This is a genomic window from Chlorogloea sp. CCALA 695, assembly GCF_003003885.1.
Taxonomy (GTDB): Bacteria; Cyanobacteriota; Cyanobacteriia; order Cyanobacteriales; family Chroococcidiopsidaceae; genus Aliterella.
The window spans coordinates 57,672-115,125 of record NZ_PVWN01000001.1 but is presented as its reverse complement, the minus strand read 5'-3'; the positions used below and the strand labels follow the sequence as shown (position 1 = coordinate 115,125).

Sequence of the window (57,454 nt, the reverse complement as noted above, 5' to 3'; positions counted from 1 at the left end):
TTTTGGGAGGAAAAATTGATAATGTGTATGATATTTTCCACGAACTTCAGTTTTTAGAAAGTGAAGGCAATAATAATTAATGGATACTTCTGATTATTTTGTTTCGGTAATTGCTCCTTTATACAATCACTCAGAAATTATTGAAAGTTTTGTTACTGATATTATGCAGGTATTGCGACAAAATTATACTTATTTTGAATTGGTGCTGATTAATGACGGTTCGGAAGATGATACTGCTGAAAAAGTAATTAATCTCTTAAAAGAGTATGAATGTATTAGATTAATAAGTCTTTCTCGACACTTTAGTACAGAAATTGCTATTTCATCAGGTTTAGATGCAGTAATTGGAGACTTCGTAGTTGTCCTACTTCCATGCGATCCTCCCTTACTAATTCCTCCATTAATTGAACAATGTAAAAATGGTAAAGACATCTTAATTGGTGTAAGTAAAAATCGATTAGGGCAACCATTGTGGGTAAGAATAGGTGCTAACTTCTTTTATCTGTCTTGTTATCACTTATTAAAAATTCCTCTGACAAAAAATGCTACTCAATTTCGAGTGTTTAGCAGACAAGTAGTTAATGCAATTACTCAAGTTCAAGACAAATATCGTTATTTGCATTTACTCAGTTTCTATATTGGCTACAAATATCAAACTTTTGTTTACGAACCAATTAGAAGATATAAAGTCTCGCGTAGCAAGAGTTTAATTGAATACCTAAACCTAGCTTTACAAATAATTGTAGTTAACTCTGTTCATCCTTTACGATTTGCTAGTTATTTAAGTATATTAGCAAGCATTTTTAACATTGCTTATATTTGCTACGTGGTACTTGTATACTTAATTAAAGAAAAAGTTGCTGAAGGCTGGGTAACATTATCTATCCAAAATGCTATCATGTTCTTCTTTATTTCTATAATTTTAGCGATTTTATGTGAGTATGTAGGACTAATTTTCGCTAAGTCTAAAGGATGGGCTGCTTATTACATTGCTGAGGAGAAAAATAGTTCAGTTTTAATTTCAGAACAAGAGCAAAGAAATATTGTTAACGACTCTAAAAATATTAATATATAAGCCATCTTATGAATCAAAAATACCAACACTGGCAAATACCTAATCATACAACTGTTGAAATAAGAGAGAAGCAAAGTAAATATTGTGTTTGTATTTTTGTAATTAATGAAGGAGAAAAAATTAGAAAGCAATTACAAAATATGCAACCAATATCTCAAGACATTGATGTAATCATTGCTGATGGAGGTAGTGGTGATAACTCCTTAGAAATAGATTTTCTTAAAAGTGTTTTGGTACGAACTTTACTAACTAAGCAAAGCAAAGGTAAACTAAGCGCTCAAATGCGGATGGCTTTTGCCTATGCTATGTTACAAAACTATGAAGGAGTTGTTACTATTGATGGTAATAATAAAGACGATTCTACAGCTATATATGCTTTTATAGAAGCATTAGAACGAGGAGGCGATCACATTCAAGGTTCACGTTTTATTAAAGGAGGAAAAGCAATTAATACTCCTTGGAATCGTTACTTAGCTATCCGTTTAATTCATGCTCCTTTGATTAGTATAGCGGCGGGTTTTTGGTATACAGATACTACTAATGGCTTTCGCGCTTACAGCCGCAGATTATTATTAGACCCATTAATTGCGCCTTTTCGTAATATTTTTTCAGCTTATGAGTTACATTATTATCTTGCAATTAAAGCAGCAAAACTAGGTTATTTAGTCAAAGAAATACCTGTAACTCGGCGCTACCCCGGTAAGGGAAAGATCCCCACTAAAATTACTCCAATTAGAGGTAACTTTTTAGTAATGACAACTCTTTTAAAAGCTTGCTTACATAAATTTGATCCACCAGATAATGAATAGAATCAAAAAATATTTTTACTCGAAAAATATATTATTTTTAACCTTATTATTTGTAGCGCTGTTATTTTTTATTCAAGCAGTTAGCTTTAGCTTTAATTTAGATTACAAAGCTTACAACGGAGCTTTTCAAACATTTAATCCATTGCGTAGAATATTTATAGGCGAAATTCCTGGACGTGATTTTAATCCTTATTTAGGATTGGGTACAACTTATATAACAGCCGTTTTAACTTATCTTTTTGGTGGCAACTTTGCAGCTTCAAAATGCAGCATTTATCTACTCTCAGTTTTATTACATTTGCTTGTACTGACAACCTTATTTTTTCTATCTGGCTTTTCTATTAAAAAAGCTTTTATTAGTGCTGCTTTTGTTTTCATACTTATTTCTTACGATGTCCAAAGATTAACTCTCTTTTGGGAACTTGCTGGGCCAGGAAATAGCAATTTAGGTGTACGTAGCGCCTTGCCTTTTATTAGTAGCTGGATTGTTTTATTCCTGTTTAAGTTCTGCCAGAATAAACCGCAAACATTTTACTGTTTGACAGGTTGTTTAATTGGGATTCAACCCCTTTGGTCTAATGATTATGGCATACCTTCTAGTGTTGCTCTTAGTGGAGCAATTATTGTTAATTTAATTAAGCAAGAAAGTAACAAAATAACTAAATTAATTTTGCTTTTTACTTCGGCGGCGATCACATTTTTTACCGCAGCTTCTTTATTAACTGGAGGGAATACAATAAATTGGTTAAAAGACAATTTTAGCGGTGTAGCTGCCGATCAATTTTGGTATTTTGTCTGGTACAATGGCAAAAACAAAATATTTTCATTAAGCGATCTATTTTCTACGCCTTTATTGTATTTATATATCCCCTCACTATTAGTAATATTTTTATATGTATTAGCTAAAAACTATAATACAAAATATTTATTACTACTATATATTGCTTCTACAGTAATTATGGCAGGTATGCTTTCCTCTATAGGAGGAACGGTTAGTATGCGCTATTACTTGGCAACTATTTTAACTGGTTTGTTTGTGATTCCTTTAGCGGTAAGCCTTTTATTTCCAGTTTTGATAACTAAATTAAATATAGTTACTAGAAACCTACGTTTTTCACCCTTATCTACACTATTAATTATTTATATATCTGTCCTAATAACCAATATTATTCCAGCTTATGTGTTAGTTACTGATATCTCCGCCAACAAAGTTTTTTGGGTGCAAGAGTTTAATGGCTGGCTACCTAACAAATGGCAGCACAGTATACAGGTAGCGAAAAAAATTAATCAAGAACTAAAAGATGAATTGCCCACTACAAGAATATTATCAACTTATTCATCGGGAATAGATATAATAGCTAGAGCATTTAATCCAACCGGAATAGACTATATAATTCATGCTTTGGGAACTTCTGCAAGAAGTCATTATATTGAAAGTCTTTTAAGTTCTAAACCAAAATATATAACTACGTTACGAGAAGATTATACTCAATGGGAAACTTGGGTACGTCGAACAAATTGGTGGTTTTATAGAGAGTTTGTGCGCGATTACAAACCCGTAGAAGCAACATTCTATAACATAATTTGGCAGCGTCTCGAAATCCCAAAGAAGCAAGTTTATCCTCCAGCTATCTGTCGTATAAATAAAGAAAGTAACAATAAAACTATTATTAGTATTTTGACAAATACACAAACAACTGATACAGTTTACTATGCAGAAATTGATTTAAAATATCAATTAGAAGTCAAAAGTAGCGGTATTCCTATAATTGGTAAAAGGGGAATTGTTAATGCAACGGAAAAAAAGACGGCTTTAACAAAACCCATAGCAAAAACCTCTAATCGCAGTTATGGAATGCCACCAAATGCTAATCACTGGTACGTGCCATTGGATCATAAACTAGGGACACGTTCAGTATTAGAACTACAAGCATACCCCGCAAATCGTGCCAATTTAGTAGTAGAATCCTGTCAAGCACAGTTATTTGCACCTGTTGATGAATTTGCTTTCAATCGCCGCTTAATGCTAGCAAATATAAGTAACGCAAATTGGCATAATGGAATTGCGATCGCACCATCAAATAATCATAGAGCCGGAATTGCGAAGCTCTGCGAGCGCGCTGGCGTTATCGCACAATTAGAAATACTACCCGAACTCTACCCAGGAATGGATATAGAGTTTGCTAGTAGTGGTAAGCGTAAAATTATCGAAATTAAAGATAATCAAGTTTGGGTGACTGGTGCAAGCCTTAATCCCGTAACTGATGGTTATCCTCAGCCTGTAACTGTAACGTTGCGGTAATGTTTACTTTAAAGTCCCATATTTAACAATCAACAAACAATTTCTGCCGTCTGCATTGCGATCATATACTACTCTATCAGCCAAACGCCGCAGCAAAAACCAACCATAACCCCCTTCTTGTAACGTACCCGGTTTAGGTTCCGTCAACACATCAGGATTAAAGGGTTTACCTTTATCCCAGATTCTAATCTCAAACCTATCAGCCCACAAACTCAAATCAATATCTATAGTAGTATCTGGTGGTAAAGATTGATGGGCATGGCGCACAGCGTTTGTAAAACCTTCTGCTAAAGCTAAGTTGAGGCGATAAAGTTCTCGTTCTGACCATAATAACTGAGACAAATGTTGCCGACAAAATTCCTCAAACCATTGTTGTACTTGGTTGAGAAACTTAAGATTGCTATACACCGTCAAATGATCTTGCTCTAACATAGTCTAGCGCGACCGCAGTTCAATTTAAGGAGAGCAATAATCAGTCAAAGGCTTAGAGAAAAAAGTCTATATTTCTACTTTAGAGAATTTAGTGTGCGATCGCCTTATTAAAATTGACACCTGTAAAAGCTTCTTAGTTGCCTAAAGCCAGCTAAGATACAGGTGTCAAAATCTAACTCTCGATAGCTAGATTAACCTAGAATAACCCTAGGGTAAATGACTTATCAATGGGATAAGTAGCACCAATACCTAGCCACAAGGTAATTAGTGTACCAATCATGAATACAGTTGTGGCTACTGGACGACGGAAAGGGTTTTGAAACTTGTTCACGTTCTCAATGAACGGAACAGCAATTAACCCAATGGGAACCGCAGCCATTGCCAGTACTCCTAAAAGCTTGCTAGGAACTGAGCGGAGAATCTGAAACACTGGATACAAGTACCATTCTGGTAAAATTTCCAATGGAGTAGCAAAAGGATTTGCAACTTCGCCAGTAGTAGCAGGGTCTAAGACCGACAAAGCCACAATACAAGCTCCCGTACCTAAAATTACGACAGGGAACATATACAACAAGTCATTGGGCCAAGCAGGTTCGCCATAGTAGTTATGACCCATGCCTAGAGCTAGTTTTTCCCGTAACTTTGGATCGCTAAGATCCGGTTTTTTAATCGTTGCCATCAGTAAAGTGTTCTCCGTTTAGAGTTGATAAAAGCGATTAGTCACGCAATTGCTTAAATTACAAAGGTCCAGAAATGCCTTGCTTGCGAATCATCAAAAAGTGCAACAACATAAATACAGCAATCAACCAAGGCAATACAAAGGTATGAGCGCTGTAGTAACGAGTTAAGGTTGCTTGACCGACACTAGAACCACCGCGTAAGAGGTCAGCCATAAGCGTACCAACTACGGGGATTGCTTCTGGTACACCACTAACAATCTTTACCGCCCAGTATCCAACTTGATCCCAAGGTAGGGAGTAGCCAGTTACACCAAAAGAAACGGTAAGGACTGCCAAAATTACACCTGTTACCCAGGTTAATTCACGGGGCTTTTTGAAGCCACCAGTAAGATAAACCCGGAAGGTGTGCAAAATCATCATCAACACCATCATGCTTGCAGACCAGCGATGCACGGAACGAATTAACCAACCGAAGTTGACATCATTCATTAGGTACTGCACGGAAGTATAAGCTTCCGCAACTGTTGGTCTGTAGTAAAACGTCATGGCGAACCCAGTAGCAAACTGGATTAAAAAGCAAGTTAAAGTGATGCCACCAAAGCAGTAAAAAATATTGACGTGGGGAGGCACATACTTATTGGTTACATCTTCAGCGAGGGCTTCAATTTCTAAGCGCTCCTCAAACCAGTCGTAAACGTTTGCCATACAATTAGTAAATTTCCTGAGAATGGATTACGGTTTTAAAACTCCTCAAACTAAAATTAGTTCTGAGAGTCAGTTTTTTAAGGCTTGCACAAGTTCTAGGCATTTGGCACTCTTATTATTGTTGCTCAACTACGTAGTTTTTTGCTTGGCGATCGCCCAATTGCTTTCCGTGAAGGTTGGCAGTTAGCTGAGTTTTTCTGCATTAGTTCTATAAAAAAAGTAACATAATCGAGAGTGTGATTTCATAATTATGCGTGTCAATGGCGGCGAAATTTTGGGGAGAAAGAGGGAAAATAGTGAGATGAGTGTAAATTACAAACGAATTTTTCAAATCGGCATCTTACTAATACTGTCAATTTCTCTCTCTATTGGTAGTTGCATATCTCCCGCCGCCGCGCTGACTAAAGAGCAAAAGTTAGTCTCCGAGGCATGGAGAATTGTTAACCGTACTTATTTAGATGATAGTTTCAATCACCAAAATTGGGCATCGGTGCGGCAAAAAGTGCTGAAACAGCCCTTAAATGACGAAGAATCAGCTTTTAATGCTGTCCAAAAAATGATTGCTACTTTGGACGACCCGTTTACGCGGTTTTTGCGCCCAGAACAGTATCGCAGCTTGCAGGTAAATACGTCAGGAGAGTTGACTGGAGTAGGCTTACAGATTGCAATAGATGCCACAACCGGAGTTTTAGAGGTAGTCGCCCCTATTGAGGGTTCTCCCGCCGATAAAGCTGGGATTCGATCGCGCGATCGCATTACCCAAATTGATAGCACTCCCAGTACCCAAATTACCCTAGATGAAGCGGCAGCACAGATGCGGGGGCAAATAGGCACTCACGTTTACTTGACGATTGAGCGCGAAGGGGAAGCAAGCAAGGAAATCGATTTAGTACGCGATCGCATAGCTCTAAATCCTGTAGTTAGTCAATTGCGTTCTCCCCAAAACGTTCCCATTGGCTACATTCGCTTAACTCAATTTAATGCCAACGCTACAACGGAGCTTGCTCATGCGATCGATAGCTTAGAAAAGCAGGGCGCGGAAGCATATATTTTAGATTTACGCAATAATCCCGGCGGTTTATTGCAATCAGGAATTGAAATTGCGCGGTTGTGGTTAGATAAAAGCACAGTAGTATACACGGTAAACCGCCAAGGGATTCAAGGCAGTTTTGAAGCTTACGGATCGCCCTTAACCCGCGATCCATTGGTAGTTTTAGTCAATCAAGGCTCGGCAAGTGCCAGTGAAATTTTAGCCGGAGCGCTGCAAGACAACGGTAGGGCGACTTTGGTAGGAGAAACTACTTTTGGTAAAGGCTTAATTCAGTCTTTATTTGACTTGTCTAATGGTGCGGGATTAGCGGTTACAGTAGCTAAATACGAAACTCCTAATCATCGAGATATTAATAAATTAGGTATAGCCCCTGATCGCTTAGTTAAACTAGAACCCATTACCCGCGAACAAATCGGTACAGCAGCAGATAACCAATACACAGCCGCCGTAGAGTTTTTGACAAGCCTGGTTGTAGTAGCAAAAGCCGCTTAAACCTACAAAATAGTTGGAGAGTTTTTTAAGGCTATTAAGTCTAGCATCGCTAACTGCTGATACGCATTAGCGATTACTTTTTCTCCCCGCAAAAACCCTATATTTGCCCCAGGACAAATAAGCGCCAAGGTTTCCGGCGTAAATGTTTCCCGCAGTAGTTGTAAGCTGTTTATTTGCCAATGCCATTGAAAAGTTTTAGCAGTTCTTAACGGTACAGGTTGCCCTTGACGATTTGGTAGCAAGTGTCGCCCCGTAAACAAAATACCACCATAACGCGGATAATAAAGGCAGGAGGAACCGGGAGAATGCCCCGATGTCCAAATTGCCCTTGAGTTGCTTTGCAGAGTCATTTCTTGCCTAAAAGTCGTTACTTTGACTTTTGGCAATAAATAAGCTTCTTGCTCTTGAATTAAAACTTCACAATTAAAATAGTTTTGTAGCTGTCGTACCTTGCCAATGCCGCCCCGATGAGTAATAAATAAGCTTTTTATTCCGCCGTGAGTAGTCAAAAACTCACAAGTAGGCTCATCTACCGCCGGACAATCAAGCAAGATATTACCTTCTTTTTCTACAATAAGATAAGCAGTACCTCCTAAAGTTTCCGAATTGGGTGAAAAAGCATAAATATTGTCTAATACAGCTTGGGGTGGTTTGGAATGACGCTGGACGGGAATGGGGTCAAAATCCGTTGTATTAACAAAAGTGGGAAAGGAAGAATCTGAGTACACAGCTACCGCCAGTAGAAAGCTCTAGTTTTTTGATTATGAATGCAGCAGGTCGGGTTTTCAAAAAAAGTTTGGCATCCTCAAATCCTCATTAAACTTTATTTTAAATAGTATGATTATTGACTGGATTATTCTTTTACTTATGGCACTATTTACCTACTCAATAGTGCGCCGGAGTGTCGCAGGAGTAACAACTACTCCCGTTTGGCTTTTATGGCTAGTATTGATGACACCGCCTTTTGTTTGGAGTTTATGGGTGGTAGTCTACGGTGCAAAGCAGCTACCGCCAATTGGACTATTAATCGGGATGAGTCTACTAAGCATATTTTTCTACCTAAAACTGCATCAAAAAGGGCGAAAAAACTTAGTTCCTCCTCAACAAGAATCATCCAAGGCTCTTGAACCAGCGCCTCTGGTAAAAGCTATTGTCCCGCCACCAGTGCCTTTACGCCCCATTGATAAAGAGGAAGAAACTAAGCTAAGAAATTGTTTTCCTTGGTCGATATTTTATCTAAATAATATTGAGTATCGACCCCAAGCAATTATTTGTCGGGGACAGTTGAAAGAAAAATCTTCATCCCAGGCTTACGATCGCATTAAAGAGAATGTTCGCGCCGAATTTGGCGATCGCTTTTTAGTCTTGTTTCAAGAAGATAGCACTGGAAAGCCGTTTTTTGCTTTAGTTCCCAATCCCCAATCCGCAAGTAAACCCAAAAATAATCAAATAACTCGCCCCGGATTGGCGCTAGGACTACTAATTGCTACTATTTGCACTACTACCTTCGTGGGGGTAGAAATTGCCAATGCCAGTAATGTAGCTTTATTGAAATCTCAACCAGGGATACTACTAAGCGGCTTACCTTACGCGGCTGCTTTAATGACTATTCTGGGCATCCACGAACTAGGGCATTATTTAGCCGCCAGATACTACAAAATCCGGGCAACACTGCCTTACTTTATTCCGTTTCCAGCATTTTTAGGAACCTTTGGCGCATTTATTCAAATGCGTAGCCCTGTACCCAACCGTAAAGCCTTATTTGACGTAAGTATTGCTGGGCCATTGGCGGGTTTTATCGTAACTTTACCTGTACTAATTTGGGGTTTAGCTCATTCAACAATTGTATCGCTGCCAGAAAAAGCCGAGCAAGTGTTAAACCCTAATGCTTTAAACCCCAATTACTCCCTACTATTGGCGCTGCTGAGTAAGTTGACACTGGGCATTCAACTAGCGGGCGATCGCGCTTTAGACTTGCACCCTGTAGCCGTAGCTGGGTTAATTGGACTAATAGCTACAGCTTTAAATTTGATTCCTGTAGGACAACTAGATGGCGGTCATATTATTCATGCCATGTTCGGACAACGCAATGGTATAGCGATCGGGCAAATTTCCCGATTTTTAATATTAGGGCTGGCTTTACTGCAACCTGGTTTCTTAATCTGGGCAATTATCTTATTTTTTATGCCTATTGCCGACGAACCTGCGTTAAATGATATTAGCGAACTCGATAATCGGCGCGACATTTTAGGAATACTGGCAATGGCATTGTTGGTAATGATTATTTTGCCCATGCCAGAAAAATTTGCTCAATTCCTAAACTAGCTAGACAATTTACTTTTATTCATCAAAGGTCATTAATGGTACAACCAATTCATGTTATTGGCGGTGGAATAGCTGGAACTGAAGCCGCTTGGCAAATTGCGGCGGCGGGAGTACCCGTAATATTGCAAGAAATGCGCCCCGATAAAGTTAGCCCTGCCCACCATTCCCAGGAATTAGCAGAACTTGTCTGTAGTAATTCCTTTGGGGCAATTTCGAGCGATCGCGCGGCGGGGTTACTGCACGCCGAATTACGTCAACTTAGTTCAATCATTATTGCTAAAGCTGACGAACACTCTGTACCTGCCGGAGGTGCTTTAGCGGTAGATAGAGGCAAATTTAGCCATGACTTAACTACAACTTTGGCGAATCATCCATTAATTGAGTTGCGGCGGGGAGAAGTTGAGGAAATTCCATCAGGAATTGTTGTTTTAGCTACAGGCCCCTTAACCAGCCCCCAACTTGCTGAAGATTTGCAACGATTTACGGGGATGGAATACCTCAGCTTTTTTGATGCGGCAAGTCCCATTGTAGTTGGCGAATCAATTAACCGCGATCGGGCTTTTCTTGCTTCTCGCTACGACAAAGGCGACGCTGACTATCTTAATTGCCCAATGAATCGTGAGCAGTATTTGCACTTTCGTCAAGAACTATGTATTGCCGAACAAGCCCAATTAAAAGACTTTGAGCGCGAGACAGCTAAGTTTTTTGAAGCTTGTTTGCCCATTGAGGAATTAGCCCAGCGCGGCGAAGATACGATGCGTTATGGGCCCTTAAAGCCTGTAGGTTTATTTGATGCCCGTAAAGGCGATTTTCGCGCCCCTGAAAACAAGTCTGAACGTCCCTATGCTGTAGTGCAATTGCGCCAAGAAGATAAAGCTGGGCAGTTGTGGAATATGGTAGGATTTCAAACAAATTTACGTTGGAGCGAACAAAAGCGGATATTTCAAATGATTCCGGGCTTGGAAAATGCGGAGTTTGTGCGCTTGGGAGTCATGCACCGTAATACATTTATTAATGCGCCGCAGTTATTGCACCCTAGTTTGCAATTTAAGCATCATTCTACAGTTTTAGCCGCCGGACAAATAATTGGTACAGAGGGCTATACCGCAGCCTCCGCCGGGGGTTGGTTGGCGGGAACTAATGCAGCCAGGTTAGCTTTAGGTCAGCCGCCTTTAACGCTGCCTAATACAACAATGATGGGGGCGCTATTTGAATTTATTAGTTCCGCATCGCCTAAACATTTTCAACCAATGCCGCCCAATTTTGGCATTTTGCCCCCATTACCAGAGAAAATTAAGAGCAAACAAGAACGATACGCTGCTTACCGCGATCGCGCTTTAGCCAATTTGGCGATCTGGTATAGTTCTTCGTTGCCAACGTTAGCGACAGTAGGCTGTTAGAACTTCAGCGTTTTGTAAGCAAAAACAGTTAGAAGATTGTTTTTGCGGCGCTGCTGATTAAATGTATAGATTTTGGCAACGAGACGTTGTATTACAACGTCTCTACATTGGTTTTGAAATCACTTTTCAAATCAGAAACAAATTAACGGGACTGACGGGGCTCGAACCCGCAACTTCCGCCGTGACAGGGCGGTGCTCTAACCAATTGAACTACAGTCCCTTATTCAGGGCTTTACTATAGTTGCAGCTTTTTATGACTTTGTCAACAATTAATCAACTTTTAGTTGCAGCCTTCAACCGTCAGCAATAGAGCAACCGAGAATACATCACTTAGAAACCCTAAATTTGCGTTTGGCGATCGCTCCTGTAACTACCATTACAGCTAACCCAACAGTAGCAGAAGGTTCGGGGACAGGTTCAACACTAAAAGCTAAGACTTGAGTAAACTGAGTAGGGCTAAAGTTGTTGTCGCTAACAACAATCAAAGAACGTCGTCCATCTGGTAAGTCGGCTCCAAAAGTCATACCTTCAATATTATCTAAAGGTATATTTAACTTATCAAAATCAAAGAGAAGTTCTTTTTGAGCAGATTTAATCTTACTGATATCGGCGGCATTTAGACTACTAATATCGCTGATATCGTCCGCACCCTTTAAAGAAATCTCATACAATTTAATTGTATTGCCTGCACCTACAGAAAAAGAACGCTCCAAACTAAGAAAGTGCTTATCATCAATTGCCAGTAAATCTACTAACCCATTAGTATTAAATCCGTCTGCTGTGGTTGAAGGATTGGCAACTGAATCTGTTGAGTAAAGATATTCTGAGTCGGGTTTGCCTGTTGCGACATTGTAGCCAATAATCCGCGATGGACTGCCATTACTGACTGTTGCTACTGCGCCATCTTGAACTAAAGCATTTTCTGTAGCTGTAAATAGATAATTTTGACTAGGTGTTATGGTTAAGCTTTCAAAGGCTAGGTTGTTACGAATACCGCTCTTTTGAGGAGAAGTCGGCAAAAACTTTTGATCGACAGGTAAAGCTTTTAATTGCTCTCCAGTTAAGGAAAACTCTCTAACAAAAGGATTCGTTAAATTAGTCGCCGTCGCATCGCCTTCAGATGAAATATATAAAGTACCGTTAGTTGTTAAAGCAATACCTTCAGGATCGAGACTTTGCGCCGGAAAAGGTTTTCCGTCTTGATTTTTGAGCAAAGTTACATCAGTAAAATTGACTGCTTTTAAAGAGTTTTTATCAAGTTCAATAGTTAAAGTATAAAATCTTGCAGGCGCGTTTTGACTGCGATCATCAGAAATACTATAGTAAACATTTTTACTAGCATCGTAAGTAATCCCAGAAAGTCCACCGAGCAAAGTTCCCTCTACTTGGGTATCGGTAGTAAAAGTAACTTCCCCCAAAAAATCGATGTCTTTGATAGTAGAAGCCATGCTTGGCATTACGGCAAGGAATGTCCCCGTAAATCCACTGATAAGACTAAGGGCAACTACTTTAAAAATCGGGAAAATTTGCGTAATATTGCTCATGACAAAAAAGCCATCATAATGTACACCTGTACCTTATCAATTCAAAGATAAGCAGGTATTAAAGCCAGGTTATCAAAGGATTATTAGTTAGGAATTTTGTAAAAAACTAACAAACCAATCTTTAAGATGAAGAGTGGCGAGACAATCATCTTCGTTATACTCAATGATCGCATCTAATAAAATGCGATCGCCTGTTTCTAACCATTTATCGTACCAAAGTATTGATTGAGAGCCGTTTGCTTCGGGGTTGCGCCACGCAAAACCCAGCCACCGCGCTACAGTTTTTAAAGCGTAGCTTTCCGTTGGTAAGACGACAGTATGCGCTACTTGCTCGTAGATATCGATAAACCTTGTCAATAGCTGTGATATTTGCTCGTTTGGGGTGTGATAGAGTTTAGCTAATCGCTTGACTGTATCGACTTCGTAGGGGCAAAAATGAAAGATGGGCGCTTGGGGATATTGTTCGACTAAATCTAGAAATTGCTGCCATACTTTTGCTTCTTCGGCTTGGTTTTCTGCCAAAAAAGCGTAATACTTTTGGGTATTTGCTGTGCGATCGCAAACTAGAACCCCTAACAAGTAATCTAAGTTTAAGTCTGGCTGCGCTTCAATATCAAAGTAGAGTTCTATGGGAGCAATCAAGGACTCAGGATTTGGCGGTAAATATTTACTTTGTAATAGATCCTGTAAAACTATTTGAGATGTTGGTGTGGGTAGAGTTTTTTGAATTTCATAAGCACTACCAAAAGGTAAAAGAATCGGGCTATTAAGCTTTACTGATTGAGCCTGTAATACTAATTGCTGGGCGCTTTTGTCTTCAAAACTGGGTAGAGTGTTGATGAAGTCGGGATTTGCTTTAGCTAGAGATTCTAAGGTAACTAAGTCAATAGTTTGCAAGTCAGTGTAGCGATTAGGCGTGACACCAGGTAACAGCGAAAGGTGTTCAATTGCTTTAGCTTCGGCGTAACATTGAGTAAGCCAACCGCAAAAGTTGCATTTTTGCCGAGAAATAAATACTTCAGGAATTTCTGGGGAGTTTAGAGTATTAATGCACTCCTCAACCGATAAGTGCATTAAGGGAATCCATTTACTTAAACTGACTTCGTAAGCGTCAGTACGCCGTAATATCAGCAAAGCTGTAGGAGGATCGCCAGCTTGAGAAATTGCCAACATTTCCGCGTCATAGGCTGCTACAATTTGATACTCCAACTTGGGACGTTTGCCTAATTGAATATTGGCGGGGATATACAACCATTCGCCAAACTTGGAGTATCCTTGCTGCTTAATTAATAAATGCGGACGACTTAATAAGGTAATTTCTTCAGAGTAAGGTGCAAGTATTACTCCTTTATAGATACATTCTACGCCTTGGCGCATTAATTCAATAGTGGCTTTTGCTCCCGCTTTCCAATCATTTTTGGGATATTCTGGGCGGTGATAGTTGTATTGAGCTAAAACAAATTTTTGATAGGTAAATTTTTCTTGGATTACTCTATGCAGCCCATCACCAATTGGATCTCTTTGGCTAAGATCGCCATTAGTATCTAAAAAAGCCCTTCGCTTACAGCGTTGGTATTGTAATAAAATTTCAGCATTAAGCAGCATGGCTCTAGACTAACAATAATTTGGTAATTGGTAATTGGTAATAATTTCTATAAGCAATTCCCAATGTGGTAACAATGACGAGGAGACAGGAGAGGTGCAAAAGGAAAAATCATCACACTTTCAGCAACGCCATAATTTGCTAGGGAATTCTTACGTTTCTATAGTCTTGTTAGGATTCGGGGAGAAAAAGAGCAAGCGTACTTGCGGCGTTAGAGTTAATAAAACTGTTACTTTTTATTTATGAGTATTTCTACTTCCCAATCTAAACTCCAGTTACATCGCCAGCAGTTTCCAGCTTTAGCAAATAAGACTTATTTTAATTATGGCGGACAAGGCCCAATTCCTCAATCGGCAATTAATGCGACAAATAATGCTCAAGAGTATATCCAAACTTATGGGCCATTTTCAACAAAGGTTAATGGCTGGATTGCCCAGCAAGTAGAAGAAACTAGAAAGGCGATCGCCCTAGAACTAAATACTACACCTGATACTATTACCTTAACGGAAGATGTTACGGTGGGCTGCAACATTGCTTTGTGGGGGATTGATTGGCAAAAGAGCGATCGCATTTTACTTACCGACTGCGAACATCCGGGTATAATCGCCACAGTACGAGAAATTGGGCGCAGATTTGGGGTAGAAATCGATACTTGTCCGATTATGGCAACTTTAAATGAAGGCGATCCTGTAGAAGTAATTGAGCAGTATTTAAAGCCGCGCACTCGTTTATTAGTTTTAAGTCATTTGCTTTGGAATACCGGGCAAGTTTTGCCCCTTGACAAAATCGTTAAAGTATGCAGACAAGCTAATGTAAGAATTTTAGTAGATGCAGCGCAATCGGTGGGATCTTTGCCTTTAAATTTAACCGAATTAGGTGTAGATTTTTATGCCTTTACAGGTCATAAATGGTGGTGTGGTGCGGCGGGTGTAGGTGGCTTGTACGTGCATCCAGAAGCGCGAGAAAGCTTACAACCGACGTTTATAGGTTGGCGGGGTATTTTGACCGATACTAAAGGCAATCCTACAGGTTGGCAACCAGACGGACGCAGATATGAGGTGGCAACATCAGCTTACGGACAGTATGCAGGATTAAGAGAGGCGATCGCAACTCATCAGCAATGGGGAAGTGCGGAGGAAAGATACGAGCAAATTTGCGATTTAAGCAAGTATTTGTGGGAAAAGCTAAATCAACTACCCAAAATTAAATGTTTACGGACATCTCCACCAGAAGCGGGACTTGTATCTTTTCAACTTGATAATAGTAAAAACCGCCAATTGGTAGAGTTTCTAGAGGAGCAAAAAATCATGACGCGGATATTATTAGATCCTGATTGCGTCCGTGCTTGCGTCCATTATCTAACGCTGACCTCAGAAATAGATCGATTAGTTGAAGGAATTGAGAGTTTTATTAGCAATATTTAGCCTATATTGCGATCGCCGTAACTTATCTGGATTAAGCTTAAGCTACTTACGCAAGATGAATTGGGCAACAATAGCCTTATTAAGTTCTATTACACTGATTGAGTTAAGGATTTTAGATGCGCTATTGTTCGTTACTCAAACCCCGTAGCCATTATTTTGCTACACGCTTCTATCATTATTCCTTTGATTGAAGAAATATATTCATCTTTTTCTTTGTCTAACCTTGCTAACACTTCTGGATTCCATTGTTTTCTTTCTGCTTGCGAAGTAGGAAAAATATCTGTTTCGGAATCTATACCTCTCAATATAAAGAACGCTTCAGGTGGATCATTTAATTTACCTTGAAGATGCACTAATATACGACAACCTTCTAATAAATCTATTTTTTCCTCAATCATTTTGGTTGCAATTTCGATAATTTCTGCTTTTATCTCTTTCATCAAATTAAGTTATAAACTGACATTTTGGGAATACTTGTGCTTTAACATACTTTTGGAGTTTTTAAATTACTAAACTATGCTTAGACCGATTATTTATATAGCTATCACCAATCACGGTTTTGGTCATACTACCCGCGCTGCTTCTGTTGCTGCAACTATTCAAAAGCTTTATCCCGATGTATTGCTAATCATCGTCACCACTGCACCGCGTTGGTTATTGGAATCCTACATTGAAGGAGATTTTATTTATCGTCCCCGTAGCTTTGATATTGGTGTGGTACAAGCGGATAGTTTGACAATGGATAAAGCTGCTACTTTAGAGAAATTGCAAGAAATTAAGGCAAAACAGCGCAGTATTGTAGCTTCGGAAGTTAACTTTATTCGTCAAAACCGCGTTAGTCTAATTTTGGCTGATATTCCGCCTTTAGCTGCGGTTTTTGCCAAAAATGCCGGGATTCCCTGCTGGGCGATGAGCAACTTTAGTTGGGATTTTATTTATCAAGATTGGGGAAAAGAATTTAGAGAGATAGGGGATTGGATGAGCGAATGTTACAGTCAATGCGACTTGTTATTGCGGCTACCATTTCATGAACCGATGAGTGCTTTTAACAATATTACCGATGTTGGTTTAATTGGGGGTTCTCCTCGCTACCCAGACGACGAAATCCGCGCAACTTGGCAAATAAATACACCTATAGAGAAAACAGCTTTACTTACCTTTGGCGGCTTGGGTTTGCAGCAAATACCCTACGATAATCTTAAAAACTTTCCTGATTGGCAATTTATCAGCTTCGATGCTTCTGCGCCCAATTTACCTAATTTACTCAAAATCACTGACCGAAAATATCGCCCAGTGGACTTTATGCCGCTATGTGGGAAAGTAGTTTCTAAGCCTGGTTACAGTACCTTCGCCGAAGCGGTGCGTTTAAATGTTCCCATTGTGACTATGACTCGTGACGATTTTGCGGAAGCTGCTTTATTGCTAGAAGGGATTACCAACTATTCCCAACATCAAATTCTTACCCCCGCAGAGTTTTTTCAGGGAAACTGGGAATTTTTACATCAATCGCCCCAGCTACCACACAAAACTGATTCTATAGCTAAAAATGGAAATGAAGAAGTTGCCCAATCAGTTATTAGCTATTTGTCTTAATTATGCACCATCAACAATTACTCAGAATTTCAACTAAAGGCAAATCTCTATACAAAATCACAGCCAAAATAGAGTCTATAGTTGCCGAATCTGGGGTAAAAACAGGACTTTGTACAATATTTCTCCGCCATACTTCTGCAAGCTTGATAATTCAAGAGAATGCTGATCCCGATGTACTTCTAGATTTATCTAACTTTCTTGCTAAATTAGTCCCCGAATCTGCACCATATATCCATAATGCCGAAGGTGCGGACGATATGCCAGCACATATCCGTACAGCTTTAACTCATACCTCTGAGCAAATACCTATCTCCCAAAATCGGCTTGTATTAGGCACTTGGCAAGGAATCTATATCTGGGAACATCGAGAAAGAAGCCAACAAAGAGAACTTGTAGTTCATATTATGGGCGATTAACTGTAGCTTCTGGCAATATTAGCATCGCATCACCAAAGGAATAAAAACGGTAAGATTGGGCGATCGCATCCTCGTACAAGTCTAACAATCTTTGTCGTCCAATTAACGCACTAACTAGCATTAGTAAACTAGAACGGGGTAAGTGAAAGTTAGTAATTAATCCATCCACCACCCGCCATTGATAGCCAGGATAGATAAACATATGAGTTTTACCGCAAAAAGGCTTTAATTGTCCCGATGCTGCCGCCGCCCCTTCTAACGCCCTTACCGCCGTTGTTCCCACCGCAATAATTCTTCCTCCTTTGGCTTTGGTAGCGCGGATTTGTTCTACGGTTGCTTGAGAAACATCTATCCATTCGCCGTGCATTTTGTGGGTGGTTACGTCTTCTACTTCCACTGGGCGAAATGTACCTACGCCTACGTGCAAGGTTACAAAAGCCGAGTTTATGCCTAATTCTGCTAGTTTTTGGATTAATTCGGGTGTAAAGTGGAGTCCGGCTGTGGGAGATGCGATCGCGCCTAAGTTTTGAGCGTACACTGTTTGATATTCGTCATCATCTGCCTGGGAATTTGTAATATAAGGCGGTAAAGGCATTTTCCCAAAAGAGTCTATCACCTGCAACAAAGATAAATTATTTGGGACATCAAACTTTAATAAACGTCCCCCCGTAGGTTCATCAATTTCTAGTACAGTAGCAGTAATATATTGTTCTTTTGTCCCTACAAACACAATCTGTACTCCTGGCTGTAAGCGCTTTCCGGGCTTAACCAAAGCCAACCAAGTATTAGTTTGTTTTTCTTCTAGTAGCAAAACTTCTATAGCTGCGCCGCTAGTTTTACGTCCGTAAAGCCGTGCGGGAATAACTCGCGTATCGTTCATAATTAGCAAATCCCCCGGTTGCAGCAATGAAGGTAAATCGCTAAAAATGCCGTGATGGTAATCAGTGGACGAGTTTACAACTAGCAACTTGGCGCTATCTCTAGGAAACGCTGGATTTTGAGCAATTTGTTCTAAAGGAAGCCTGTAATCATAACTAGCTAAAGAGCTATCTGAAAAATTCAGCGAATTTAAAGTAGGATTAGAATCTTGAATCATAATGTGAGCAGTTAGTAAACTGGATTTTTATAGTTTTTTAGACTTCTACTAAGCATAAAAATAAAATATTTGGGTAGATTTACCCCGATAAAAGTAGGAGTTACCCCCTAGCCATAGCGATCGCCACTTTGCGACAATAGAAGCCTAAGATTGACTCGCCCCTAAAAAGCAGCAATGGAATACATTTATTATCTTGCCAATGCTACCCTCACTTTGAGGATTGTCGAGCATCTGCATCGCAGACCCCAAATCCCCATTAGCTTTGTTAGTGTAATTCATCAAATCGAGGGCTGGATCGTTAAGATTAAAACAGCATCTCCCCTCGATGGGCAACAAGATGGAGATTTTAGAGCTTTTTTGAATGAGTTGGGCATAGCCTACGAGCCTTCCATGCGTGTAAATATGGCACTTTGGGACTTAGAATCTGGACAATCGCCTATTGATGTAATGCGTCGGTATCAAGTAGTAGTAGTTTCGCATGGTAGCCCAGAAAGAGAAGAAATTGAAGCTTTCCGTCAGCAATTTGTGCAAGGTTTGGGTTATTGTCCAGAAACATTAGCGTAGAGACGTAGCATCGCTACGTCTCTATTTAAAAAGATGCTACGTCTATATTTAAAAAGCGGCGGGGATATATTCTTTTAAAGACAAATTGTATTTTAAATCGGGCGAAGTCTTTTCGCAATAAACCAGCGCCACATCAAAGCTACAAGTATACTCCGCAAACTCTTGATAAGTAGCTAAAAAGCTTTGAGCAGTTTTCCAGAGCTTTGCTTGCTTTTGAGGCGTAATTGCTAGTAACCCTCCCGCATCCCAACTTCCAGCACTGCGCGTTTTGACTTCGACAAAGGCTAAAGAATCGCAATTATTAGCAATTAAGTCAATTTCTCCCCAACGGCAACGCCAACGACGATGTAAAATTTGCCAACTGTTAGATTGTAACCATTGAGCAATAAAATCTTCTCCTAAAACACCTATATCGGGATAATGAGATGAGCGATCGTTTGCCATTGGCTACAACATAAAATGAATTCTACAACTGTGCTACACAAGCAGATTTTGAGCGGCTTACTGTGTTTATTAGCGATGCTCGTAAGTGCAAGTATTTGGATTTCCCCAGCTTTCGCTCTTGACTATAACAGAGAAAACTTGCTCGGCAGAGATTTTTCTGGGCAAGTATTGACCGATGCAAGTTTTACTAAAGCCAATTTACGCAACAGCAATCTTAGCCATAGCGATTTGACAGGTGTAAGTTTTTTTGCGGCTAATTTAGAGTCGGCAAATTTGGAAGGCGCAAATCTGACTAATGCAACCTTAGATGCAGCCCGAATTATTAAAACTAACTTGACTAATGCTGTTTTAACCGGGGCTTTTGCTGCTAATGCTAAGTTTGACGGCGCAATTATTGACGGTGCGGATTTTAGCGATGTATTGCTCCGCCAAGATGAGCAAGACAACTTGTGTAAAATAGCTCAAGGTACTAACCCCACCACTGGGAAAGAAACCCGCGAAACGTTGATGTGTAAGTAAGTATTAGATGCGCCACTATAGTAAGTCTGTCAAGCAAAATTGGCGCATCAAATCTAACTCTTGCAGCCGCCTTTGTGCGGTGTACAACGACTGATAATATAATTGGGAGTTCTCAGGATCGTTTATAGGATCTGTTTGCTCCCACAAATCCAAAAACGAGCGATAGCGTTTTTCACACAACACTCTTTCCATACAAGCGGTGGCGGCTTGAATTACTTGCGTACCCCGGAGTAAATCTTGCTGGGTTTTTTCATCTAAGTGAAATAGAGGAGAAACTTGGGCTATTTCTGTAGCAGATTGCAAACAGCGAGTTTGAATACGAGAAACTAAACTGACTTGCTCCTCTGTTTGGTGGATTTCAGACTTTTCATCGACAATTTGCTGCCATAAAAAACGGTGATGAGACAAACTAAATTGCAAATTTTGCTCTTGTAAGGCGCTAGTGACGGCTTGACGATGTTCTGGGCAGTGAAGATAAATTCGCAATAGCAAAGCCTCTGCTTGCTCTAGTAGACTGCGCTCTGAGGCTTCGGGGAAGGCTTTATCTTTGGGATTACTCGGTTTTTGAGTTTTGGACGAAATCGGCTTATTTGACTGATATTTAGGAGAAATTTGGGCTAATAAATTCTCTGCTCGTAATGGTACAAGTCGCGCATCTCCTAAGCTAAGAATCTCCGCGCAGCGACTTACATAATAATTGCGGGTATCGCTGTTATCAATTTGCTGGAGTAGCTTTACCATTGCTTTAGCCACTTGCTGAAAGTCTGTAGCTTGTTTAAGATTGCGATCGCCTATTAGTTGTAAAATTTGCCAATCTAACCACAATGGAGCCTTTGCGAGTAAATCTCTGTAATCCTCTGGGGTGGAAGTATGTAAGTATTCGTCTGCATCTTTCCCGGCGGGTAAATTAAGGATTTTTAGTTGTACTTCGCCGCGATAAGCGAGGTTAGCAATTTCACCAATGGCTCTTTCGGACGCTTGAATACCCGCCACATCCGCATCAAAGTTGAGAATTAATTGTTTTGACTCGCTGTAACGTAATATTTGCCTTACTTGCTCTAAACTCAGCGCTGTACCCAGAGAAGCGGCTACATTAGTTATTCCCGCAGCGTGCAGCGAAATTGCATCAAAATATCCTTCAACTACTACCGCACAATCAAGCTCAGAAATTGCCGATTTAGCTTTATCTAAAGCAAATAAGGTTTTACCTTTACTAAAAAGCTCCGTTTCTGGGGAGTTAAGATACTTTGGTTGCTCATCGCCTAAACTTCTTCCCCCAAAGCCAATAACTCGCCCTTGCAAATCGAGGATGGGAATAATTACGCGATGGCGGAAATAGTCATAATAGCCATCTCCCGATTGACGTTGACGCAGTAAACCCGCCTGTTGTAGCAACTGTACTGGGTAACGTTTTTGCTCTACTAAGTAACGATACAAAGTTTCCCAACTATCGGGCGCGTAGCCTAAGTTAAATTGCTGGATAGTTTCAGCTTTGAGTTTTCGGGCAAATAAGTAATGTAACGCTGTTTCGCCTTGAGGTTGGTATAGAGCGTGTTGATAAAACCGACTAGCGATCGCTAAAATCTCGTACAATTGCTCTCGTAACGACAACTGTTGCTGTAATTGCTGGCGTTGCTCAGGTTCTAAAGTTTGGACTGTTACTTGATAGCGCCTAGCTAAGTCTAATACTACTTCGCTAAAAGATTGCTTTTGTAACTCCATCAAAAACTTAATCGCATCTCCCCCAACGTTACAGCCAAAGCAGTAATACATTTGCTTCGATTGACTGACGCTAAAACTAGGAGTTTTTTCGGTGTGAAAAGGACATAAGCCTACAAAGCCTTTACCACCTTTGCGTAAAACAACATGATCGGAAATAACATCGTAAATGTCTGCTTTTTGTTTTACTTGCTCCACAGTATCGGGATGCAAGCGAGGAATTTGCATAATTTTTTATTATATATAGTCAATTATAAATAAACAGCGTTGCTAATTAAATGTATAAATTTTAGTGTAGAGTTGCATTGCAACGTCTTTCTTGCTCCATGTGGTTTAAACCCTAGCAAAGATAACTCTGTACAAAATCAATTACCGTATCAACTCCGATTTGCGTCTTTAAGTTAGTAAACACAAACGCTTTATCACCCCGCATTTTTTTAGTATCGCGCTCCATGATGCCTAAATCGGCTTCTACGTAAGGAGCAAGATCAATTTTGTTAATTACAAGCAAATCAGACTTAGTAATTCCTGGCCCACCTTTACGCGGGATCTTGTCTCCGGCGGCTACATCAATCACGTATATAGTTAAATCTACCAATTCTGGACTAAAAGTTGCTGCCAAATTGTCGCCGCCACTTTCCAAAAATACCAAGTCTAGGTTAGAAAATTTTTGTTCTAATTGGGCGATCGCAACTAAGTTAATTGACGCATCTTCTCTAATCGCCGTATGTGGACAACCACCCGTTTCTACCCCAATAATGCGATCGCTCTCTAAAGCTTGACTTCGCACTAAATACTGAGCATCTTCTTGAGTATAAATGTCATTTGTGACTACGGCAATATTATATTGTTGGCGCAATGCTTTACACAGAGCATCTACCAAAGCTGTTTTACCAGAGCCAACGGGCCCAGCTACTCCGACACGAAAAGCATTCACTTGCGGATTGGTCATTGGGAATTGGTCATTGAGAATTGGTCATTGCTTAATTATCCATTACCCATTACCTATTACCCATTTAACTGCGAAACAAGCGCGTGTATTGTGTTTCGTGCGCCATACTTGCTAGTGATAAACCCCAAGAGCAACTACTAAGCTTATCGTCTTCTAAGCTAATAATTTCTGTAGCCGCAGCGCTAATATTAGCGTGTAATTCGTGTAATAAAATTTGTCCGGCGGTTTGTCCCAAAGGAATTAGTTTTACACCCGCAGTAATTAAATTATTTGCCCAACTGTGCAAATAGCCGAGAATTAAAGATTTTGAGTCTATTTGCTCCAAAGCAGCGAAAACTCCCAAACAAACAGCATAATTACACTCACCCTGTACACAAAAACTCTGCGCTTCTGTAGGTTTAATCGCTAACAACAAGTGCATTAAACTTTGTCCCATTTGCCAGCTAGAGGCGCGTAACTCGCTAGTTTCTCGGGCGGCGGATAGCCATGTATTCCAGTAACTTAAAGCGGTTTTATCCTTCGAGACTGTAGCCTGGTAAGCCCGTAACATTACCGCCGCTTCGGTACGAATTGCGCCATAACTCAATTCTTGCTCTAACCAATGCTTGAGTGTGCGGTTACTACTAATTGTTCCCCATTCTACCAGCGTCTCTAATCCTTCTGAGTAACTATAAGCTCCCACAGGTAAAGCCGGACTAACTAACTGTAATAAGCTTAAAACCTGACTATCCATCGCTATGATGCTTGTAAGCGCCTTGTTCAGGAAAAAATGGCATAATTTCAGAAATTACCTCAAAGTTTAGCTGTTCTAGCATTTTCTGCAATACTGGGTCGGGCGCTAAACGTAAATAATCGGTAGAAATTTCTACAAGTACGTGACGATTGCCTAGGTGATACGCAGCTTTGAGTAATTCTAAAGAATTAGTTGTAGTTACGGTAATAACTGGCTCTAATTTGGCGCTAACTCGCACTAAAATAGTTTCTCCGTAGTCTTGCAACAAATCTCCGTCTTGCAATACTGTTCCTCTAGGTAAATGTAAGTAGACAATTTCTCCTTCTACCGTTGTAAAACGATGGCGGCTGCGAGTACGTTCTTCCGCCGTTAGAGCTAAACTAAAATTGACTAAAATAGACTTGTTTGGCAGCTTTATTTGCGTCAAAGTTAGCATAAATAACTTCACCCACGCAGACGGCGCAATTCTTGATTTACTCGTTTTTTAACGGCAGGATCGCTATTATACCTATTTTTGATGGCGTTAAATTGCCCCACATCTAAACCGTTGTCTCGAATCTTTTTGGCTGAAAACTCGCAAAAACTTTCAAATTCGTTACGGATACCTTCTGAGAGATTAGCTAAAGCTTCTGAGCGATCGCAACTAACTTCTGGTACATTTCCTCCAGTCAGACTGCTAATTTTTTGCTGGGTACTTCGGCGCTCCATTTCAATCGCCAACGCAGCGCGGGAAAATTTGGCAATATCGCTATCGCTAAATTCTTGGGCGTAAGCGGCGCTACTAAAAACTATACTTCCAAAACGCCCGGAAACGTCGGGCGCAAATCCAGAGAGCAAACCTAGAGCCGAAAAAACTACCACAATAAGACTGCGCGACAACATCCGGTTTGGGTAAGAATTGAATGGTAAAGGGGTAAGCATAATTACGGATCTTGACAAAACTACAACACCGGAGCGGTATCATTATGTTTTGAAGTATTTTAGACCTGATAAGTTCCAGCGATTAATTGCCGTATAACAAAGTCTACCGCTAAGTTATAGGAAAATTTGACTTAGCTGGATAACTTTAGTTTGCAGCAGAGCCTCTTCTTCGCCTCCTTGCTTGAGACTAACTTCCAACTCTAGCAACAAAGGTAAAGTAGCCACAAGTTGCTCGGTGCTAAGAGACTTTACTTCTTGCTGGAGAAAGTAAACGCGGTTAGGGTTACCAATTTCTGCTGCTTGAGCAATTACTTTTTTATCGCGCTCTTGAGCTGTCATTATTTTTACCCATAACCATGTCCGAAATTGTCCGACTAAAGTGGCAACAATTTTTAAACCAGGCTCGTTACGATTGAGTAATTGCCCTACCAATGTTAACGCCTGGGCGGTATTTCCCTCAGCAATTACTTTTACTAAGTCTAAGCTCGTTTGCGATGTGGCTTGAACTAAATTATTGACAATATCTATACTTATTGGGGCTTGAGAGTCTCCAGCATACAAACGCAATTTTGTCAACTCATTGTACAATTGGCGAGTATTATTACCTACAGATTGGGCGATTAAAGTTGTGCTGCTAGAAGATAGTTTTACCCCGACTTCTTGGGCAATTTTTTCAACTTGCTGTACTAGCTGCTTTGTCTCCCAAGGCGGAATTAGGGCAAATTCCTTAATTTCGGCGTACTCTTTCCACAAAGCTGTAGATTTAAGCCTACCATCGGGTTTATTGCGGCTAGTTAGTAGCAAAACTGACGTTTCGGGGATTACAGGCAAAGTACGCTTTAATTGAACAAGTAGATCGTCAGGGCATTGTTGACCAATAGTAGTATTTACTAGCCAAACTAAACGGCTACCACTGCCAAAAGGTGGAGTCATAGCTTGATTTAGCGCTTCAGTAACCGCATCAGGAGTATCACAAAGGTGTTGAGTATAGTTAAAACTAGCCCAGTTAGAATCGACAGTACGATCGCGTAATATCTGTACTGATGATGCGATCGCAAATTCATCATCTCCCCAATAGTAGTAAATTGGCATAAGAAAGTATTTGTTAGCTACACAAATTTTTAAATGACTAATCTTGGCGTAAAATTTAACAAGGGAAGCGAGGCGACGGATCTTGGATGACAATTATCAGACTTATTTAACCCGGGTAGCAAAGCTGGCGATGCCAGAAAATTACAAAACGCAAGTGCAGCACATCCACTCATCGCCGAAGTTTAAACCACTTCCTGGAGGTGGAAGACAAGCTGTAGCTTTCCCTGGTTATACCGTAATTGCGCCCCCCGCTCAGGAAGATAACCAAAATATCGATTTTTATCAAAGTCTCCATAGCTTTCAAAAACAGCTAATTGAACTCGCCCCAAAAGATTTAATTGTACCTGTACCGCCTGGTAGCCTTCATCTTACCTTGGCAGATTTAATCTGGGAAAGTGCTTACAACTATGCCCAAGAAAATGTAGAAAAATTTGATACTAAGTTAATTAACGCCATCTCGAAAATATTTGAGCAGTATCAGCAATCGAAAATAGCATCACCGATAGAGTGGCAGATTTTGGGCATAACAGTTATGCCAAGAGCAATTGGTGTTTCTCTAGTACCCAAAAATGAAAATGCTTATAATCAAATATTAAATCTGCGGCGAGCAATTTATCAAAGCCCCGATTTAACAGCTTTGGGCATGGAACAGCACTATCATTTTACGCCCCATATTACGTTAGGCTATTTTGGGGAAGTTACACCAAGCTTAGAGCGCGATCACCTTATTAAAACAATTAGCGAACTAAATCAACAATTGTCAGACTACCCATTGAAAATTTATCAAGCCGAGTTGCGGAAGTTTGATGATATGACGCATTATTACCGCGAACAAGATTGGTCAATTTTGACATTTTAATTGCGGTATGCTGCCTATTCATCCCATTATGGTACAAAGTTTTGCCGCCATCGATGGCGAAATTGGATCGCACAATTTTAATTCCTTAGAGTATGCAATTATTCGGCGAGTAATTCACTCTACGGCAGATTTTGAGTTTAAAGAATTGATTTACTTTAGCACTGGTGCGATCGCATCTGGGGTTGCAGCTTTACGTCGTGGCGTACCGATTGTTACAGATGTAAGTATGGTTAAGCAAGGGATAACTAACTTAGTTGCTCAAACTTTTAATAACCCGATCATTAGCGCTGTAGAGAGAGTATCTGTAGCGCTTCCCGGAAAAACTCGCACCGAAACAGGTTTAATAGAATGTTGGCGAGAGTTTCCCGAAGCAATTTACGTAATTGGCAATGCTCCTACAGCGCTTTTAGCCTTATGTAATGAGTTAAATACCTCTATTAATCCAGCCTTAGTAATTGGCGCACCCGTTGGTTTTATTTCGGTTATAGAATCAAAAGCCGCTTTAGCAAATACTCCGGTTAATCAAATTCGGATTGATGGGCGCAAAGGTGGATCTCCTGTCGCCGCAGCGATTGTTAACGCGCTAATTGTAATCGCCTGGGATATCTAATGTAGAGATATTGCCCTGCAACGTCTAATTACTGTAGGAGTTATTTTGTGAAACAAATCCACGTAGTCGGGATTGGTTTAGATGGCGCTGTGGGGTTAACTGAAGCAGTAAGGAAGATAGTTAGTAAAGCGACATTATTAATAGGTAGCGATCGCCATTTAAGTTATTTTCCTAGCCATCCCGCCAAGCGTTTAACTTTGGGAGATTTTACCCAAGCCATTAATCTAATTCGCGCCTCTGTAGATGAATGGATCGTAATTTTAGTTTCGGGCGATCCTTTATTTTTTGGTTTGGGGCGACTGCTGCTACTAGAATTACCCTCAGAAAATCTGACTTTTCACCCGCATTTATGCGCCGTACAGTTAGCTTTTAGCGCTATTAAAGTCCCCTGGCAAGATGCCTGTTTTGTAAGCGTTCATGGGCGCAATTGCGACCAACTGATCCAAGTTTTGCAGCAAGGTAAAGAAAAAATTGCCATTCTAACAGATGGAGTTAATACCCCAAAGGCGATCGCGCAATTGTATTTAGCTTTAGATTTACCTACTAATTACAAATTCTGGGTATGCGAAAATTTAGGCGGCGACAAAGAGCAAGTTAGTTGCTTTTGGGCTTCAGAATTAATCGAGCGAACTTTTGCACCTTTAAATGTAGTAATTTTACTTCGCCAGGAAACAAGGGATTTAGACATCACACAATTACCGCACTTTGGCATCAGCGATCGCCATTATTTAGGTTTTAGCGATCGCCCTGGCTTAATGACGAAGCGCGAAATCAGGGTTTTGGTACTGGGAGAGCTTGCTTTACAATCTCAACAAGTCGTTTGGGATATTGGCGCGGGTACGGGTTCAGTTTCTATCGAAATTGCGCGTTTATGTCCTAATTGCCAAGTGTACGCGATTGAAAAAACTGCCGTTGGTTACGGATTAATTACTGAAAATTGCCGCCGTTTTCAAGTAGATAATGTTGAGGCTATTCTTGGCGCAGCGCCGGATAGTTTAACCAATTTACCCAATCCTGATCGCGTTTTTATTGGTGGTAGTGGCGGAAATTTGGCGCAAATATTGAACGCTTGCGATCACCTCTCTCCCCAAGGAGTAATAGTTTTAGCCCTAGCTACAGTGGAACATTTAACGATGGCTTTAGCTTGGTTAAGCGATCGCGCTTGGAATTATCAACTATTACAAGTACAATTGTCTCGCTCTGTACCTGTCGCTCACTTAACGCGCTTTTCTCCTCTAAACCCCGTCACAATTATCACTGCAACCCCAGCCCCAAAACCGCCCCAATAGCTAGTAAAAAACTAATCCCCGTTAATCCCGCTAAAGGCTTTCCATACTTCCCGGTTACTACTTGGGGTACTTTTCCTGTATAGGTTACTAGCTCGGCTGTATCTATAGTAGCGATCGCCCATACAAGCACGCTATGCAATCCCCAAGCTAAACCCAAGTTTCCCTTATCTACATATCTTGCTAATACTAAAACCATTCCCATTAACCACAATCCGGGCAATTGGGGTAACGTCTCTTTTTGTTCCCAAACTAAATGTAGTACGGCAAAAATCAAACTTGCAATTGCGGCGGCTATATATATTGAGAAGTCTTGCTGCAATTGCGTCAATACAAAACCACGAAATATTAATTCTTCAATTGCGCTAATCCCAACTGCTACAAGTAAAATTGGCAGCGTAACGGATATAATCTTTTTTCCTGCTACGTTCCACTTTACCCAACCTAGCAGAGTTTGCAATCCAAATAAAATCGCTAAACCAGTTGCGCCAATTACAAAACCTATCCCCAACGATTGTGAAATTGACCAATCCCAGACTAAACCATAACTTGAAAAAGAATTACTAAATATTTTGTTAGCTCCCCATAAAACTAAAGGAGCTATTAGATAAAGTAATGTTAGTAAGGGTAGTTTTTGCTCTGCACTTATCGGTTTGAAAGGTTGCCAACTAGCAGAAGTATCCTTATTTTTTGGCAAAATAATTGTACTGGCGACGGCTATTGGCAACCACAAACAAACCCAAGTAGCAAAAAAAATTGTTACTTGAAGCAGCGATGAAGGTTTTGCACTCAAAAACTCTAGCAAAAAAATCTCTGCTAAGTTTACACCCGATTTTAATCCCATCATCACACTGCAATAGTTTTCCAAGCTAAAGTTACTAAAACTTAGCAGGAGCTAGTCCTTCCTTTTTTCCTTAGCCAATTTCACAGCGATATTTCAGCAGTTACCTTAACTACCTTTAAATTTATTTATTCTTCGTCCTCGTCGCCGTCGCTACCGTTTTTATCACTGTCAATCTGAATTAAGTGGATATGCTTATAACCTAGCTTGATTTCAAATTGATCTCCACTTTTCAAACCCATTTGCTGAGTATAGGTTGCGCCGATCACGATTTGATAGTTTTTGTGAACGCTGACTTTATTCGTTGGTTCCCGTCCACGACCATCTTTTGGTTTTTCGGGGCTAAGAGGAATTCCTCGTGCTGCTAACAATGCGTCATAAAAATCTGTTAGATTAACGCGAGTTTGATTATTTTTAGTTACGGTGTAATACCCACAACGCTTGGCTCTTTCTCGACGTGGTAAGTCGGAAAGTTCTTTAACCTTTTGCAGTAGTGCTTTTCCTGTTAATGGTGAAGTTTCTGTAGTCATCTCACTCAAATATCCTTACAATTTCCAAACAAACAAACAGCAGTTTATGCTATTTCATCCACTTATAAAAATATAGCCTCAAATCTCTCCTTTTACACATCTTTTCTAGTTTATTTACATTTTAGTCAGCTTTTACTAGAGTTATTAAGTCAATCGATAGTTTATAAAGTTTACATTAGACAAGTGATTTTATAGCAACATAGAAACTTTACATTAAAATTTTTACTTACTGCTCTAAGCGTTTACATCCACTTTTAGTTGCCACTTAATTTTGTGAGTTTGATAATTACACTTATAAATACCAAGAAATTAAATTGCTACAGGGTAGCTGCTTACAAGGGAAAATATAGTTGAATATCAGCCTCAAGATATATTTATGGGTAGAAAATTATTTGCTATTAGTTATTGCTGGCGCTAAAAATAAGGGAGATGAGTTTAAAAAAGCTACCTAGAAGCACTTGCTTTGATAGCTTTAGTTTTACGAATAAGCTTGTACTAAGGGACGAGCGCCAACAAGTAATAGTGCTGAAAAAGAAGACTACAATTGTAAGCGGTGAAGCAAAAGTTAGTTATTAAACTGAAATATTTTGCTGAAATAGCAGCTTTTTGCGGAAAATTTAGCGATAGAATTAGCTGTAGGGGTGGATAGCAAGAAAGATAGAATTAAAATAAGCAGCGATCGCACCCAATAATACATTACCCTTCGTCCAAGCGGTAAAAATTATTTCCCCTCGTCAGCAAATAAAAATACTAATATTTTCCTGTAAAGATGCAAGTTATTTTTAAAATTCTCCGGCAATCTGGCAATGCTGCACCACAAGTTAAAAGTTACGAGTTAGAGGTGGAATATGGCAATACAATTTTAGATTGTCTGAATAAAATTAAGTGGGAGCAAGACGGCACTTTAGCCTTTCGCAAGAATTGCCGCAATACTATTTGTGGTAGTTGTGCGATGGGAATTAATGGGCGTTCGGCTTTAGCTTGCAAAGAAAATGTTGGCAGTGAAATAAAGCAACTGTATGGCACGAACAATCTAACTAACGGGATTATTCCAGAACTAACTGTTGCACCAATGGGCAATATGCCTGTAATTAAAGACTTAGTAGTAGATATGAGTAGCTTCTGGAATCAATTAGAAGCTGTAAAACCTTACGTTAGTAACGATGCAAAGGTTCCTGAAAGAGAATTTTTACAAACACCCCAAGAACGCTTAAAAATAGACCAAAACGGCAATTGTATTATGTGTGGGGCTTGTTACTCTGCTTGTAATGCTAGAGAAGTAAACCCCGAATTTGTGGGCCCTCACGCCTTGGCTAAAGCCTATCGTTTGGTAGCAGATAATCGTGATGGGGAAGCTGACAGTAGGTTAAAAGAATATAACAAAGGTACTCAAGGAGTATGGGGTTGTACTCGTTGTTTTAATTGCAATACTGTTTGTCCGATGGAAGTAGCGCCTTTAGACCAAATTACAAAAATTAAACAAAAAATTCTGGCTGATAATGAGGTAGAAAACAGCCGCCAAATCCGTCACCGTCAGGTATTAGTAGAATTGGTTAAACAAGGTGGTTGGATTGACGAACGCGCTTTTGGGTTGCAAGTAGTGGGCAATTACTTACGAGATGTGAGAGGCTTACTTAGTATTGCTCCTTTGGGACTGCGAATGTTGGCTAGAGGCAAGTTTCCGCTATCTTTTGAGCCTTCAGAGGGTACGGCGCAAGTGAAAGCGCTGATTGAGTCGGTACAAGCGCTCAAAGAGTAGTTTAGCGTGGTTGGGTGGGGACAAGTAGGCGACTTTCTGCACGGTTGTAAACTAAGATATCCCACTGACCATTGATATTAGACTCGAAAGCAATAGTATTACCATCATTACTGATAGTTGGGTTTTGAACTTGGGCTTGTAAGTTGGGTATGAGGTTGCGCGATTGACGCAATTGCAAGTCGTAAAGAAAAATTCCCGCCATCCCCTGACGACTAGCTGTAAACACAATGTAGCGTCCGTCGCTCGAAACACCGGGATGAGTTGCAATGGTATCCAACTGATTTAAGCCTGGTAAATCAATTAATTTTTGGGCGACAGTATCAAATAGATAGACATTTTGACGACCAGAGCGATCGCTTGTAAAAGTAATATATCTTCCGGCTATTTGGGGCGTAAGATCGCTACTGGGACTATTTAAGCTTTTACCGCCCGGATCAGAAGGATAGTTTAACAAGCCCGTACAGCCACTTAGTAAGCTAATTAAGACAATTATCAGCGCCAAAAAGGATCGGATCATGAATACTAGGGCGATGTCCCAGGAAGGGGAGAATCAGGAAGATCCAATTCTACATTAGTCCCTCGATCTAATACTTCAATATCCCACTGACCGCGCAGACTACCTTCAAAGGCAATAAACCGCCCGTCAGGACTAATGCTGGGATTGCGTACCAAGCCTTGATACCATTGGTTGAGAATTTGGGGAGTATGAGTAATGCGATCATACAGCACCATAATTTGCGTACCTCGATTGCTCGTCACATACACAATGTAGCGCCCCGTATAGCTAATACTAGGATTTTCAACGATAGTTTGCCGTTGATTCAAACGCGGTAAAGGGACTAATTGCTGCAATTGCAAGTCGTATAATAAAATATTGCGACTTGCTGCGCGGTTAGAAACATAAGCTAAATACCGCCCGTTACCGCTTAGGGCTGGCTGTTCTTCGGTGTAGCGGCTATTGAGCGCCCCAGAACTAATAATATTATCACCGCTTGGAGTGCAAGCGATCGTTAGAACAATTAACCCCAAGCTAAAACTCCAACGCCAGCAGCGTTGGAGTAATGATTTTATCGAAAACTTTTTCACATTCAAGTTGCAGCTAAAGCGAGTCGTTTAAAACTGGTCAAAATCCGTAGAACTATCAGAATCGTCATCTTTAGAGCGATCAATTGGCTTGTAATCTACATAATCTGTGGGGGTAGCTTCATCGTCTCTAGAAGGCTGTACGCTTTCTCTAGTGGGGCGACGCTTACGCGGTCTGGGAGAAGGGGTGTCTGTATCAAAATTAGATTGTACGGAGGCGTTATTATTGCGCGATCGCTTTTTGATGCTAGTAGAAGCTGTATCCCCTTCTTCGTCTGAATTTTTGGTCAAATCCCACGTGGGTTTTTTGGGCGAATCCCATTCGTCTTGATAGCGAGTTTCTACCCGTGAAGGCGATGAGCGACGTTTGCGCGGTTTATCTTCTTGTTGGCTTTCTTCCCGACTACTGGAGGAACGCCGGGGCCCGTCATCTTCATACCTATCATTACGGAGGCGGCGGCGAGGTGTTTCTTCTTCGTAAAATTCATCGGGGCGACTTGCTCTTGGATCGCGGCTTCCAGGAATCCGGGGACGCGCGGGGCGATCATAATCAAACTCTACTTCGTCTATTTCTGCTTGCTGATAATAATTTCCTACCGGGCGATCATCGTCTACAATCTTTGTGTTGCGTTTAGCTTGCTCGGTAGCAATACCTCGAAGCCGGATACTTTCAACGGCAAAAAACACTGTAGAACCAACTAATAGCACCTGACCAAATTGTAAAATCGGGTCTAGTCGCCATCCTTGGGTAACTAAAATGATGCCGCAAACTAGACCTATGGCTGCAAAAAATATATCGTGATCTCGCGATAATTCTGGGCGAACCGAGCGCAGGAAGTACAACGCCGCCCCGGCTACTGCTAGCAAAATCCCTAATAAGGTATGCGTTCCAGTCCCAAAATTTACCTGGGCGAGAGTAGTCACCCCGTTCAGCCCAAAATTTATCATTGTTATTTTACCAACACTCAAATCTATGTTAACTACTTGTTATTAAAATTTCTAGTCTAATTACATTTGTAAGCCCGATTGTCTCAATCTTATAGCTGCGCTTCTAAAGAAGCCTGGAAAAATAAAAAGCCTCGGTTTCGGTCTTGAATAATTGACGCATACCGAGGATAAAAGTAGCTTGTTTGCTGTTTAAGCATACTTATTTGGGAGCCAGCGATCGCTGGCTTCCAAGAGGCTTAGGAGCGTTCAACTTTATCTTTTTGGCTAATAAAAATTAGAAAAGCCGTGGCGGGAATCACAATAATTACTGCACCAGCCAGCAAACTATAAAAGAAATTCATTAAAGAAGGGGTCATTTATTATCAACCTTTGTTTACACACTGCACTTTAATTTTAATCGTCTGTTACACCCCTTGCATAGAAGTTTTTGGGCGTTAGTTGTATTTGTTCTGGCTAAGAACCAATACGTTAAAATAACATACAGGTTTATTTACAAACTTAAATATTTTTTTAAGATGAGACTTCGCGTAAACAATTTATGAGTGCTATTACTATTACTACTTGGGTTTTGGGCATATTTTTGGGTTTAATGATTTTATTGTTTATTTTCCGCATCGTTCTTAGCTGGTATCCCCAAGTAAATCTCAATCGCTTACCGTTTAATTTGGTCGGTTGGACAACAGAACCTTTTTTAGTCCCGGTGCGGAAGCTAGTACCCCCCATTGGTGGCGTTGATATTACGCCGATTATTTGGATTGGGATTTTTAGCTTAGTTAGAGAAATACTCATTGGTCAACAAGGCTTGCTGAGAATGTTTGCCCAGTTGCAATAGGCTATTCTTTGGGGGGAAACATGACTTTTTCAATAAAATCGGTGTAAATTTCCCCTAATAAAAATTCTGGGGTTTCCAAAATCTTCTGGTGAAAGCCGATAGTAGTGGGTACGCCTGTCAAGGCAAATTCTCGCAAGGCTCTTTTCATGCGCTTAATGGCGCTAGGGCGATCACTTCCCCACACAATAAGTTTGCCAATCAACGAATCGTAGTAAGGCGGAATTTGATAGTCAGTATAAATGTGGGAATCTATGCGAACTCCAGGGCCTCCAGGGGGCAAATAACCGCTAATTCTACCTGGTGCGGGACGAAAATCGCGATCGGGATCTTCAGCATTAATCCGACATTCAATCGCATGACCCCGTAATACTACTTGCTCTTGGGTTTGCAGCAATTTTTCTCCTTGAGCAATTCTAATTTGTTCGGCAACTAAATCAAAGCCCGTCACCATTTCTGTTACGGGATGTTCTACTTGAATGCGAGTATTCATCTCCATAAAATAAAACTCGCCATTGGGTGCTAATAAAAATTCCACCGTCCCCGCGCCAGTGTAATTAATTGATTTAGCCGCCCGTACTGCCGCCGCGCCCATTTTCTCTCTTAATTGAGGGCTTAGAGCGGGGCTAGGGGCTTCTTCTAGTAGTTTTTGATGGCGGCGTTGAATTGAACAATCCCGTTCGCCTAGGTGCAGCACATTGCCGTAATTGTCGGCAATAATTTGAAACTCTATATGGCGGGGACGTTCGACAAATTTTTCAAGGTACAGTCCAGGATTGCCAAAACTAGCCTCTGCTTCCCCTCTAGCGGCAAAAAATAGCTTAGTTAGGTCATTGCGATCGCGTACTAGCCGCATTCCTCGCCCACCGCCCCCTGCTGTGGCTTTTATCATTACCGGGTAGCCAATAAAATCCGCCAATTCTTGAGCGGCTTTCTCGTCGTGTAGCAAGCCATCGCTACCCGGTACAGTGGGTACACCCGCCGCAATCATTGTTGCTTTGGCGGTAGATTTGTCTCCCATCGCCCTCATTGCTTCCGGGGTTGGGCCAATAAAAGCAATTTTGTGATCAGCACAAATTTCGGCAAATCGGGCATTTTCAGCCAAAAAGCCATAGCCGGGATGAATAGCTGTAGCATTGCGAGTCAAGGCGGCGGCAATTATTCCCGGTATATTTAGGTAACTTTTACTACTAGGCGCTTCACCAATACAAACTGCTTCATCAGCTAGTTGGACATGGAGGGCGTGGCGGTCAACGGTAGAATGTACAGCAATAGTTGCAATGCCCATTTCCTCGCAGGCGCGCAGGATGCGTAAAGCAATTTCTCCACGATTGGCAATTAATATTTTATCGAACTGCATTTTTTAACAATAATGTCTGTATCAGTTAGGTTGCCATCCTTCGAGGACTAACTGCAAGCAATATATTTTAGAGTAGTTTTGAGTCACATAATTATATTTAATTTCAAACTGGGGTTTTTAAGTCCCGAGTAACAGCAATTACGAAGTATTTTATTCTTCCTTGCCAAAAGGTGTTACATTAGTTTATGCCAATAGCTCGTGCGGATGTGGCGGAATTGGTATACGCGCACGCTTGAGGTGCGTGTGGGCTTGCCCTTGCGAGTTCGAGTCTCGCCTTCCGCATTGTCAAGTAAAAGTCCTGAGTATTAATTTACTTAGGGCTTTTACTTTTTAAGAAAGCAAGTTTTCTAGGAATTGTTTATATTTAAGATAAATGATAAAGTTTTGTAAATAAAATTGACTGCAATTACTAAGGCAAACAGCGTAATACCGACAACATGGCACAGTCTTGCACCTTTATGGCAAGGAAAGGAGACAGAGGTGCAAAAAGGTTTACCCCATACTCAGTTAGCACCAGCTTGGCAATTGCTACTATTAGGTGATGGTTCACCGACGCGACATTTACAACTACTGACGGGTGAACCTACGGAAGTAGATGTAATTGATATGTCTTTGATTGGGGTAGATTTGGATGGTGCGCCGGATTTGATTCAAGCTGTACCCGAACCAAGAGTAAGAAGACAAGTTTGGCTACGGACTGCTTCAGGTCAACGCCTAGCTTATGCTACTTCTTGGTGGGAAGCAAGTCATGTAGATGAGTATTTACAAAACCGCTCTTTACCAATTTGGGCTAGTTTAACTCGCTTGCGGACAGAGTTGTATAGAGATGTTCAAGGGATTTATTACGGCAATTGCACAGCTTTAGAGTCAGCTTTTGAACAAACTGGCCCTTTTTGGGGGCGACATTACCTGTTTTGGCATCATGGACAGCCGTTAACGCTGATATATGAAGTGTTTTCGCCTTATTTAACTAAGTATTTGGGCGCAATGCAGTTAGATAAGACAGACATTAAAAGTAATCGCACTTGCTAGAGTAGAAATAAAAATCCAGGGTGGTTGTAAGTGCAAACCCAGCAAATATATTACACTCCTAACGAATATTTGGCACAAGAAGAAGTTGCAGAGTTTCGCAGCGAGTATCGAGATGGAGAAATTGTATCAATGACGGGCGCGTCGATTAACCATAATCAAATTGCGGGAAATGTCTATGCTTTTTTGAAATTTATGCTGCGGAAGACAGATATTAAGCCTTACATTGGCGATTTACGGCTATGGATTCCTCAATATCGACAGTATACTTATCCAGATGTTTTTTTGATTCAAGGTCAACCCGTTTTTCAAGAGCGACGTACAGATACAATCACTAATCCTTGCTTGATTGTAGAAATTTTATCAAAATCGACCAAAGATTATGATCGCACCGATAAGTTTCGTTATTACCGCTCTATTGCTGAACTCCAAGAATATGTACTAATTAACCAGTACAAAATAGAAATTGAGCATTATACAAAAGCTGACGGAAACTCCTGGCTGTTTCGAGCTTACGAAGCTAGTACAGATAATATAGCTTTCGCTTCGATTAACCTAGAAATGACTATTGAAGACATCTACGAAAATGTAGAATTTGATTTAAGCGATCGCATTTGAGAATAGGGCGATCGCTCATGTTAGGCTAATTTCCGCGATGAAACGATATTGAGGAGTTAGAGTTATCCCTACACTAGAGCAAAAAACGCACTGCTATGTGTTGTGCTGCTGGTTTACTAAGTTGTACTTGCCTATTAATCTCGTGCGAATGGATGAACGAACTGGAAACATCTTTTTCTTTGCAGGCGAGTAAAATATTATAGAAATATATCCTAACGGCAACTGGAGATACATGGGATGAGCAAGCCTAATTTTTAATCAATGAGCCAGAAAGATTTGCATGATTACGTTATGGTGCATCGAGACGAGCAAGAAGCTTTTTACGCTTATGTAGACAAACTCCACGCTGAAGCAAACTGGATTGAGATGCCAGCAATGGAATCATTACAAGACTTGGAGAATTATCCTGAGTTTACCAAACGTTTTCGTAACGGTTCAGATCCTCAAGATAACGCTGTTTAAACTTTGGTTGGCTCTAGCATTAACTTAGAACGCTTAACGGTTTCGGGAATGGCGATCGGATAATCGCCATTAAAGCAAGCAGAACAAAAATTAGTCGGGTCTTCTTTTGTTGTTTGCAGCATTCCTTCATGACTTAGATAAGCTAAAGAATCTACTTCTAACAACTTCGCTATTTCCTCTACAGACTTAGTAGCTGCGATTAGTTGATCTTGGTTATCAGTATCAATCCCGTAGAAACAAGGATGAGTTACAGGAGGCGAAGATACGCGCATATGTACTTCCGTTGCTCCCGCATCGCGGAGAGCTTTTACTAGCTTGCGGCTAGTTGTTCCCCTAACGATGGAATCATCAACAATGATTACTCGCTTACCAGCTAATACATCTTTAAGCGGGTTGAGTTTCATGCGGATACCAGACTCGCGCATTGTTTGTGTAGGCTGAATAAATGTTCTCCCTACATAACGATTTTTAATTAATCCTTCAGCGTAAGTAATTCCCGACTCTTGAGAAAAACCAATCGCCGCCGGGATGCCCGAATCTGGTACGCCAATTACAATGTCAGCGTCTACAAAAGATTCTTTTGCTAGTTGTCGTCCGATTCGCATCCGATAGCTGTACAAGCTTTCGTTATTCATAATGCTATCGGGCCTTGCAAAGTAAATCATTTCAAAGATGCAAAGCTTGCGTTGCGGCTGTTGCGCCCAGTGGAAAGAAGCTAATCCTTCACTCGTAATCCAAACCAATTCTCCCGGTTCTACATCGCGCAAATAAGTAGCGCCAATAATATCTAAACCGCAAGTTTCTGAAGCTAAAACATAGCGTTCTTCCTTGGTGTCTAAAGTGCCAATTACTAAAGGACGAATACCATTAGGATCGCGTACTCCCATTATGCCTACAGGCGTACCAATGACTAAGCTAAAAGCTCCTTTGCAGCGTTGAAAGGCACTAATTGCCCCATCTAACCATTCTTTACCTGCATCAATTTCTTCGGCGATCGCAAAGGCTATTACTTCCGAATCTGTAGTAGTCAGTAAATTATGCTTATTTTGCAACAACTCCTCGCGTAAAGCTGGAGTATTGACTAGATTGCCATTATGTGTTAGCGCTAATGCTCCGCGTTTAGTTTGTAAAACTGCTGGTTGAGCATTTACAACCCGGCTAGAACCCGTAGTAGAGTAACGAGTGTGACCTACGGCTATGTTTCCGGGCAACTTGTCTAAATTTGTTTCGTTAAAAACTTGGGATACTAATCCCATTTCTTTGTGCAAGTGAACTTGATCGCCGTCAAAAGTTGCAATTCCTGCCGATTCTTGACCTCTGTGCTGCAACGCATACAAGCCAAAATAAGTAAGCTTGGCAACATCTTCCCCTGGTGCAAATACACCAAACACGCCACAAGCTTCCTCTGGCTTATCCGCAGGATGGTCTGATTCGGACATATTTGGTTCATCCTTGATAATGTCGGCGGGGGAATAGTTGGGGTTCATGCTTTGGCTTTACTCCTGAAAAGTAGGCAAATTTTGGGGATAAAACAGTTGCGATCGCTTATTTGTTTAAAAAGATTATTTTATAAATTTTAACTAGGCTTAATAAAACGTTAACAAGCGTTATATACAAGATTAACGTAACTATGCTCATTGACAACAAAATAAATTAAGTATTTAGGCGGCGTTCGATAGCATGGTAGAAAGCTTTACTCATTTCCTCGATATTAACCTTAATTAAAGAGCGATTGCCTGTAGTAAAAACTTGTAAAGAATTAGTCAGGTCAACTACACCGATTTTTTGCCAATTATTTCCTAATTGCTGTTGTAAATAAGCTTCCCAAGCCTCTGCATGAGCAGGAGAGACAGAAACTAAAATCCGCCCGGTAGCTTCTCCAAAGAGCATTTCATCAGGGCGATAGGTAGATGATAAGACGTGGACTTGCGCCCCTAAGTTTCCAGAAATGCAAGATTCGGCAAGAGCAACAGCGATTCCCCCTTCGGCGCAATCGTGAGCAGAGCGCACCCAACCGTTACCAATTCCCTGACGACAAGCAGCCTGAACGCGGCGTTCTAAGTCAAAATTTACCTGGGGTGGTTTTCCCGCTATAAGTCCGTGTATTGTGGCTAAATACTCCGAGCAACCGAGGGTTATTCCTTCATCACTTTCTAATAAATAAATTAAATCACCTTCATTTTGCCAGCCTTGTCCGCAAACATGAGTTAAATCGGCAATTAAACCTACCATTCCGATAACAGGAGTTGGATAAATAGGCTGAGGTGTGCCATTAGCATCAAGGGTTTCATTATAAAGAGAGACATTACCGCCTGTAACGGGTGTTTTCAATTCTCTGCAAGCTTCGGCAATTCCTCTACAAGCTTCGGCTAATTGCCAGTAGCCAACGGGGTTTTCTGGGCTACCAAAGTTTAAGTTGTCGGTGACAGCAATAGGTTCTGCGCCTACACAGCTAAGATTACGGGCGGCTTCAGCAACTACGGCTTTTGCACCCTCGTAAGGATCTATGTATATATAGCGAGGATTGCAATCTACTGTAGCAGCAACTCCTTTGTTATGCGATCGCAAGCGGATGACCGCCGCATCAGCGCCCCCAGGTAGTAAAACTGTATTATTTTGAACTTGGTGGTCGTATTGGCTGTAAATCCAGCGCTTAGAGGCAATATTTGGCGCATCAAGGAGAGTTAGTAAGATAGCTTGCCAAGAATAAAAGCTACCTGCTATTTCGATGCCATCTAGGGTACAAGTAGGTAAGGTTGCGCTCGTCCAGGCGGCGGCTTTACGGGCATATTCTGGCGGTTGGCTCAATAATTCGTGATGATAAAGCGGTGTATTTTCTGCTAAAGCGGCGGCAGGAATTTCGGCTGCGACTTCACCTTTAAAGAGAATTTTGACAATTGGCTCGGCAATAACTGTCCCCGCCACTACTGCTTGTAATCCCCAGCGATGGAATATCTCAATTAGCTCTCCTTCTCGCCCTTTGTGTGCTATAAATAGCATCCGCTCTTGAGATTCTGATAGCAGATATTCGTAGGGAATCATCCCGCTTTCGCGCACGGGAATTAAGTCTAAATCTAGTTCAATCCCCACCCCACCTTTTGCCGCCATTTCTGAAGTTGAACAAGTAATTCCAGCTGCTCCCATATCTTGCGCCGCTACAACTGCGCCAGTTTTAAAAGCCTCTAAACACGCTTCAATTAAAGACTTTTCTAAAAAAGGGTCGCCTACTTGCACGGCGGGGCGGTCTTTTTCTGATTCGGCGCTGAGTTCAGCACTGGCAAAACTTGCCCCTCCCATCCCATCCCGTCCGGTGGTAGAACCTACATATAATACTGGGTTCCCTATCCCTGCGGCTCCTGAGGTGACGATTTCGGGAGTTTCCATTAGACCTAATGCCATGACATTTACTAATGGGTTGCCAGAATAAGCCCCATCAAAATAAACTTCACCGCCTACTGTGGGAACGCCTACACTATTGCCATAGTGAGAAATACCTGAAACTACACCGTTGAATAATCGGCGGGTTCGCGCATCGTCTAAAGAGCCGAAACGCAAGGAGTTTAATAAGGCAATGGGACGCGCCCCCATGGTAAATATATCTCTAAGAATGCCGCCTACGCCTGTAGCTGCGCCTTGGAATGGTTCGATAGCTGAGGGGTGGTTGTGGGATTCAATTTTAAAGGCTAGTTGTACTCCGTCGCCTAAGTCTACTACGCCAGCATTTTCCCCAGGGCCTACAAGTATGCGTTTTCCTGTAGTAGGAAATTGTTTGAGCAAAGGGCGAGAATTTTTGTAACAACAGTGTTCTGACCACATTACCCCAAACATTCCTAATTCTGCTTTATTGGGTTCGCGCCCTAGTCTATTGACTATTTCGGTATATTCTTCAGGCTTTAAACCTTCATTGGCAATTTCTTCAGGCGTAAAAGGCATGGCGGCTAAGGCAAAAACGGCACAGGCTCAATTTTATCTACAATTGTCAACATTGGGGATATTTTTAAATCAACAGTGTGATAGCGCAAGCGCGCACGCAGGGCTTCGCCTTTGCAAAAATAACTATGGTACTCGACAAAATCGTAATTTTCGATACGACTATGCGCGATGGGGAGCTTACTCATGGAGTATCGATGAATCTTCAGCAAAAGATAAGCATCGCTACCCTTTTAGAAGCTATGGGAGTAGATATTATTGAGGTAGGTTATCCCGGAAGATACGATAAAGACTTTCAAGAAATATTTGAGATATCTAAAATAATTAAAAATTCTATTGTTTGCGGACTAGCAGGCTCAAACAAGGCAGAAATAATCAGCGTAGCAGAAGCAATTAAGCCAGCCACTACAGGCAGAATAAATATTTTTACTTCTGTAAAATTAAATAGTAAGCTATATGAACAAACACTGTCAGAAATAAACGCTAGTGTTTCTCTAGCAAGAGATTACTGTGAAGATGTAGAATGGAATGCTTTTGATGCGACTAGAAGCGAGCCAGATTTTTTGTGCAAAGCAATTGAAGTTGCTATAAATAGTGGAGCTACAACTATTACTATTCCTGATAGTTTAGGCTTAGCAAAGCCAGAGGAATTTTTACAGTTACTTGAGAGCATTTTTCATTGCGTTCCTAATATTGATAAGGCTATAGTTGCCGTGCATTGTCATGACGATTTGGGGATAGCAGTAGATAATTCAATAGTTGGCTTAAGTTGTGGTGTTAGACAAATTGAATGTTCTATAAATGGTTTGGGTGCGAGAAAAGGTAATGCAGATTTAAAAGAGATTGTTGAGCGAATTTCTAAAACTTACCCAGCTAATATTGACACTTCTCTAATCGACCAAGCATCAAAATTAGTTACCCAAATTACTGGAATTACTCATTGAAAAGCATATCATAGGCAAGTTTAACAATTAAAATTGACACCACTCCTATAAATAAGACTCTCACAAAAGCGCTACCTTTAGCGATCGCAAGTTTAGCGCCGATAATAGCACCAAAAACGTTACACATTCCCATGGGTATTGCAATACTATAAATAATGCTGTTAGTAGAAGTAAAGTAAATAATTGCAGCTAAATTAGTAGAAAAGTTAACAACTTTAGCTGAGGCAGAAGCTCTAAGAAAATCGAACCCTAAAATTCCAATGAATGCAAAGATTAAAAAACTACCTGTTCCGGGCCCAAAAAAACCATCATAAAAGCCGAGCGACGTGCCAATTATTGCCGCATATATACATTGTTTTATTCCTTGAACCTTGACAATATGCTGGGAGCCAAAATCTTTTTTAAACCAAGTATAAACAGCAACTACTACTAGCAGTAAAAGGACGAGAGGACGCATTAAAGCAGGATTAATAATACTTACAGTGCTTGCGCCAATAAATGAACAAATGAATGCAGATGTAGTTGATATTAAAACTATTGACCAGTCGATTGTAACTTCTTGAGAAAACCGAATTGCTGCAGCTAATGTACCGACGATTGAAGATAATTTATTAGTACCAAAAATTAGCGGTATAGCTGTATTAGGAAGAAAAATTAAAAGTGCTGGAAGCTGAATTAAACCGCCGCCACCAACAATTGAATCAATTAAGCCTGCTAAAAAGGCAAATATACAAAGAAAGATTATTTGAGACACAGGAAATAAGCGATCGCATTAGCTAAATTCTCAAATAACTAGCATTAGGACTAATTGGCAAAACAATCAGCTTTTGATTCTGCAAATCTAGCTCAATTCCTAATGCTTCCAAAGGAATTACCCCCAATAAAGGCTCAGTTCCGCCAGGGAGTTCAAGACATTCAAAAGTTCCTTCTCTTTCGCCTAAAGTAATTTTTGCATCTTCAAAAATTCGGGCTTTGCTAAAACCTGTAGCCGTAGCAACATCTACCTCTTTAAGTAAGGTTAATCCTAACTTCGCAATTACATTAGCAGGAAGACATAAAGTAGTAGCACCAGTATCGACTAATACATTCTCTAGAGTAATTGTGCGTACATCGTCCACAGGAATTAGTCCTCGTTCTGCTAAACCTTGATCGAGCCTGTTTGTAATAACCAAGGTTGTAATAATTCTTCCCATTTGCTCTGTGGTAGTCGATTGCATAATTATATTCCTCCTTTGTGCCAACTTAGCCTATATTGAGGACGGGACGCGCAGCTTTTAATTGGCTTGTTCCTTTAGTTTAAGTCAGATGCAAAAATATGATTTGCCAAATGCCATCACTGCTAAAGCCAGGAGATTTATTAAAAGTAATTACCCCTAGTGGTGCATTGAGAGAATTTGATGCTTTTAAAAAAGGTGTGGAAATATGGCGATCGCACGGCTATAAAGTAGAAGTAAGTGAAAGTATAAAGGATCGCTTTGGATACTTAGCCGGGACAGATAGCGATCGCACAAAGCAATTATTTGAAGCATGGAATGACCCAGAATGTAAAGGCATTTTAGTCGCTAGAGGTGGTTATGGTAGCGCTAGAATTTTAGAAAATTGGACTTGGGGAAAAAACAACAAATGGTTGATTGGTTTTTCGGATATTACTTGTTTATTGTGGAGTCTGTACAACAGAGGCAAATCGAGCGTACATGGCTCCGTATTAACAACTTTAGCTTCCGAACCCGATTGGTCAATAGAGCGCTTATTTAACTTAGTAGAAGGTCGTCCTATAGCACCTCTGCAAGGTACGGGGTGGGGAGGAGGAATCGCCACAGGGATACTTTTGCCAGCCAACTTGACGGTAGCTACTCATTTACTCGGTACGCCAATACAACCAAATTTAGACGGCGTAATATTAGCTTTAGAAGACGTAACTGAAGCACCTTATCGCATCGATAGATTATTAACTCAATGGCGTTTAAGCGGAGTTTTGACAAAAGTTAGGGGGATTGCATTAGGAAGGTTTAGCCGATGCGCCGCACCGCCAAATATTCCCAGTATGACGATAGATGAAGTATTGCGCGATCGCTTATCAGACCTAAATATTCCCATAGTATCTAACCTACCTTTTGGACACGATGGTTGCAACGCTGCTCTCCCGGTAGGATTACTAGCAACACTAGACGCAGAGCAAGGTATTCTAGCTATTTAAGGATAAACATTTATATGACTCATTTTGGTATTATCTGTCCTGGTGGAAGTCATCTCAATCCGATGACAACCTTAGGCTACGAACTGCAAAAAAGGGGACATCGAGTTACTGTAATTGGTATTTTAGATGCGGAAACAAAAGTACATTCTGCTGGCTTGGAGTTTAAGGCGATCGCGCCGTCAGAATCTCCCTATGGCACTACAGAGCAATTTTCTGACGAACTGGGCAAATTAAGCGGATTAGCTGCACTGCGATACACAATAAATTATCTCCAAAAATCGACAGCTACTTTACTTCAGCAAGCACCAAAAGTAATTAAAGATGCTGGGGTCGAAGCATTATTAGTAGACCAAATTTCGTCAGCCGGGGGAACGGTTGCAGACTATCTAGGCATTCCCTTCATAAGCGTGTCTGCTGCTTTGATGAGTAACGAAGATGTTAGCGTTCCACCTTTTATTACTCCTTGGAACTACAATCGTGCTTGGTGGGGACAAATTCGCAATAGAATCGGTTATCGTTTGTTCCGTCAAGCCCGCAAGCCGATTCGGGAAACTATCGCCGAATACCGACGCGAATGGAATTTACCCCCACACAATAGTCAAAATGATGCCTATTCAACCTTAGCCCAATTGTGCCAGCAGCCTACGGAGTTTGAATTTCCACGAGCAAATTTGCCGGGATGTTTTCATTTTACTGGCGCGTACCATAATCTAATTTCTAGGGCAAAAATTGACTTCCCTTTTGAAAAATTAACAGGTCAACCGTTGATTTATGCTTCAATGGGAACTTTACAAAATCGCCTGATGGGAGTCTTCGAGACTATTGCGGAAGCCTGTGAAAAATTGGATGCACAGTTAGTAATTTCTCTTGGTGGTGGAATAAGTCTTGAGTCTATGCCAAAGCTTTCTGGTTCGCCTTTAGTTGTAGGATACGCTCCTCAACTAGAATTGTTGCAAAGAGCTAGTCTCACTATTACCCATGCGGGGTTGAATACGGCTTTAGAATCAATTAGTCATGGCGTACCGATGGTTGCTATTCCGATTACTAATGACCAACCAGGAGTAGCTGCACGTATTGTTTGGACTGGTTGCGGCGAGATGATAAAGCTTTCACAACTAAGTGTTCCTAAACTGCGAACTACAATTGAGCGAGTTTTGACGCAGAGTTCTTATCGAGATAATGCCATTAGATTGCAAACCGCCAATCAGCAAGCGGGGGGAGTTACTAAGGCTGCGGATATTATCGAACAGGTGATGTCTACGGGAAAACCTGTATTAGCTGGCTCAACTTAATCAATGAATTAATTTTAATATTAACCAGCGCTCAAAGCACCTTATCTGTGAGTTGGAAGGGGATGTCTTCTTAGCTACAAACGATATAATAATGTTTCTTTAACCAGTACCTTACTATAATTGGTTAATAACTTCTGTTTTGAAGGAATTATCTCATCACCTCAACCACCCTGGGTAAAGTGGTGAGTTAATTCCTAAACAGGATTGAGTTAGGCGTAAAGACCCGCAATCTCTAGTTTTTGAGACTATGTTAATGGTCTTATTAGCTTTTGGATATCTGATTATCTATAGCTAAAAAGCTCAGAATAAACAGAATTTTATCCCTAGGACACTTGCTTGAATTAAGAAAAAGGTTCATCATATTAATTTATAAGAATATTTATTAAATGAAAAATGTGATTAAATCTGACTTTGTGCTAACTCCTTACATGAAGAGCAACGACCTACTAGCAGCTTATCAGATTTTGAATACAGTCGTTCCTTATGTACTTCTATGGTTTTTGGCAGTTAAAGCGGCAGCAATTTCTGTTTGGTTTCTTCCCCCTATCATAATTTTAATGACGCTGTTTTCAATACGTTGTTTTTCCTTGATGCATGATTGTGGACACTATTCACTCTTTAGCTCAAAAAAAGTTAATAGGTGTGTAGGTTTTATTCTCGGTATCCTTAACGCCATCCCTCAATACCCTTGGTCAAGAGATCATGCCTTCCATCACAAAACTAATGGTAATTGGGAGCAGTATCGCGGTGTTGCTGACTTTATCTCAACTGAGGAGTTTTCTAAGCTCAATTCTTCTGACCAAAGGTTTTATGAACTACTGAGACATCCATTAATGGCTTTTCCTGGAGGTTTTTTCTACCTCGCGCTCCAGCCCAGACTTGTCCTAATAATGGGAATCTATGATTTTGTTGTCGAGCTATTTACTTGTTTGAAAAACAATCCTGGCATGAGTTTATCGGAGATCGTCTCTGCTCATAAATCCAAACATTGGCAGACAGCAACCGAGTTTTGGGATTTGCTCTTTAATAATATTTGCGTAATTAGCAGCGTTATTATCCTGAGCAATCTTATGGGAGCAGCTTTTTTCTTAAGTATTTACTTAAGCGTCTTGACTTTTGCGGCGGTGATTTTTATCTGGGTCTTCTTCGTGCAACATATTTTTGAAGACTCTTATGCTCACAAAACAGAAGGTTGGGATTACTTAACTGGAGCTATTGAGGGCAGTAGTTACCTAGAATTACCACCAATTTTCAAGTGGTTTACCGCAGACATCGGCTACCACAATATTCATCATCTTTCTGAAAGAATCCCTAATTATAATCTCGAAGCTTGTCATCATAAAAATATCCACCTGCTCTCAAACATAAAAACATTGAGGATGGGTGATATGCTTGCCTGTTCAAAGTTTATTTTGTGGGATGGTAGATCGAGTCGCCTGGTATCGATTGAGTCATTTCGTCAAGTTGCCCAATCGAGCGCTCTAGATTCAAACATGGTGTCCTAAATATAACTGAGATGGAAAAAGAGCTTGTTAAATATGATCGCCTTTGGCGTTACCCCCTGGGTAATCGCATATCTTCTAGTGGCTGTTTGTAGCTCAAATGCGATCATTGTTCATTAACGGCGTTAGACTATGCCAAAAGCCATCAATAAAAGTGCCATCGTTGCACACTTGATACATCGCTATTAGCTCTCCACAATCAATTGGAGTTATTTTAAAGTCATACCGGATAGTAACCTATAGACTATTTACTGGATTAAAATTTGTACTGTTGTTTATGAAGAGAATAAACTTACACAAATATTTGTTTACCGAAAAGTAGAGGTTTTAAAGTATGAAAGATTTATGGCAAAAATTGTTTTCATTCAAAGACAGCATTCCTGAGTTAAGCAATAGCAATTGGGAACATCCTACTCTGTTATTCGATTCATGTTACGCAGCAGAGAATGTTGCTTTCATGCTTGGCGGTCAATGGGATAATTTTAATAGTGTTGTCCTATCTGTGGTAGACGAAATAGCAATCGAGACTGCTGCCAAAATAGTTGAAGCACAATGGTGTTACAAAGGTAAGTCTTGCACTTTACTACCCAAATTAAGCGTTGAAGTATTAAAACGGCGCTATGCAGTTGGAGACAGGCATTTTATCAATGCTAATTTAATGTGTGCCGACTTGAGCAATCTGAATTTAAGTGAAGTTAACTTAGGTTGGGCTTCTTTACGAGGAGCTAATTTGAGTGGCACGAATCTCCGCAACGCCGATTTAACGCAGGCGGATTTAAGCGATGCTGATTTGAGTGGAACTGATCTAACGGGGGCAAACTTGAAACGAGCAATTTTGAGCGGTATAGAGCTAAATAAAGCGATAATCTCTACCGAAACTTGACAATTCCCCCCACATTTTATCAGGATATGCTGATGATTGTAGTTACGGGCGCAATAAGAAGCAACGGCAAAGAGGCGGCGGAGGTTACGTCTGGTGTACGTGATGCGACTTCTCAAAAGCCGCGTAGTTTTGACTTTGCCCGCGATTACACAACGATGTTTAGCTCAATACCGTTGGAGTCAAAACACTAAAGTTGCAATGTGTTAAATGGGGTGCGCTTAGTAAGGTTAAACCGAGCAGAGCTAAATGATAAGCTAACAAAAGCATAAAACTAACTTAAGGTAAAACTTTAAATGGTCGTCTCCACCCAAGTTCCCCATCTTTTGCGCGCCGCTCGTGGTGAAAAAGTAGATCGTCCCCCTGTATGGATGATGCGCCAAGCAGGACGCTATATGAAAGCCTACAGGGAACTAAGGGACAAATACCCCTCATTTCGCGACAGATCCGAAATTCCCGAAGTAGCTGTAGAAGTTTCTTTGCAACCTTGGAAAGCATTTCAACCAGACGGAGTAATTTTATTTTCTGATATTGTTACCCCTTTACCTGGCTTAGGCATTGAGATGGATATCGCCGAAGGAAAAGGGCCAATTATCGAATCGCCAATTCGGACTTCTGCTCAAGTTGATAATTTGCGTCCTTTGCAACCGGAAGAATCGCTACCTTTTATCAAAACAATTTTGCAAGCACTCAGTAACGAAGTAGGCGACAAATCAACTGTCCTCGGCTTTGTGGGCGCTCCTTGGACACTAGCTGCTTATGCGGTAGAAGGGAAGGGTTCTAAGACCTACTCAGCAATTAAAGGCATGGCATTTTCTGATCCTACGGTACTGCACCAATTACTAACAAAATTAGCCGATGCGATCGCAATTTATGCTCGTTATCAAATTGACTGCGGCGCTCAAGTAGTACAAATGTTTGATTCTTGGGCGGGTCAACTTAGCCCCCAAGATTACGATACCTTTGCTTTACCTTATCAACAACGCGTTTTCCAGCAAATCAAACAAACTCACCCAGATACACCTTTAATATTGCTGGTTAGTGGTAGTGCTGGAGTATTAGAGCGGATGGCTGTTTCGGGCGCTGATATTGTCACGGTAGATTGGGCGGTAGATATGGCGGACGCGCGCGCTAGATTAGGACAAGATATGAAAGTACAGGGAAATTTAGATCCAGGGGTATTATTTGGTTCTAAAGAGTTTATCCGCGATCGCATTTACGATACTGTCAAAAAAGCTGGCAACTACGGACATATCCTTAATCTCGGTCATGGTGTATTACCCACTACCCCAGAGGAAAATGTTGCTTTCTTCTTTGAAACCGCCAAACAGTTGAAATACTAAACTATGACCAAAAAGCGGATTTTAGTGACTGGTGCGAGTGGTTGCATTGGTCACTATATTACAGAAGCCTTAATTAATCAAACAGACCACGAATTGTATTTGCTCGTCAGGAATCCCGCTAAATTACAAGTAAATACAAAATCTCGTCCTGGAATCACGGTTTTACAGGGCGATATGGGTAGAATTGAGGATTTTACAGATTTACTCAAAACTATTGATACGGCGGTACTCACAGCTACGGTATGGGGCGGTGAAGATATATTTGATATCAATGTCACTAAAACCGTTGAACTGATAAATTTGCTAGATCCCGAAGTTTGTCAACAAGTAATTTACTTTTCTACAGCGAGTATTTTAGATAGTCACAACCAGTTACTTAAGGAAGCGGGAGAAATTGGTACAGATTACATTCGTTCTAAGTACGAGTGTTTTCAGAAATTGACGAATAGTGCGATTAAATCTAAAATAACTAAAATTTTTCCTACCTTAGTTTTGGGAGGAGATAACACTAAACCTTACTCGCATTTGTCGGCGGGAATTCCAGAAATTACAAAATTAATTAATTTAATTCGTTTTTTTAAAGCTGATGGTAGTTTCCACTTTATTCATGGAAAAGATGTTGCAGAGGTTGTTAGATACTTAATTGACAATCCACCAAAAGCTGAGGAATCGCGGCAATTAGTATTAGGTCAAAAACGCATAACTGCCGATGGAGCAATTGATGAAGCTTGTAACTATCTCAATAAAAAGATTTACTTTCGTGTTCCTTTATCTTTAGGTTTAGCTAATATTTTGATTCCGCTATTTCGCATTCAAATGGCAGCTTGGGATAGGTTTTGTTTAACTTACAGACATTTTAGTTACGACAACCCTGTTAATCCTGAAAGCTTAGGATTGCCGAATTATTGCGCTACTTTTAGCGATGTTTTGCAAGTCCACGGTGTTGCTCGTAAATAGAACTTGCTTAACGAAAAACTAAAAAAGATATTTTCCCCCTTAAAAAGGGGGTATCTCTATATTATGCAAGTTATAAACCCTTTCAAAACCTCCTCAAATATCAAAGGAAAAGCTTACAAATAAGCACTCATCGGCTCTTTAATAAACCGAATGTAAAAATGCTTAAACGTAGACTTTAAAACGCGAGGCATTCCAAAATCAATCGGCATTAACGTATCGGGTAGCCGCCAATCATCTATTTGTAATTCGTCAGGTTGCAAGAGGGGAAAATCAATACTATCTAAGTCCACCCAAAGCCCCAACCTTTGACAGGCAGCGATTGTAGGGACAATAGAGGGGTCAACTTTTAGAAGATGTGCGATCGCACAGTCAAGGGTAAAGACATTACCTGCTGCCCCCAAAACCCCTAACTGCCGAGGTTCTCCCCCACTAGGGCCATTTCCTTCATGAGCAATAATCCCATCAACAATCGTCAAGGCTGGATTAATTGCCCGTGCTGTTTCTACCAGCATTTGCCCAAATCTAGCGCTATCTTTCCCCGCTTCCATGTGCCACCATGCTTTCATCTTTCCAGGGACACAACCAAATAGATTTTTCACACCCATTGTCAAAGTTAGCTGCATATGCGACTTGATTTTAGGCAAGTTGATAACTACATCTGCCTCCATTGCTTCAGTAGATAGCAACAGATGGTTGAATTCTTGCGCCTCCGTTTGGTAACGTTGCCCATGAAAATCGATAATTGGTAAATTTAGTTTTTCTATCCAGGGTAAATAACCATTAGCAAGCGCCACTCCTTTAGCTGTCCCAAAAGCTGGACTATCGCCTAAAAAAGGCTTACCTCCTGCCTCCATGACCATTTTGGCGACAACATATACTAATTCGGGACGAGTAGTACATTCTTTACCTGGACGCGCCCCCGTTAACAGATTAGGCTTAAGTAAAACGCGATCGCCCATTTTGACTATAGCTGCCATTCCTCCCAGTGGTGCTAAGAGTTTGGCAATGTTATTTTGCAGAGATTCTAATTCGTAGGAGTCGGCGCGAATTAAGCTAACAATTGGGTTTGGGTTCATAAAAAATTAATCTAGTTGCTGGGGCAATATAGTAACTTCAAAATAAATAGTTTGATTGTCCAACAAATTTTTTAGACTGAACCATGCGAGAAACTTAGAATTAATATTTATAACTCAATATATTTTATCTACTTTTACCCTACTGGCTCCAACTAAAACTTCCAAAATCGCCTTAACTAATTCCGTTGGTTCTACTGGCTTAATCAAATGGCGTTGAAACCCAGTATACAAAGACTTTTTGATGTCTTCTTCTTGGGCAAAGGCGGTAAGAGCGATCGCTGGAATTTGCCCGACAAGCTTCATTTCTCGAATGCGATTTAACAGAGTATAGCCATCAGTGTGAGGCATAGCAATATCGCTAACTAAAATATCTGGTTTAAACTGCTCAATAACTTCTAAGGCGTTGGCGGCGCAGCTAACCCCTAGAGCGATCGCGCCCGATGCTACCAAGGAAAGCTCGACAAGTTCTAAGCTATCAACTTCGTCATCTACTACCAAAATGCGGATATCTGCTAGGGGCAATGGTAGGGTTATTTCCTGACTAATTTCTGGCTTTGAGTCCCTAATTGACTGAAAAAGCGGCAGTACGACAGTAAAAGTAGCTCCCTGTCCAACCCCAGGGCTACTAGCTGCAACAGTACCACCATGCAACTGGGTAAGATGACTTGCGATCGCAAGTCCCAATCCTAGCCCGTCGGTAGAACGCTCTGTAGAACTATCAACACGGCGGAATCGATCAAATACATGGGGCAGAAATTCTTGACTAATGCCTTTTCCAGTATCAGTTACTTTAATTTGAACTTGAGAGCCATCTTGTTGTAAACAAATTTCAACGCTCCCACCTTGGGGTGTGAACTTGATTGCGTTTGTCAATAGGTTAGTAACAACTTGTTGTAAACGGTTCAAATCGCCCAAAATTTGACCACCGGTGTTGAGGATGGAATTAAGTTTGATCTGTTTTGCCTCGGCGATCAAACTCATGCTACTAATAGTGTTTTCTATTACTGTTGCGAGTCTCACCGGAGCCATAGTTAGCTGCAAGTCGCCGCGAATCATCCGGGAAACATCAAGCAAGTCTTCAATTAGTTGTACTTGGGCTTGGGTGTTGCGTTCGATGGTTTCTAGCGCTCGGTTGGTTGTTTCTTTGTCTAGTTCCCGCGTTTTCAGTAGCCGCGCCCAGCCTAAAATTGCATTAAGGGGCGATCGCAATTCATGGGATACCACCGCCAAAAATTCATCTTTACTCCTGTTAGCAGCTTCGGCTTCTGCTCTTGCTGCTTGTTCTCTTTGTAGCAATTCTTCTTTTTCTGCTCTCAATTGCTGGGCTGTGGTGATATCGATATGAACTCCAACCATGCGGACAGGTTGCCTAGTTTGATTGTAAAAAACTTGTCCTTTGCTTTGCGCCCAGCGCGTTTGACCGTTAGGATAAACAACTCGAAATTCAATGTTGTATTCTGCGCCCGTAGCTACCGATAAGTTGATAGCATCAAGGACGCGATCGCAATCTTCTGGGTGCAGCCTGGAAACAAACAGGGCGTAAGACCCATCAAAATTTCCCGGTTGAAAGCCCAGTAAGGCTTCCATATTGGCAGACCAGATAATTTGACCTGTTACTATGTTCCAGTTCCAAGTTCCCATCTGAGCGGCGGCTAAAGCAAGGCGCAACCCGGCTTCACTTTCTTTTAGTTCCACTTCTACCTGTTGCCTTTGGGCTAATTCGCTCTGGACTTGTTGGTAAAGCTCAGATTGGGCGATCGCAATTCCAATTTGCGTTGATAATTGCTTGACTAAACTAATGTCTATTTCTTGCCAGGGGCGCGGCGATGAGCAATGATGAGCAATTAGCAATCCCCACAATATTTCGCCTTCAAATAATGGTGCAACTAAACAGGCTTTTACTTGAAACTGCTCTAATTGTTCTATATAACACTTGTCTATCCCAGCTTCGTAAAAGGCTGTTTTTGTAGTAATTAGCCCTTGGCGGTAGTTTTCTATATGGGGGCTGATAAAGTAAGGCGAGTATAAATTTGCAGATATTAAGCTTTTCCAATCTTCCCCCACCGATTCAACAATCGCCGTCCCGCTTCCGTCTGGTTGGATTTGAAAAATAACTACGCGATTAGTTTGCAGAAATTGCCTTACTAAAGTAACCGTTGTTTGCAAAACTTCTGCTAAATTCAACGATTGACGAATTTGTTGAGCAATTTGGCTGACAATTTTTTCTTGCTCGATTCGTTGCTGCAATTGCTGCTGTACTTTCTTCGATGCGATCGCACTTCCTACCGCCAACTGTAATACTTGTGGGGTTATTTGATTTTTGACTAAATAATCTTCTGCGCCGTTTTTAATTGCTTTTGCGGCTATGGTTTCGTTTCCTTGTCCAGTAATCATAATCACTGGAGGATGGAAGCCCGACGGTATTTTTTTCAATTCTGCCAAAAATTCTAATCCGTCCAAGTCTGGCAAAGAAAAGTCTAATAAAATTCCATCTACTGACTGCACGCCGCACAATCCTAGTCCGTCTTCTGCCGATGAAGCTTCTAATAAGGTATATTCATACTCTAAATCGGCTTGCAGATAGCGACGATAAACTTCCCGATCAGGCGGAAAGTTATCAACGATTAAAACTGTACGGTGTTGTTTACTCATAATGCTTTACATACTTTTAGTTCCGAGCAGTTACTAGCAACCAATAGTATCTATAGCGACAGCGCTAGTAGCTTACTGTTAAGAGCTTTCAAATACAGTAGTAATTATACGCTATTTATCTTCCTTCTTAAGATAGATGATTTTTTATATAGTTATGTATAGCTTGATTTGCTTAAGATGTTCTCAACAAAATTATTACTTACTAAAGGGAAGCTAACAAATCATCGTAGCGCCGCACTTCGGCAATTTTGTTATGCTGATCTACTAACACAACGGTAGGACAATAGGTTGTAATTTCTTGGCTGTCAAATTGAGCGTAGGTCATAATAATAACGCGATCTCCAGCCATTCCAAGGCGTGCGGCGGCTCCGTTTAATTCTATCGCTCCAGAATTGGCGGGGGAAGCGATCGCATAAGTAATTAACCGTTCACCATTAGCAATATTTACTACTTGCACTTGTTCGTAAGGTAAAATTCCCGCAGCGTCTAATAAAATGCGATCAATACTAATACTCCCAACATAATCAAGATTGGCAGCCGTAAGTGTACAACTATGAAGTTTGGCGTAAAGAAATGTCCGTTGCATTGTGGTGGGGCGATAAAGCAAGAGGAAAATTACTTTTTCCTCTTACATTCTAAACTTGTCACACTGACTTACTTAAGTTGTTTTCGAATCTGAATCTCAACCTTTTTCGCTGCCAGCTTTAATACACTTTTCTACTAAAGGCATCACAAATTCTACATCTTGCCAGCCGCGAATGTCTGTAACTTTTTTCTCTAAATTTTTATAACTGCGGAAAAACTCAGCAATTTCTTCTAATCGGTGAGGGGCAATGTCTTTGAGAGATTTTACATGGGCGTAGCGGGGATCTTTATCGGGGACGCAAAGAATTTTCTCATCGCGATCGCCACCATCAATCATTTCTAACATTCCGATGGGTCTGGCGGCAATTACGCAGCCAGGAAAGGTTGGCTCATCCATTAGCACCATACCATCAAGGGGATCGCCATCATCGGCTAGAGTATTGGGTATAAAGCCGTAGTCATAGGGGTATTTTACCGACGAATACAGTACCCGATCCAAAGCAAAGGCTTGTAACTCTTTATCGTACTCGTACTTATTTTTGCTTCCTGCGGCAATTTCAATCAATACATTGATTAACCCTGGCTTGGGTTGGGCTGGAATGCGGTCTAAATCCACAAAATTTCTCCACTTTATATTAGGCACAGGAACGACTTCAAAAATCGTCCCCTTGAAAAGGCATTTTAGGATAAAATGGACACCCACGAAAATAGAATAAGTATTTGTAGCAGCCAAAAGGCTTGTTTTATGGGCGATCGCCCTTTAATCTGATGAGATATCAGATTAGAGCAACCGTCCTATGCAATTTAACGCAGGTATACGTTTTGACATCCTCTCAGCACTAAAGTTACTGAAATTCCTAAGACTCACGAATTAGGTTTCTGTTTCTTCCCATTACTGGTTTTTCGCAACTGCCTCTACTCTCAAGGAGTTTTTTGGTCTTATGTTCGCTCCACAGACTTTAGGTAATACCTTCCCGCAAGCCCTGCGGTATCACATAATTCTAGCTCATAAAAATGCTTTGGGGATTAGAATCCCCCGCGCCGCTTTCCTCCTTCTTTCTCTAAAGCCACTAGGTTTCCCGCATCCCGCGAGGTCTTTATGAGACAAAGAAACTTATTTAATCAACTTCGAGCGGCGGGTACTGATGAGAACTTTCTTAACTTAGTTCATTTCGTAGAAAAAATTGTGTCTAAATTCTTGGCTATAGCGATGTTAATGGTAATTGCTGTTGCTATATTCGATTTAGGTGTACTTTTATTTAAAGAATTATTTTCAGAGCCTATTGGTTTTTTTAATACTACACTAATTGAGTTATTCGGACTATTTTTAAATGTTTTGATTGCTCTAGAGTTATTAGAAAATATTACAGCCTATTTAGAAAAAAACGTTATTCAAGTTGAATTAGTTATAGTTACATCTTTAATTGCGGTGGCACGAAAATTGATTATTCTAGATTTAGGCAAAACCAGTGGTATCCAACTAATCGGACTTGCGATCGCAATTTTTGCTTTATCGATTAGTTATTGGATTGTCCGCTACAGCAACACTAAACCATCTCTTTAGCTAAAACTATGACATTCTTTCAATTTGAAGCCGATTTTGTCGATAGTCTTCGTTGTATTCCTATGCAAGTACGTTTCAAGCTAGATACCTGTGGAATCAAGCTCAAACTAGCAGATTGGAGTCATTTTAGCGAAGCAGAGCGTCAAACCATCACCCTGCAACCTTGTACAACTACAACAGAGATTCAATCTTATCGCCAAAGGTTGCTTTATTTAGTGCAAAAACACACGGGTAAGATAGCGAAAGATTTGCCTATAGATGCAAAACCTGAATGGATGGACGATACTATTATTCCCACAATTTTGCAAGAAAAAACTCAAGAAATCGGCGCAACTTTAACTATGCAGCAGTGGCAAAATTTGACCTCTTTACAACGATTTGCTTTAATTAAACTTAGTCGTCCCAGCCACGAAAACAAAAATTTTGT

Annotated in this window: 60 protein-coding genes and 2 tRNA genes (2 of these 62 only partly in view); 31 read left to right on the top strand and 31 right to left on the bottom strand. The window is 40.7% G+C overall.

The window, feature by feature from the left end; genetic code table 11:
• The 4 genes in view from C7B70_RS00540 to C7B70_RS00525 are tightly spaced (at most 8 nt apart) and all read left to right on the top strand, a layout consistent with a single transcriptional unit that may run on beyond the window.
• Positions 1–80, top strand: partial view of an FAD-dependent oxidoreductase gene (locus tag C7B70_RS00540; protein WP_106367120.1) — the final stretch only. 1,057 nt of this gene lie to the left of the window's left edge; the window shows 80 of its 1,137 coding nt (coding positions 1,058–1,137); its start codon lies off the left edge, out of view; the stop codon is at positions 78–80.
• Positions 80–1,075: a glycosyltransferase gene (locus tag C7B70_RS00535; RefSeq protein WP_106367119.1), complete on the top strand. Its 996-nt coding sequence runs from the start codon at positions 80–82 to the stop codon at positions 1,073–1,075. Before C7B70_RS00540 ends, C7B70_RS00535 begins: the two co-directional genes overlap by 1 nt.
• 8 nt (positions 1,076–1,083) lie before the next feature.
• Positions 1,084–1,884, top strand: coding sequence for a glycosyltransferase family 2 protein (locus C7B70_RS00530; RefSeq protein WP_106367118.1), 801 nt, complete (start codon positions 1,084–1,086; stop codon positions 1,882–1,884).
• Entirely contained in the window at positions 1,877–4,186 is a 2,310-nt protein-coding gene (locus tag C7B70_RS00525; RefSeq protein WP_106367117.1) for a hypothetical protein, read from the top strand. The genes C7B70_RS00530 and C7B70_RS00525 overlap by 8 nt, the downstream gene beginning before the upstream one ends.
• Positions 4,187–4,189: 3 nt before the next feature.
• Here the strand turns inward: C7B70_RS00525 and C7B70_RS00520 are convergent, their stop codons facing one another.
• From C7B70_RS00520 to petB, 3 genes are all read right to left on the bottom strand, one after another.
• On the bottom strand, positions 4,190–4,618 hold the full coding sequence (locus tag C7B70_RS00520; protein ID WP_106367116.1) for an anti-sigma regulatory factor: 429 nt from the start codon (positions 4,616–4,618) through the stop codon (positions 4,190–4,192).
• 196 nt (positions 4,619–4,814) lie between these two features.
• Entirely contained in the window at positions 4,815–5,297 is a 483-nt protein-coding gene (gene petD, locus C7B70_RS00515; protein WP_106367115.1) for a cytochrome b6-f complex subunit IV, read from the bottom strand.
• Positions 5,298–5,355: 58 nt separating this feature from the next.
• Complete coding sequence (gene petB, locus C7B70_RS00510; protein ID WP_106367114.1) at positions 5,356–6,003, bottom strand: cytochrome b6; 648 nt, start codon at positions 6,001–6,003, stop codon at positions 5,356–5,358.
• 301 nt (positions 6,004–6,304) lie between these two features.
• Here petB and ctpA point away from each other — a divergent pair, with 301 nt between their 5' ends.
• Positions 6,305–7,546, top strand: a complete 1,242-nt coding sequence (ctpA, locus tag C7B70_RS00505) for a carboxyl-terminal processing protease CtpA (protein WP_106367276.1) — start codon at positions 6,305–6,307, stop codon at positions 7,544–7,546.
• 2 nt (positions 7,547–7,548) lie between these two features.
• Here the strand turns inward: ctpA and C7B70_RS00500 are convergent, their stop codons facing one another.
• Positions 7,549–8,274 (bottom strand): MBL fold metallo-hydrolase, encoded by a 726-nt coding sequence (locus tag C7B70_RS00500; RefSeq protein ID WP_233220769.1) that lies wholly within the window; start codon positions 8,272–8,274, stop codon positions 7,549–7,551.
• A 109-nt stretch (positions 8,275–8,383) separates the two neighbouring features.
• On the opposite strand from C7B70_RS00500, the gene C7B70_RS00495 reads away from it, so the two are divergent.
• Positions 8,384–9,871 (top strand): site-2 protease family protein, encoded by a 1,488-nt coding sequence (locus C7B70_RS00495; RefSeq protein ID WP_369831782.1) that lies wholly within the window; start codon positions 8,384–8,386, stop codon positions 9,869–9,871.
• 35 nt (positions 9,872–9,906) lie between these two features.
• Complete coding sequence (gene trmFO / locus C7B70_RS00490; RefSeq protein ID WP_106367113.1) at positions 9,907–11,271, top strand: FADH(2)-oxidizing methylenetetrahydrofolate--tRNA-(uracil(54)-C(5))-methyltransferase TrmFO; 1,365 nt, start codon at positions 9,907–9,909, stop codon at positions 11,269–11,271.
• Positions 11,272–11,417: 146 nt separating this feature from the next.
• Here the strand turns inward: trmFO and C7B70_RS00485 are convergent.
• The 3 genes from C7B70_RS00485 to C7B70_RS00475 all read right to left on the bottom strand — a co-directional run bounded on the left by C7B70_RS00485 (position 11,418) and on the right by C7B70_RS00475 (position 14,420).
• Positions 11,418–11,491, bottom strand: a tRNA-Asp gene (locus tag C7B70_RS00485).
• Positions 11,492–11,597: 106 nt separating this feature from the next.
• Positions 11,598–12,815, bottom strand: coding sequence for an esterase-like activity of phytase family protein (locus C7B70_RS00480; RefSeq protein WP_106367112.1), 1,218 nt, complete (start codon positions 12,813–12,815; stop codon positions 11,598–11,600).
• A gap of 87 nt (positions 12,816–12,902) precedes the next feature.
• Positions 12,903–14,420 (bottom strand): TM0106 family RecB-like putative nuclease, encoded by a 1,518-nt coding sequence (locus C7B70_RS00475; RefSeq protein WP_106367111.1) that lies wholly within the window; start codon positions 14,418–14,420, stop codon positions 12,903–12,905.
• 240 nt (positions 14,421–14,660) lie between these two features.
• On the opposite strand from C7B70_RS00475, the gene C7B70_RS00470 reads away from it, so the two are divergent.
• Positions 14,661–15,842: an aminotransferase class V-fold PLP-dependent enzyme gene (locus C7B70_RS00470; protein ID WP_106367110.1), complete on the top strand. Its 1,182-nt coding sequence runs from the start codon at positions 14,661–14,663 to the stop codon at positions 15,840–15,842.
• 131 nt (positions 15,843–15,973) lie between these two features.
• Here C7B70_RS00470 and C7B70_RS00465 read toward each other — a convergent pair whose 3' ends face one another.
• Positions 15,974–16,282 (bottom strand): DUF2489 domain-containing protein, encoded by a 309-nt coding sequence (locus tag C7B70_RS00465; protein WP_233220768.1) that lies wholly within the window; start codon positions 16,280–16,282, stop codon positions 15,974–15,976.
• 76 nt (positions 16,283–16,358) lie between these two features.
• On the opposite strand from C7B70_RS00465, the gene C7B70_RS00460 reads away from it, so the two are divergent.
• Both C7B70_RS00460 and C7B70_RS00455 read left to right on the top strand, forming a co-directional pair.
• Entirely contained in the window at positions 16,359–17,435 is a 1,077-nt protein-coding gene (locus tag C7B70_RS00460) for a glycosyl transferase (RefSeq protein WP_106367109.1), read from the top strand.
• A gap of 2 nt (positions 17,436–17,437) precedes the next feature.
• Positions 17,438–17,851 carry a secondary thiamine-phosphate synthase enzyme YjbQ gene (locus tag C7B70_RS00455; protein WP_369831781.1) on the top strand — a complete coding sequence of 138 codons (414 nt, stop codon included), beginning with the start codon at positions 17,438–17,440 and terminating at the stop codon, positions 17,849–17,851.
• On the opposite strand, the gene queA is transcribed toward C7B70_RS00455, so the two are convergent.
• A complete protein-coding gene (queA, locus tag C7B70_RS00450) occupies positions 17,838–18,947 on the bottom strand; it encodes a tRNA preQ1(34) S-adenosylmethionine ribosyltransferase-isomerase QueA (protein ID WP_106367107.1) in 1,110 nt (369 codons plus the stop codon). The genes C7B70_RS00455 and queA overlap by 14 nt on opposite strands.
• Positions 18,948–19,121: 174 nt before the next feature.
• Between queA and C7B70_RS00445 the strand changes: the two genes are divergently transcribed.
• Positions 19,122–19,511 (top strand): hypothetical protein, encoded by a 390-nt coding sequence (locus tag C7B70_RS00445; protein WP_106367106.1) that lies wholly within the window; start codon positions 19,122–19,124, stop codon positions 19,509–19,511.
• A gap of 48 nt (positions 19,512–19,559) precedes the next feature.
• On the opposite strand, the gene C7B70_RS00440 is transcribed toward C7B70_RS00445, so the two are convergent.
• Complete coding sequence (locus tag C7B70_RS00440) at positions 19,560–19,955, bottom strand: YraN family protein (RefSeq protein ID WP_106367105.1); 396 nt, start codon at positions 19,953–19,955, stop codon at positions 19,560–19,562.
• 15 nt (positions 19,956–19,970) lie between these two features.
• Here C7B70_RS00440 and C7B70_RS00435 point away from each other — a divergent pair, with 15 nt between their 5' ends.
• The gene (locus C7B70_RS00435) at positions 19,971–20,474 is read left to right on the top strand and encodes a pentapeptide repeat-containing protein (protein ID WP_106367104.1); all 504 of its coding nucleotides are present in this window, start codon (positions 19,971–19,973) and stop codon (positions 20,472–20,474) included.
• 15 nt (positions 20,475–20,489) lie between these two features.
• Here C7B70_RS00435 and dnaG read toward each other — a convergent pair whose 3' ends face one another.
• From dnaG to holA, 6 genes are all read right to left on the bottom strand, one after another.
• Positions 20,490–22,421, bottom strand: a complete 1,932-nt coding sequence (gene dnaG / locus C7B70_RS00430; protein ID WP_106367103.1) for a DNA primase — start codon at positions 22,419–22,421, stop codon at positions 20,490–20,492.
• A gap of 112 nt (positions 22,422–22,533) precedes the next feature.
• Positions 22,534–23,130 carry an urease accessory protein UreG gene (gene ureG, locus C7B70_RS00425; protein WP_106367273.1) on the bottom strand — a complete coding sequence of 199 codons (597 nt, stop codon included), beginning with the start codon at positions 23,128–23,130 and terminating at the stop codon, positions 22,534–22,536.
• A 79-nt stretch (positions 23,131–23,209) separates the two neighbouring features.
• Positions 23,210–23,884: an urease accessory protein UreF gene (locus C7B70_RS00420; RefSeq protein WP_369831794.1), complete on the bottom strand. Its 675-nt coding sequence runs from the start codon at positions 23,882–23,884 to the stop codon at positions 23,210–23,212.
• On the bottom strand, positions 23,871–24,314 hold the full coding sequence (gene ureE / locus C7B70_RS00415) for an urease accessory protein UreE (RefSeq protein WP_106367272.1): 444 nt from the start codon (positions 24,312–24,314) through the stop codon (positions 23,871–23,873). Before ureE ends, C7B70_RS00420 begins: the two co-directional genes overlap by 14 nt.
• Positions 24,315–24,322: 8 nt before the next feature.
• A complete protein-coding gene (locus C7B70_RS00410) occupies positions 24,323–24,799 on the bottom strand; it encodes a DUF4168 domain-containing protein (protein ID WP_106367101.1) in 477 nt (158 codons plus the stop codon).
• A gap of 114 nt (positions 24,800–24,913) precedes the next feature.
• Positions 24,914–25,891 carry a DNA polymerase III subunit delta gene (holA, locus tag C7B70_RS00405; protein WP_106367100.1) on the bottom strand — a complete coding sequence of 326 codons (978 nt, stop codon included), beginning with the start codon at positions 25,889–25,891 and terminating at the stop codon, positions 24,914–24,916.
• Between the two features lie 130 nt (positions 25,892–26,021).
• Between holA and C7B70_RS00400 the strand changes: the two genes are divergently transcribed.
• From C7B70_RS00400 to cbiE, 3 genes are read left to right on the top strand one after another with little or no spacing between them, the layout of a single operon-like run.
• A complete protein-coding gene (locus C7B70_RS00400; RefSeq protein WP_199191972.1) occupies positions 26,022–26,750 on the top strand; it encodes a DUF1868 domain-containing protein in 729 nt (242 codons plus the stop codon).
• 7 nt (positions 26,751–26,757) lie between these two features.
• A complete protein-coding gene (locus C7B70_RS00395) occupies positions 26,758–27,360 on the top strand; it encodes a cobalt-precorrin-8X methylmutase (RefSeq protein WP_106367098.1) in 603 nt (200 codons plus the stop codon).
• A 47-nt stretch (positions 27,361–27,407) separates the two neighbouring features.
• Entirely contained in the window at positions 27,408–28,649 is a 1,242-nt protein-coding gene (cbiE, locus tag C7B70_RS00390; RefSeq protein WP_106367097.1) for a precorrin-6y C5,15-methyltransferase (decarboxylating) subunit CbiE, read from the top strand.
• Here the strand turns inward: cbiE and C7B70_RS00385 are convergent.
• Together C7B70_RS00385 and C7B70_RS00380 are read right to left on the bottom strand one after the other, a co-directional pair.
• Positions 28,615–29,493 carry a CPBP family intramembrane glutamic endopeptidase gene (locus tag C7B70_RS00385; protein WP_233220767.1) on the bottom strand — a complete coding sequence of 293 codons (879 nt, stop codon included), beginning with the start codon at positions 29,491–29,493 and terminating at the stop codon, positions 28,615–28,617. The genes cbiE and C7B70_RS00385 overlap by 35 nt on opposite strands.
• A gap of 122 nt (positions 29,494–29,615) precedes the next feature.
• The gene (locus tag C7B70_RS00380) at positions 29,616–30,017 is read right to left on the bottom strand and encodes an AbrB family transcriptional regulator (protein WP_106367095.1); all 402 of its coding nucleotides are present in this window, start codon (positions 30,015–30,017) and stop codon (positions 29,616–29,618) included.
• A gap of 769 nt (positions 30,018–30,786) precedes the next feature.
• Between C7B70_RS00380 and C7B70_RS00375 the strand changes: the two genes are divergently transcribed.
• Entirely contained in the window at positions 30,787–31,776 is a 990-nt protein-coding gene (locus C7B70_RS00375) for a succinate dehydrogenase/fumarate reductase iron-sulfur subunit (RefSeq protein WP_106367094.1), read from the top strand.
• Between the two features lies 1 nt (position 31,777).
• Here C7B70_RS00375 and C7B70_RS00370 read toward each other — a convergent pair whose 3' ends face one another.
• The 4 genes from C7B70_RS00370 to psbX form a co-directional block, all read right to left on the bottom strand.
• Positions 31,778–32,293 (bottom strand): TolB family protein, encoded by a 516-nt coding sequence (locus C7B70_RS00370; RefSeq protein ID WP_106367093.1) that lies wholly within the window; start codon positions 32,291–32,293, stop codon positions 31,778–31,780.
• 5 nt (positions 32,294–32,298) lie between these two features.
• Positions 32,299–32,862 (bottom strand): PD40 domain-containing protein, encoded by a 564-nt coding sequence (locus tag C7B70_RS00365; protein WP_106367092.1) that lies wholly within the window; start codon positions 32,860–32,862, stop codon positions 32,299–32,301.
• Positions 32,863–32,889: 27 nt separating this feature from the next.
• Positions 32,890–33,783, bottom strand: a complete 894-nt coding sequence (locus C7B70_RS00360) for a Ycf66 family protein (RefSeq protein ID WP_233220766.1) — start codon at positions 33,781–33,783, stop codon at positions 32,890–32,892.
• A gap of 260 nt (positions 33,784–34,043) precedes the next feature.
• Positions 34,044–34,163: a photosystem II reaction center X protein gene (psbX, locus tag C7B70_RS00355; RefSeq protein ID WP_106367090.1), complete on the bottom strand. Its 120-nt coding sequence runs from the start codon at positions 34,161–34,163 to the stop codon at positions 34,044–34,046.
• A gap of 182 nt (positions 34,164–34,345) precedes the next feature.
• Here psbX and C7B70_RS00350 point away from each other — a divergent pair, with 182 nt between their 5' ends.
• Positions 34,346–34,639, top strand: coding sequence for a YggT family protein (locus C7B70_RS00350; RefSeq protein WP_106367089.1), 294 nt, complete (start codon positions 34,346–34,348; stop codon positions 34,637–34,639).
• A gap of 1 nt (position 34,640) precedes the next feature.
• On the opposite strand, the gene accC is transcribed toward C7B70_RS00350, so the two are convergent.
• Positions 34,641–35,996 carry an acetyl-CoA carboxylase biotin carboxylase subunit gene (accC, locus tag C7B70_RS00345; protein ID WP_106367088.1) on the bottom strand — a complete coding sequence of 452 codons (1,356 nt, stop codon included), beginning with the start codon at positions 35,994–35,996 and terminating at the stop codon, positions 34,641–34,643.
• A 200-nt stretch (positions 35,997–36,196) separates the two neighbouring features.
• Here accC and C7B70_RS00340 point away from each other — a divergent pair.
• The 4 genes from C7B70_RS00340 (at position 36,197) to C7B70_RS00325 (ending at position 38,105) form a co-directional block, all read left to right on the top strand.
• Positions 36,197–36,278 (top strand) — tRNA-Leu (locus C7B70_RS00340).
• A 114-nt stretch (positions 36,279–36,392) separates the two neighbouring features.
• Positions 36,393–37,028 (top strand): chorismate lyase, encoded by a 636-nt coding sequence (locus C7B70_RS00335; protein WP_106367087.1) that lies wholly within the window; start codon positions 36,393–36,395, stop codon positions 37,026–37,028.
• Between the two features lie 30 nt (positions 37,029–37,058).
• The gene (locus tag C7B70_RS00330; protein ID WP_106367086.1) at positions 37,059–37,643 is read left to right on the top strand and encodes a Uma2 family endonuclease; all 585 of its coding nucleotides are present in this window, start codon (positions 37,059–37,061) and stop codon (positions 37,641–37,643) included.
• A gap of 261 nt (positions 37,644–37,904) precedes the next feature.
• On the top strand, positions 37,905–38,105 hold the full coding sequence (locus C7B70_RS00325; RefSeq protein ID WP_199191971.1) for a hypothetical protein: 201 nt from the start codon (positions 37,905–37,907) through the stop codon (positions 38,103–38,105).
• Here the strand turns inward: C7B70_RS00325 and purF are convergent.
• Both purF and purL read right to left on the bottom strand, forming a co-directional pair.
• A complete protein-coding gene (gene purF / locus C7B70_RS00320) occupies positions 38,102–39,544 on the bottom strand; it encodes an amidophosphoribosyltransferase (RefSeq protein ID WP_106367271.1) in 1,443 nt (480 codons plus the stop codon). The two genes, C7B70_RS00325 and purF, sit on opposite strands and share 4 nt — an antisense overlap.
• Before the next feature lie 214 nt (positions 39,545–39,758).
• Positions 39,759–42,038, bottom strand: a complete 2,280-nt coding sequence (purL, locus tag C7B70_RS00315) for a phosphoribosylformylglycinamidine synthase subunit PurL (protein WP_106367085.1) — start codon at positions 42,036–42,038, stop codon at positions 39,759–39,761.
• A gap of 125 nt (positions 42,039–42,163) precedes the next feature.
• On the opposite strand from purL, the gene C7B70_RS00310 reads away from it, so the two are divergent.
• Entirely contained in the window at positions 42,164–42,979 is an 816-nt protein-coding gene (locus C7B70_RS00310; protein WP_106367084.1) for a 2-isopropylmalate synthase, read from the top strand.
• Here the strand turns inward: C7B70_RS00310 and C7B70_RS00305 are convergent.
• Both C7B70_RS00305 and C7B70_RS00300 read right to left on the bottom strand, forming a co-directional pair.
• Positions 42,969–43,733, bottom strand: a complete 765-nt coding sequence (locus C7B70_RS00305) for a TSUP family transporter (protein ID WP_106367083.1) — start codon at positions 43,731–43,733, stop codon at positions 42,969–42,971. The two genes, C7B70_RS00310 and C7B70_RS00305, sit on opposite strands and share 11 nt — an antisense overlap.
• A 22-nt stretch (positions 43,734–43,755) precedes the next feature.
• Positions 43,756–44,202 carry an aspartyl protease family protein gene (locus C7B70_RS00300; protein WP_369831792.1) on the bottom strand — a complete coding sequence of 149 codons (447 nt, stop codon included), beginning with the start codon at positions 44,200–44,202 and terminating at the stop codon, positions 43,756–43,758.
• Positions 44,203–44,306: 104 nt separating this feature from the next.
• Here C7B70_RS00300 and C7B70_RS00295 point away from each other — a divergent pair, with 104 nt between their 5' ends.
• From C7B70_RS00295 to C7B70_RS00270, 7 genes are all read left to right on the top strand, one after another.
• Positions 44,307–45,176, top strand: coding sequence for an LD-carboxypeptidase (locus C7B70_RS00295; protein ID WP_106367270.1), 870 nt, complete (start codon positions 44,307–44,309; stop codon positions 45,174–45,176).
• A 14-nt stretch (positions 45,177–45,190) separates the two neighbouring features.
• On the top strand, positions 45,191–46,468 hold the full coding sequence (locus C7B70_RS00290) for a glycosyltransferase (RefSeq protein ID WP_106367081.1): 1,278 nt from the start codon (positions 45,191–45,193) through the stop codon (positions 46,466–46,468).
• Positions 46,469–46,854: 386 nt separating this feature from the next.
• The gene (locus C7B70_RS00285; protein WP_106367080.1) at positions 46,855–47,973 is read left to right on the top strand and encodes a fatty acid desaturase; all 1,119 of its coding nucleotides are present in this window, start codon (positions 46,855–46,857) and stop codon (positions 47,971–47,973) included.
• A 331-nt stretch (positions 47,974–48,304) separates the two neighbouring features.
• Positions 48,305–48,853 (top strand): pentapeptide repeat-containing protein, encoded by a 549-nt coding sequence (locus C7B70_RS00280; RefSeq protein WP_106367079.1) that lies wholly within the window; start codon positions 48,305–48,307, stop codon positions 48,851–48,853.
• 32 nt (positions 48,854–48,885) lie between these two features.
• On the top strand, positions 48,886–49,044 hold the full coding sequence (locus C7B70_RS26235) for a hypothetical protein (protein WP_158260463.1): 159 nt from the start codon (positions 48,886–48,888) through the stop codon (positions 49,042–49,044).
• Positions 49,045–49,146: 102 nt separating this feature from the next.
• Positions 49,147–50,193 (top strand): uroporphyrinogen decarboxylase, encoded by a 1,047-nt coding sequence (gene hemE, locus C7B70_RS00275; RefSeq protein ID WP_106367078.1) that lies wholly within the window; start codon positions 49,147–49,149, stop codon positions 50,191–50,193.
• A 3-nt stretch (positions 50,194–50,196) separates the two neighbouring features.
• Positions 50,197–51,150 carry an NAD(P)-dependent oxidoreductase gene (locus tag C7B70_RS00270; RefSeq protein ID WP_106367077.1) on the top strand — a complete coding sequence of 318 codons (954 nt, stop codon included), beginning with the start codon at positions 50,197–50,199 and terminating at the stop codon, positions 51,148–51,150.
• A 113-nt stretch (positions 51,151–51,263) separates the two neighbouring features.
• Here C7B70_RS00270 and C7B70_RS00265 read toward each other — a convergent pair whose 3' ends face one another.
• The 4 genes from C7B70_RS00265 to C7B70_RS00250 all read right to left on the bottom strand — a co-directional run bounded on the left by C7B70_RS00265 (position 51,264) and on the right by C7B70_RS00250 (position 56,079).
• The gene (locus tag C7B70_RS00265; protein ID WP_106367076.1) at positions 51,264–52,226 is read right to left on the bottom strand and encodes a DUF362 domain-containing protein; all 963 of its coding nucleotides are present in this window, start codon (positions 52,224–52,226) and stop codon (positions 51,264–51,266) included.
• Positions 52,227–52,340: 114 nt separating this feature from the next.
• Positions 52,341–54,878 carry a response regulator gene (locus tag C7B70_RS00260; RefSeq protein ID WP_106367075.1) on the bottom strand — a complete coding sequence of 846 codons (2,538 nt, stop codon included), beginning with the start codon at positions 54,876–54,878 and terminating at the stop codon, positions 52,341–52,343.
• A gap of 202 nt (positions 54,879–55,080) precedes the next feature.
• Complete coding sequence (gene panD / locus C7B70_RS00255) at positions 55,081–55,464, bottom strand: aspartate 1-decarboxylase (RefSeq protein WP_106367074.1); 384 nt, start codon at positions 55,462–55,464, stop codon at positions 55,081–55,083.
• A 96-nt stretch (positions 55,465–55,560) separates the two neighbouring features.
• Positions 55,561–56,079: an inorganic diphosphatase gene (locus C7B70_RS00250; RefSeq protein ID WP_106367073.1), complete on the bottom strand. Its 519-nt coding sequence runs from the start codon at positions 56,077–56,079 to the stop codon at positions 55,561–55,563.
• 483 nt (positions 56,080–56,562) lie between these two features.
• Between C7B70_RS00250 and C7B70_RS00245 the strand changes: the two genes are divergently transcribed.
• Entirely contained in the window at positions 56,563–57,027 is a 465-nt protein-coding gene (locus C7B70_RS00245) for a phosphate-starvation-inducible PsiE family protein (protein WP_106367072.1), read from the top strand.
• Positions 57,028–57,035: 8 nt separating this feature from the next.
• Positions 57,036–57,454 carry the 5' portion of a nitrate reductase associated protein gene (locus tag C7B70_RS00240; protein WP_106367071.1) on the top strand. 31 nt of this gene lie beyond the right edge of the window, so only the first 419 of its 450 coding nucleotides appear in the window; the start codon lies at positions 57,036–57,038; the stop codon falls past the right edge of the window.

Coding starts and splice junctions, on each gene's coding strand:
- holA (WP_106367100.1), bottom strand. CDS start 25,891: ATGCCAATTTACTACTATTGGGGAGATGATGAATTTGCGATCGCATCA.
- C7B70_RS00280 (WP_106367079.1), top strand. CDS start 48,305: ATGAAAGATTTATGGCAAAAATTGTTTTCATTCAAAGACAGCATTCCT.
- C7B70_RS00325 (WP_199191971.1), top strand. CDS start 37,905: ATGAGCCAGAAAGATTTGCATGATTACGTTATGGTGCATCGAGACGAG.
- ureE (WP_106367272.1), bottom strand. CDS start 24,314: ATGCTAACTTTGACGCAAATAAAGCTGCCAAACAAGTCTATTTTAGTC.
- C7B70_RS00460 (WP_106367109.1), top strand. CDS start 16,359: ATGCTTAGACCGATTATTTATATAGCTATCACCAATCACGGTTTTGGT.
- psbX (WP_106367090.1), bottom strand. CDS start 34,163: ATGACCCCTTCTTTAATGAATTTCTTTTATAGTTTGCTGGCTGGTGCA.
- C7B70_RS00445 (WP_106367106.1), top strand. CDS start 19,122: ATGGAATACATTTATTATCTTGCCAATGCTACCCTCACTTTGAGGATT.
- C7B70_RS00455 (WP_369831781.1), top strand. CDS start 17,438: ATGCACCATCAACAATTACTCAGAATTTCAACTAAAGGCAAATCTCTA.
- C7B70_RS00400 (WP_199191972.1), top strand. CDS start 26,022: ATGCCAGAAAATTACAAAACGCAAGTGCAGCACATCCACTCATCGCCG.
- C7B70_RS00480 (WP_106367112.1), bottom strand. CDS start 12,815: ATGAGCAATATTACGCAAATTTTCCCGATTTTTAAAGTAGTTGCCCTT.
- C7B70_RS00285 (WP_106367080.1), top strand. CDS start 46,855: ATGAAAAATGTGATTAAATCTGACTTTGTGCTAACTCCTTACATGAAG.
- C7B70_RS00310 (WP_106367084.1), top strand. CDS start 42,164: ATGGTACTCGACAAAATCGTAATTTTCGATACGACTATGCGCGATGGG.
- C7B70_RS00385 (WP_233220767.1), bottom strand. CDS start 29,493: ATGATGGGATTAAAATCGGGTGTAAACTTAGCAGAGATTTTTTTGCTA.
- C7B70_RS00525 (WP_106367117.1), top strand. CDS start 1,877: ATGAATAGAATCAAAAAATATTTTTACTCGAAAAATATATTATTTTTA.
- C7B70_RS00395 (WP_106367098.1), top strand. CDS start 26,758: ATGCTGCCTATTCATCCCATTATGGTACAAAGTTTTGCCGCCATCGAT.
- C7B70_RS00270 (WP_106367077.1), top strand. CDS start 50,197: ATGACCAAAAAGCGGATTTTAGTGACTGGTGCGAGTGGTTGCATTGGT.
- C7B70_RS00440 (WP_106367105.1), bottom strand. CDS start 19,955: ATGGCAAACGATCGCTCATCTCATTATCCCGATATAGGTGTTTTAGGA.
- purL (WP_106367085.1), bottom strand. CDS start 42,038: ATGCCTTTTACGCCTGAAGAAATTGCCAATGAAGGTTTAAAGCCTGAA.
- C7B70_RS00410 (WP_106367101.1), bottom strand. CDS start 24,799: ATGCTTACCCCTTTACCATTCAATTCTTACCCAAACCGGATGTTGTCG.
- petB (WP_106367114.1), bottom strand. CDS start 6,003: ATGGCAAACGTTTACGACTGGTTTGAGGAGCGCTTAGAAATTGAAGCC.
- C7B70_RS00380 (WP_106367095.1), bottom strand. CDS start 30,017: ATGACTACAGAAACTTCACCATTAACAGGAAAAGCACTACTGCAAAAG.
- C7B70_RS00465 (WP_233220768.1), bottom strand. CDS start 16,282: ATGAAAGAGATAAAAGCAGAAATTATCGAAATTGCAACCAAAATGATT.
- C7B70_RS00370 (WP_106367093.1), bottom strand. CDS start 32,293: ATGATCCGATCCTTTTTGGCGCTGATAATTGTCTTAATTAGCTTACTA.
- queA (WP_106367107.1), bottom strand. CDS start 18,947: ATGATTCAAGATTCTAATCCTACTTTAAATTCGCTGAATTTTTCAGAT.
- C7B70_RS00470 (WP_106367110.1), top strand. CDS start 14,661: ATGAGTATTTCTACTTCCCAATCTAAACTCCAGTTACATCGCCAGCAG.
- accC (WP_106367088.1), bottom strand. CDS start 35,996: ATGCAGTTCGATAAAATATTAATTGCCAATCGTGGAGAAATTGCTTTA.
- hemE (WP_106367078.1), top strand. CDS start 49,147: ATGGTCGTCTCCACCCAAGTTCCCCATCTTTTGCGCGCCGCTCGTGGT.
- C7B70_RS26235 (WP_158260463.1), top strand. CDS start 48,886: ATGATTGTAGTTACGGGCGCAATAAGAAGCAACGGCAAAGAGGCGGCG.
- C7B70_RS00435 (WP_106367104.1), top strand. CDS start 19,971: ATGAATTCTACAACTGTGCTACACAAGCAGATTTTGAGCGGCTTACTG.
- C7B70_RS00375 (WP_106367094.1), top strand. CDS start 30,787: ATGCAAGTTATTTTTAAAATTCTCCGGCAATCTGGCAATGCTGCACCA.
- C7B70_RS00260 (WP_106367075.1), bottom strand. CDS start 54,878: ATGAGTAAACAACACCGTACAGTTTTAATCGTTGATAACTTTCCGCCT.
- C7B70_RS00290 (WP_106367081.1), top strand. CDS start 45,191: ATGACTCATTTTGGTATTATCTGTCCTGGTGGAAGTCATCTCAATCCG.
- C7B70_RS00295 (WP_106367270.1), top strand. CDS start 44,307: ATGCCATCACTGCTAAAGCCAGGAGATTTATTAAAAGTAATTACCCCT.
- panD (WP_106367074.1), bottom strand. CDS start 55,464: ATGCAACGGACATTTCTTTACGCCAAACTTCATAGTTGTACACTTACG.
- C7B70_RS00350 (WP_106367089.1), top strand. CDS start 34,346: ATGAGTGCTATTACTATTACTACTTGGGTTTTGGGCATATTTTTGGGT.
- dnaG (WP_106367103.1), bottom strand. CDS start 22,421: ATGCAAATTCCTCGCTTGCATCCCGATACTGTGGAGCAAGTAAAACAA.
- C7B70_RS00535 (WP_106367119.1), top strand. CDS start 80: ATGGATACTTCTGATTATTTTGTTTCGGTAATTGCTCCTTTATACAAT.
- ctpA (WP_106367276.1), top strand. CDS start 6,305: ATGAGTGTAAATTACAAACGAATTTTTCAAATCGGCATCTTACTAATA.
- petD (WP_106367115.1), bottom strand. CDS start 5,297: ATGGCAACGATTAAAAAACCGGATCTTAGCGATCCAAAGTTACGGGAA.
- C7B70_RS00530 (WP_106367118.1), top strand. CDS start 1,084: ATGAATCAAAAATACCAACACTGGCAAATACCTAATCATACAACTGTT.
- C7B70_RS00495 (WP_369831782.1), top strand. CDS start 8,384: ATGATTATTGACTGGATTATTCTTTTACTTATGGCACTATTTACCTAC.
- C7B70_RS00520 (WP_106367116.1), bottom strand. CDS start 4,618: ATGTTAGAGCAAGATCATTTGACGGTGTATAGCAATCTTAAGTTTCTC.
- trmFO (WP_106367113.1), top strand. CDS start 9,907: ATGGTACAACCAATTCATGTTATTGGCGGTGGAATAGCTGGAACTGAA.
- C7B70_RS00245 (WP_106367072.1), top strand. CDS start 56,563: ATGAGACAAAGAAACTTATTTAATCAACTTCGAGCGGCGGGTACTGAT.
- C7B70_RS00475 (WP_106367111.1), bottom strand. CDS start 14,420: ATGCTGCTTAATGCTGAAATTTTATTACAATACCAACGCTGTAAGCGA.
- C7B70_RS00265 (WP_106367076.1), bottom strand. CDS start 52,226: ATGAACCCAAACCCAATTGTTAGCTTAATTCGCGCCGACTCCTACGAA.
- purF (WP_106367271.1), bottom strand. CDS start 39,544: ATGTCCGAATCAGACCATCCTGCGGATAAGCCAGAGGAAGCTTGTGGC.